The following is a 55,940-nucleotide window of genomic DNA, read 5'->3' as shown; positions in this document are numbered from 1 at the left end:
TCCGGCGACGTCGCAGGGCCCGTCCCGACGGCCGAGGAACTGGAGGGCGACTGGCAGGTCGGCCCCGACCCCCTCGACCCCGTCTTCCGCTTCCAGGACGGCTTCGCCACCTTCCAGGAGGACACCGACATCAACGGCGTCAACGAGGGCGACGTCTGCGGCGGCCCGGTGATCGACGGTCACATATCGTTCGTCTGCGAGCAGTACGGGACCGAGGAGTGGACCGACACGGAGGCCGACGTCCGGCTGGAGAGTGCGGACCGCCTGGTCGTCACCTGGAGCTCCGGCCTCGTCCAGGAGTACGGCCCCGGTCGCCTCATCGACCAGTGACCCGCACCGCGACGGTCCGGCATCCCGCCCCGCCGGGGTACCGGGCCACCGCGGCGCCGGGGCGCACGTATCAGTCCCGCAGCGATTGCCATGGACGCGTAACACGCAATTCTCCCCCGGGCTCAGGGCGGCTAATCTGCCGAGACGAGCTTCAGAAGAAATAAACGAGGGGAAACCATGCGTAGGTCCATACGGTTCGCTCTGCCGGCCGTCGCGGCGGTGTCGGCACTGGCGCTGACCGGGTGCGGAAGCGACTCCGAGGCGCCGTTCGGCGTCGATCAGGCGGACATGGGGCTCGGCGACCCCGGCGACCTGGAGGTCCCGGACGCCGAGGACGTCCCCGACGTGCCGGACATCCCCGACGCCCCTGACGTCCCCGACGTGCCGGACGTGCCCGACGTGCCCGAACTCGGCGGGGGCGGCTTCGACGGCACCTGGTACGTGGACCCGAACGACATCGAGGCGTCGCCGAAGTTCACGATCACCTACGGCACCGTCCTGTTCACCGACATGGGCGCCTACGAGGGCGACCTGTGCTACGGCTCGATGACCGAGGACGGCGCCATCACGCTGGACGAGTGCTCCCAGTACGGCGACCACGCGTGGACCGACATGGCCGCCAACGCCCGCGTGAACGACGACGGCACCATGAGCGTCACCTGGTCGTCGGGCGACAGCGAGGTCTACGTCCTGGGCGAGTGACCCCGCACTGCACCCACGGAGGCATGACGGCGGCCCGGTCCCCCCGAGGGGGTAACCGGGCCGCCGTCGTCGGTACGTCCGTGGGCCGTCAGCGCACGAACACGCCCGCCTGGCTCGCCAGGTCGAGGAAGTACTGCGGCGCGACGCCCAGCACCACCGTCACGGCCGCCGCGAGCGCGACCACCGACATCGTCAGCGGGCTGGGGATCACCACCGAGGGCCCCTCGGCCTTCGGCTCGCTGAAGAACATCAGGACGATCACGCGCACGTAGAAGAACGCCGCGATCGCCGAGGCGATCACACCGACGATGACCAGGCCCATCGCCCCCGCGTCCGCCGCCGCCCGGAAGACCGCGAACTTGCCCGCGAAGCCCGACGTGAGCGGGATCCCGGCGAACGCCAGCAGGAAGAGCGCGAACACCGACGCCAGCAGCGGCGAACGCCGCCCGAGCCCCGCCCACTTGGACAGGTGCGTGGCCTCGCCGCCCGCGTCCCGCACCAGCGTGACCACGGCGAACGCGCCCAGCGTCACGAAGGAGTAGGCGCCCAGGTAGAACAGCACGGACGACACGCCGTCCTCGCTCACCGCGACCACGCCGGACAGGATGAAGCCCGCGTGCGCGATGGACGAGTACGCCAGCAGCCGCTTCACGTCGGTCTGCGTGATGGCGATGACGGCGCCCGCCACCATCGAGGCGATGGCGACACCCCAGAGCACCGGCTCCCAGTCCCAGCGCAGCCCCGGCAGCACCACGTACAGCAGCCGCAGGATCGCGCCGAACGCGGCCACCTTCGTCGCGGCGGCCATGAAGCCCGTCACCGGCGTCGGGGCGCCCTGGTACACGTCGGGCGTCCACATGTGGAACGGCACGGCGCCGACCTTGAACAGCAGGCCCACGAGGATCATCGCGCCGCCGATCAGCAGCAGCGCGTCGTTCCCCATCGTCCCGGCCAGGCCGGGATCGAGCGCCGACGGCTCACCGCGCACGACGTCACCGATCCGCGCGTACGAGAGCGAGCCCGCGTACCCGTACAGCATCGCGATGCCGAAGAGGAGGAACGCCGAGGCGAACGCGCCCAGCAGGAAGTACTTGACCGCCGCCTCCTGCGACAGCAGCCGCCTGCGGCGCGCCAGGGCGCACAGCAGGTACAGCGGCAGCGACAGCACCTCAAGGGCGATGAACAGGACAAGCAGGTCGTTGGCCGCCGGGAAGAGCAGCATGCCGCCGACCGCGAAGAGCAGCAGCGGGAAGATCTCCGTCGTCGTGTGCCCGGCGCGCACCGCCTCCTGCTCGGCCTGCCCGCCCGGCACGGCGGCCGGCTGGGCGGCGAAGGAGTCCACCGCCGCGCCGTGCGCCGCCGGTTCGAGACGCCGCTCGGCGAACAGGAAGACCGACACGAGGCCGACCAGCACGATCACGCCCTGGAGGAACAGCGCCGGGCCGTCCACCGCCAGCGAGCCCATGCCCGCGATCTGCGCCTCGCTCGTCGCGTGCCCGCCGGACGCCAGCACCACCACGGCGGCGAACGCCCCGGCCAGCGCGAGCGCCGAGAGCACGACCTCGGCCACGTAACGGCTCCGGCGCGGCACGAACGCCTCCACCAGCACCCCGAGCACCGCCGCCGTGAAGACGATCAGGCTCGGGGAGAGCGCGCTCCACTCGATGTCAGGAGCTTGCAGCTCACCCGGGTTCATGCGCCACTCTCCTCAATCCGGGCCGCCTCGGCCACGCCCGCCCCGTTCACTCGGCGGCCTCCACTTCTGACACGTCGTGCTGCGGCTGCGGATCGGTACGGTCCACGTCGGACATCGTGTGCTCCACCGCCGGGTCGAGGATCTCGGTGAGCGGCTTCGGGTAGACGCCGAGGAAGACGAGGAGCACGATCAGCGGCGCCACGACGGCGATCTCCCGCACCCGCAGGTCCGGCAGCTTCTCCAGCCCGGCCTTCACCGGCCCGGTCATGGTGCGCTGGTAGAGCAGCAGCACGTACAGCGCGGCCAGCACGATGCCGGTGCACGCGATGATCCCCACCGCCTGCCAGCGGCTGAACGCGCTGACGAGCACCAGGAACTCGCTGACGAACGGCCCGGTCCCCGGCAGCGACAGCGTCGCGAGACCGCCGATGAGGAACGTGCCCGCCAGCACGGGCGCCGTCTTCTGCACGCCGCCGTAGTCCGCGATGAGCCGCGAACCGCGCCGCGCGATGAGGAAGCCGGCGACCAGCATCAGCGCCGCCGTGGCGATGCCGTGGTTGATCATGTAGAGCGTCGCGCCGCCGTGGCCCTGGCTGGTCATCGCGAAGACGCCCAGCACGATGAACCCGAAGTGGCTGATGGACGCGTACGCGATCAGCCGCTTCATGTCCCGCTGCCCGATGGCGAGCAGCGCGCCGTAGATGATGCTGACCAGCGCGAGCCCCACGACGACCGGGGTGGCCCACTCGCTCGCCTCGGGGAACATGCCGAGGCAGAAGCGCAGCATCGCGAAGGTGCCGACCTTGTCCACCACGGCCGTGATGAGGACGGCGACCGGCGCGGTGGACTCGCCCATCGCGTTCGGCAGCCACGTGTGCAGCGGCCACAGCGGCGCCTTGACGGCGAAGGCGAGGAAGAAGCCGAGGAACAGCCAGCGTTCGGTGTCCGCCGCGAAGTCCAGCTCGCCCGACTGCCGCGCCTCCAGGATCGCCTGGAGGGAGAACGTGCCCTCGGGCAGCTGGTCGGCGGTGGCCACGTACAGGCCGATGACCGCGGCCAGCATGACGAGGCCGCCCGCCAGGTTGTAGAGGAGGAACTTGACGGCCGCGTACGACCGCTGGCGCGCCTGGCCCTCCTCGCCCTGCTCCCCGGCACGGTCCCCGAAGCCGCCGATGAGGAAGTACATCGGGATCAGCATGGCTTCGAAGAAGATGTAGAAGAGGAAGACGTCGGTCGCCGCGAAGGACAGGATGACCATCGCCTCGACCATGAGGATCAGCGCGAAGAAGCCCTGGGTGGGCCGCCAGCGCCGGTTCGCGGGCGCCTCGCCCTCCACCGGGTCCGCGTCGTTCCAGCCCGCGCCGATGAGGAACGGGATCAGCACGGCGGTCAGCGCGATCATCGCGACGCCGATGCCGTCCACGCCCAGCTCGTAGCGGACGCCGAAGTCCGGGATCCAGGAGCGCGACTCGGTCAGCTGGAACCGGTCGGCGCCCGGCGCGGTGTCGAAGCGCAGCACGACGGCCGCGGCGAGCGCGAGCGTGAGCAGCGAGAAGCCGAACGCCAGCCACTTGGCGGTCGTCCGCCGCGCGGCGGGCACCGCGGCGGTGACGACGGCGCCGAGCGCCGGTGCCACGGCCGTGGCCGTCAGCAGGGGAAATGACATATCTCAGACCGCCCTCATCAGCAGGGTCACGGCGACGAGGACAGCCGCACCGCCGAACATCGAGACCGCGTAACTGCGGGCGAATCCGTTCTGGATCCGCCGCAGCCGCCCGGACAGCCCGCCGAAGGAGGCGGCCGTGCCGTTGACCACGCCATCGACCAGCTTGTGGTCGAGGTAGACGAGCCCCCGGGTGAGGTAGCTGCCGGTCTGGACGAACGCGGCGTGGTTGAAGTCGTCCTGGAGCAGGTCACGCCGCGCCGCGCGGGTGAGCAGGCTGCCGGTCGGCGCGACGACGGGCACCGGGCGGCGGCCGTACTGGAACCACGCCCCGGCGACGCCGAGCACCATGACGGCGGTGGCGGCGATGGACACCTGGCCGTGGCTGACCGGCGAGTCGCCGTGCTCCAGGCCGGTGACCGGCTCCAGCCAGTGGACGAAGGACTCGCCCGCGTCGAAGACGAAGCCCGCCGCGACCGCGCCGCCCGCCAGGACCATCATCGGGACGGTCATGGTGAGCGGGGACTCGTGCGGGTGCGGCTCGTGGCCGTTCGCGTCCGGCTGCCAGCGCTTCTCGCCGAAGAAGGTCATCAGCATGATGCGCGTCATGTAGTACGCGGTCAGCGCCGCGCCCAGCAGCATCACGCCGCCGAGGATCCAGCCCTCGGTGCCGCCCTTGGAGAAACCGGCGTAGATGATCTCGTCCTTGGAGAAGAAGCCGGAGAGATAGGGGAAGCCGATGATCGCGAGGTAGGCGAGGCCGAAGGTCACGAAGGTGACGGGCATGTACGTGCGGAGGCCGCCGTAGCGGCGCATGTCCACCTCGTCGTTCATGCCGTGCATGACGGAACCGGCGCCGAGGAAGAGCCCGGCCTTGAAGAAGCCGTGCGTCACCAGGTGCATGATCGCGAAGACGTAGCCGATCGGGCCGAGCCCGGCGGCCAGCATCATGTAGCCGATCTGCGACATCGTGGAGCCCGCGAGGGCCTTCTTGATGTCGTCCTTCGCGCAGCCGACGACCGCGCCGAACAGCAGCGTGACGGCGCCGACGACGACCACGACGGTCTGCGCGTCGGGCGCCGCGTCGAACACGGCGCCTGAACGGACCACGAGGTAGACACCGGCGGTGACCATCGTCGCCGCGTGGATCAGGGCCGAGACGGGGGTCGGGCCCTCCATCGCGTCGCCGAGCCAGGACTGGAGCGGCACCTGCGCCGACTTGCCGCAGGCGGCGAGCAGCAGCATCAGGCCGATGCCGGTGAGCGTGCCCTCCGAGGCGCTGTCGGCGTTCGGCAGGACCTCGGCGAACGCGAAGCTCCCGAAGGTGGTGAACATCAGGAGGATCGCGATGGACAGGCCGACGTCACCGACGCGGTTGACGACGAACGCCTTCTTGGCCGCCGTCGCCGCGCTCGGCTTGTGCTGCCAGAAGCCGATGAGGAGGAAGGAGGCGAGGCCCACACCCTCCCAGCCGACGTACAGCAGCAGGTAGTTGTCGGCCAGGACCAGCAGCAGCATCGCGCCGAGGAAGAGGTTCAGGTAGCCGAAGAAGCGGCGGCGCCGCTCGTCGTGCTCCATGTACCCGACCGAGTAGAGGTGGATCAGCGTGCCCACGCCCGTGATCAGCAGCACGAACGTCATCGACAGCTGGTCGAGCTGGAACGCGACGTCGGCCCGGAAGTCGGCCACCGGCACCCAGCTGAACAGGTGCTGGTGCAGCGTCCGTTCCTCCCCCGCCCGGTCCAGCAGGTCGAAGAAGAGCGCCACGGCGAGGACGAACGAGACGGCCGCCATGGCCAGGCCGAACCAGTGGCCCGCGCGGTCCAGGCGCCTGCCGCCGAGCAGCAGCACGGCGGCGCCCAGCAGCGGTGCCGCGACGAGCAGTCCGATCAATGACTCCACGAGAACGCTCCCACGATTTCCTTGGCCTTACAGCTTCATCAGGCTGGCGTCATCGACCGAGGCCGAGTGCCGGGAGCGGTAGACCATGACGATGATCGCCAGCCCCACGACGACCTCGGCCGCGGCCACGACCATCACGAAGAAGGCCATGATCTGGCCGTCGAGATTGCCGTGCATGCGGGAGAAGGTCACGAGTGCGAGGTTGGCGGCGTTGAGCATCAGCTCGATGCACATGAACACGACGATCGCGTTGCGCCGCAGCAGCACCCCGGATGCGCCCAGCGTGAACAGCAGGGCCGCGAGGTAGAGGTAGTTCTGCGGGTTCACTTCCTGGCCTCCTCGGCGTCGGTGGATACGGCGCCGTCGCCGGGGGCCGCGGCGCCGCCGAGTGCCGTGCCCCGGGGGGCGGGCCCGGCGGGCGAGGGGCGGCCCTGGTAGGCGGAGGTGCGCTGTTCGAGGGCGGCGAGGTCGGCGAGCGCCTGGCCGTGGACCTCCCGCACCTGGCCGCGTCCGCGCAGCGTCGGGTTGACGGTCAGCTCGGACGGGGTGCCGTCGGGCAGCAGGCCGGGGATGTCCACGCCGTTGTGGCGGGCGTAGACGCCGGGGGCGGGCAGCGGCGGGAGCTGCACGCCGCTGCGCACGCGCTCCTCCGCCTGCTCGCGCTGCGTCTTGTTGCGCTCGACGCGCTCGCGGTGCGTCAGGAGCGTGGCGCCGAGGGCGGCGATCGTGAGCAGCACCCCCGTCACCTCGAACGCGACGACGTAGCGGGTGAACAGGAGCGACGCGAGGCCCTCCACGTTGCCGCCGCCGTTGGCCTCGGCGAGGCCGGTGAACGAGCCGGTGGACGCCTGGCCGATGCCCGCGATCAGCAGCAGCCCGAGCCCGAGCCCGCAGGCGGCGGCGAGCCAGCGCTGCCCGGCCAGCGTCTCCTTGAACGAGTCGGCCGCGCTGACGCCGACGAGCATCAGGACGAAGAGGAAGAGCATCATGACCGCGCCGGTGTAGACGACGATCTGGACGACGCCCAGGAAGTACGCGCCGTTGGCCAGGTAGAAGAGGGCCAGCAGCACCATCGTGCCCGCCAGGCACAGCGCGGAGTGGACCGCGCGGCGCAGCAGGAGCGTGCCGAGGCCGCCGAGGACGGCCAGCGGCGCGAGGATCCAGAACTGGACGGCCTCGCCGGTGGAGGTGGACGTCTCGGCCGCCAGCGTCGTGAGCGTGCTCATGCGTGGACCCCCGGTCCCTGCGCGGCCGGGTCGGTCAGCTTGGACGCGGCGGTCACCGGGTCGTCGTCGGCCTCGCCCGGCGGGACCTCGCCCTTGGAGCGGGCGACCTGCCGGTCGGTGCCCGGGGCCGCGCCGGTGACCTCGCCGCGGTAGTACGCCTGGTCGTCGGTGCCGGGGTACATCGCGTGCGGGGCCTCGACCATGCCGTCGGTGAGGCCGGTGAGCAGCTCCTCCTTCGTGTAGATGAGGGAGGCGCGGGTGCGGTCGGCGAGCTCGTACTCGTTCGTCATGGTGAGCGCCCGGGTGGGGCACGCCTCGACGCACAGGCCGCAGAGGATGCAGCGCAGGTAGTTGATCTGGTAGACGCGGCCGTAGCGCTCCCCCGGCGAGTAGCGCTCCTCCTCGGTGTTGTCCGCGCCCTCGACGTAGATCGCGTCGGCGGGACAGGCCCAGGCGCACAGCTCGCAGCCGATGCACTTCTCCAGCCCGTCCGGGTGGCGGTTGAGCTGGTGGCGGCCGTGGAACCGCGGCGCGGTCGGCTTCTTGACCTCGGGGTACTGCTCGGTGAGGCGCTTTTTGAACATGGCCTTGAAGGTCACGCCGAAGCCGCCCACCGGATTGCTGAACTCAGGCATCGTCGGCCTCCTTTCGGGGAGTGTCGGGGACGGCGTCCTCGGTGGCCGCGCTCACTCCGGCGATGGTCGCCGGGACACGTGCCCTGGAGGGGCGGCGTGGCACGGGAGGCAGGGTCTGGCCCGGCAGCGGCGGCACGGGGTAGCCGCCCGCCAGCGGGTCGAACACCGGCTCGGGGCCCGCCGCCTCGGCGGCCTCCTGCCGCTGGTCGGCCCGGTCGCGGAACACGTCGGCGACGAAGGAGAGCAGCAGCAGGACGAGGACGCCGCCGCCGACCCACGGGAGCATGTCGTAGACGTCGTAGCCCTCGTTCTGCATCGCGCGGACGGTGGCGACGAGCATCAGCCACACCAGCGCGACGGGGATCAGGACCTTCCAACCCAGGATCATGAACTGGTCGTAGCGCACGCGGGGCAGCGAGCCGCGGATCCAGACGAAGAAGAAGATGACGGCGGCCGTCTTCCCGAGGAACCACAGCATCGGCCACCAGCCGGAGTTCGCGCCCTCCCAGAAGCTCAGCGGCGCCGGGGCCCGCCAGCCGCCCAGGAAGAACGTCGTCATGAGCATCGAGACCGTGACCATGTGCACGTACTCGGACATCATGAAGAACGCGAACTTGATCGAGGAGTACTCGGTCAGGTAGCCGCCGACCAGGTCGCCCTCGGACTCCGGCATGTCGAACGGCGCGCGGTGCGCCTCGCCGACCATCGCCACCATGTAGATGAGGAACGAGACGGGCAGCAGGATCACGAACCAGCGGTCCTCCTGCGCGTCCACGATGGCCGAGGTGGACATCGACCCGGAGTGGAGGAAGACGGCGGCGAAGCTCAGGCCCATCGCCACCTCGTACGAGATGATCTGCGCCGTCGCGCGGACGCCGCCGAGCAGCGGGTACGTCGAGCCGGACGACCAGCCGGCCAGCACCGTGCCGTACACGGCGATGGCGGAGGTGGCCAGGATGTAGAGAAGCGCGACCGGCAGGTCGGTGAGCTGGAGGACGGTCTCGGTCCCGAAGATGCTCACCGGGTCGTCGGCCGGGCCGAACGGGATGACGGCGACGGCCATGAATGCCGGGATGGCGGCCAGCAGCGGGGCGAGGATGAAGACGACCTTGTCGGCCGCCTTGACGTTGATGTCCTCCTTCAGCATCAGCTTCACGCCGTCGGCGAGCGACTGGAGCATGCCCCAGGGGCCGTGCCTGTTGGGGCCGATGCGCAGCTGCATCCAGCCGACGACCTTGCGCTCCATGACGATGCAGACGAGGACCAGCAGCATCAGGATCGCGAAGCAGCCGACGGCCTTCACGACGATCAGCCAGAACGGGTCCTGGCCGAACATCGACAGGTCGGCCTCCTGTGCCAGCGCGGTGAACCGCGGCGCGGGCATCATGCGTTCACCTCCTCGGCGACCGGTGCGGCGTCCTGGGTCCCGGTCGCGGGGGACACACGGACGACCTGGCCCGGGACGGTGCCCAGGTCCGCGAGGGTGCCTGACCCGGTGGAGTTCAGCGGCAGCCAGACGACGCGGTCGGGGATCTCGGGGGTGACGCGCAGCGGCAGCGTCACCGTCCCGGCGGGCCCCGTGACGGTGAGCGGCGCGCCGTCCGCGACGCCCGCCTCGGCCGCGGTGGCGGCGGACAGGCGGGCCACGGCGGCGTGCCGTGTGGCGGCGAGCGCGGCGTCGCCGTGCTGGAGCCGCCCCTGGTCGAGCAGGAGCCGGTGCCCGGCGAGGACGGCCTCGCCCTGCACCGGGTTCGGCAGGTCGCCGGGGCTCGCGGTCGGGCCGAGCGGCAGGTCGCCGGTCCAGGGCGCCAGGCCGTCGAGTTCACGGCGGGCGCTGTCCACGTCCGGCAGGCCGAGCGGCCCGCTCGTGGAGCCCTCCACGGCGGCCAGCGCGTCGGCCAGCATGTGCAGGGCGCGCCCGTCGGTGCGGACGTGGCGGCGCGTCATCTGGTCGGGCTTGATCGCGGCGGCGAACGAGCGGGCGCGTCCCTCCCAGTTGAGGAACGTGCCGTCCTTCTCGGCGACGGCGGCCACCGGCAGGACGACGTGCGCCGCGTCCGCGACCTCGGAGGGCCGCTGTTCCAGGCTGACGAGGAAGCCGCCCGCCGCGACGGCGGCCAGCGCCTCCCTGGCGCGCGCCGGGTCCGGCAGGTCCGTGACCTCGACGCCGCCGACGACCAGCGCACCGATCCCGCCGGACACGGCGGCCTCGACGATGCCCGCCGTGTCGCGGCCCGCGCCGTCCGGCAGGGCGGCCAGGCCCCAGGCGGCGGCGATCTCACGCCGGGCGCGCTCGGACGTCTCGGGCCTGCCGCCGGGCAGCAGCCCCGGCAGGGCCCCGGCCTCGACGGCGCCGCGCTCACCGGCGCGGCGCGGGATCCAGACGAGCCGCGCGCCGGTGGCGGCGGAGGTGGCGACGGCGGCGGTGTAGCCGCCGGTGACCCCGGCGAGCCGTTCGCCGACGACGATCAGCGCGCCCTCGGCCCGCAGCGCCTCCGCGGCCTGCCTGCCGTGGGCGTCGAGGCTGTCGGACCCGGCGGCCAGGGCGTCGAGCCAGTCCGGCTCGGTGCCGGGCGCGGCGGGCAGCAGCGTGCCGCCGGCCTTGGCGAGGCCAGGCGTGATGTGCGTGGCGACGGACCACAGCCGCAGGCCGTGCTTGCGGTGGGCCTTGCGCAGCCGCAGGAAGACGCCGGGGGCCTCCTCCTCCGACTCGAAGCCGACCAGCAGGACGGCCGGTGCGCGCTCCAGCGTGGCGTTGGTGACGCCCGCGCCGTCGAGGTCGAAGCCGCGGCCCGCGACCTGGGCGGCGAGGAAGGCGGTCTCCTCGGCGCTGTGCGGCCTGGCGCGGAAGTCGATGTCGTTGGTGCCGAGCGCGACGCGGGCGAACTTGGCGTAGGCGTAGGCGTCCTCGACGGTGACCCGGCCGCCGGTGAGGACGGCCGCGCCGCGCTCCCTGGCCGCGGCGAGCCCCTCGGCGGCGACGCGCAGGGCCTCGGGCCAGCTGGTCTGCTCAAGGTTCCCGGTCGCCGCGTTCCGCACGAGCGGGGTGGTGAGCCGGTCGGCGGTCTGCGCGTAGCGGAAGCCGAAGCGGCCCTTGTCGCAGATCCACTCCTCGTTGACCTCGGGGTCGTTGACCGCGAGGCGGCGCATGACCTTCCCGCGCCGGTGGTCGGTGCGGGTGGCGCAGCCGCCCGCGCAGTGCTCGCAGACGCTGGGCGAGGAGACGAGGTCGAACGGGCGGGCCCGGAAGCGGTAGGCGGCCGAGGTGAGCGCGCCGACCGGGCAGATCTGGATCGTGTTGCCGGAGAAGTACGACTCGAACGGGTCGCCCTCGCCCGTGCCGACCTGCTGGAGCGCGCCGCGCTCGATCAGCTCGATCATCGGGTCGCCCGCGACCTGGTTCGAGAAGCGGGTGCAGCGGGCGCACAGGACGCAGCGTTCGCGGTCCAGGAGCACCTGCGCGGAGATCGGCACCGGCTTCTCGTACGTCCGCTTCACGCCGTCGAAGCGTGACTCGGCGTCGCCCGCCGACATCGCCTGGTTCTGGAGGGGGCACTCGCCGCCCTTGTCGCAGACCGGGCAGTCCAGCGGGTGGTTGATGAGCAGCAGCTCCATCACGCCGCGCTGCGCCTTGGAGGCGACGGGCGAGGTGAGCTGGGTGCGCACCACCATGCCCTCGGTACAGGTGATGGTGCAGGAGGCCATCGGCTTGCGCTGGCCCTCGACCTCCACGATGCACTGGCGGCAGGCGCCCGCCGGGTCGAGGAGCGGGTGGTCGCAGAACCGGGGGATCTCGATGCCGAGTTCCTCGGCGGCACGGATGACCAGGGTGCCCTTGGGCACGGAGATCTCGATGCCGTCGATGGTCAGCGTCACCAGGTCCTCGGCGGTGGCCTTCGCCGTCCCGTCGGTGGTGACCGTCACGCGTTCACCTCCTGGTGAGCCGATGCCGTGGTGCCGTCGTCCGCCCAGACGGTGGACTTGGCGGGGTCGAAGGGGCAGGCACGTTCGGTGATGTGCCGCTCGTACTCGGCGCGGAAGTACTTCAGCGACGAGAAGATGGGGCTCGCGGCGCCGTCACCGAGGGCGCAGAACGACTTGCCGTTGATGTTGTCGGCGATGTCGGCGAGCTTGTCGAGGTCGCCGAGGAGGCCCTTGCCCGCCTCGATGTCGCGCAGGAGCTGGACGAGCCAGTAGGTGCCCTCGCGGCAGGGCGTGCACTTGCCGCAGGACTCGTGCGCGTAGAACTCGGTCCAGCGGGTGACGGCGCGGACGACGCAGGTCGTCTCGTCGAAGACCTGGAGGGCCTTGGTGCCGAGCATGGACCCGGCGGCGCCGACGCCCTCGTAGTCGAGGGGGACGTCGAGGTGTTCCTCGGTGAACATCGGGGTGGAGGAGCCGCCGGGCGTCCAGAACTTGAGGCGGTGCCCGGGGCGGATGCCGCCGCCGAGGTCGAGCAGCTGGCGCAGGGTGACGCCGAGCGGCGCCTCGTACTGGCCGGGGCGCGCGACGTGTCCCGAGAGCGAGTAGAGCGTGAAGCCGGGCGACTTCTCGCTGCCCATCTCCCGGAACCACTCCTTGCCCCGGTCCATGATGGCGGGAACCGAGGCGATGGACTCCACGTTGTTCACGACGGTGGGGCAGGCGTACAGACCGGCGATCGCCGGGAAGGGGGGACGCAGCCTGGGCTGGCCGCGGCGCCCTTCGAGCGAGTCGAGGAGCGCGGTCTCCTCGCCGCAGATGTACGCGCCCGCGCCCGCGTGGACGGTGATGTCGAGGTCGCCGCCGTCGCCGAGCGCGCCCTTGCCGAGGAACCCGGCGGCGTACGCCTCGGCCACGGCCGCCTGGAGCCTGCGCAGGACGGGGACGACCTCGCCGCGCAGGTAGATGAACCCGTGGTTCGAGCGGATCGCGTGACAGGCGATGATCATGCCCTCGACGAGCGAGTGCGGGTTCGCGTAGAGGAGCGGGATGTCCTTGCAGGTCCCGGGCTCCGACTCGTCCGCGTTGACGACGAGGTAGTGCGGCTTGCCGTCACCCTGCGGGATGAACTGCCACTTCATCCCGGTGGGGAACCCGGCGCCGCCACGGCCGCGCAGCCCCGACTCCTTGACGTACGCGATGACGTCGTCGGGCGCCATCGCGAGCGCCTTGGCGCTGCCGCGGTAGCCGCCGTGGTCGCGGTAGACCTCGATCGTCCAGGACTTGTCCTTGTCCCAGAACTCCGACAGGACGGGCGTCAGCAGCTTCTCCGCACCGGCCTCGCCGCGTTCGGTCGCGGTCGTCATGGTCACTCACCCTCTTTCGTGACCGGGCCGGTGGGGTTCTCCGGGTCGGAGGCCGCGCTCGGCTGGGGGGCGTCGTGCGAGCTGGGGTGCGTGGCGGGCGCGCGGCCGTCGGGCTGCGCGTCGGCGTCGGGTCCCGCGGGACGCTCCCCGGCGCGGGGGGCGACGACGCGGCCGGGGGCCGTCTCGCCCTTGGCGAGGCGCAGGCCCGCGAGCGAGGCGGGGCCCGCGCTGCCGCCCGCGGCGACGGCGCCCGGCCGTTCGTCGGGGAACCCGGCGAGGATGCGGGCGGTCTTGCGGAAGTCGCAGATCGGCGCGCCGCGCGTCGGGGTGACCTGCGCACCGGCGCGCAGCTGGTCCACGAGCTGCTTGGCCGACTCGACGGTCTGGTTGTCGAAGAACTCCCAGTTGACCATCACGACGGGCGCGAAGTCGCAGGCCGCGTTGCACTCGATGTGCTCCAGCGTGACCTTGCCGTCGGCGGTGGTCTCGCCGTTGCCGACGCCGAGGTGGGCCTGGAGTTCGCCGAAGATCTCGTCGCCGCCCATGACGGCGCACAGCGTGTTGGTGCACACGCCGACCTGGTAGTCGCCCGAGGGCTTGCGCCGGTACATGGAGTAGAAGGTGGCGACGGCCGTCACCTCGGCGGTCGTGAGGCCGAGCGCGTCGGCGCAGAACCGCATGCCGGTGCGCGTGACATGGCCCTCCTCCGACTGCACGAGGTGGAGCAGCGGCAGCAGCGCGGAGCGGCTGTCGGGGTAGCGGGCGATCACCTCGGCGGCGTCCGCCTCCAGCCGGGCGCGGACGTCGTCCGGGTACGGCGGGGCGGGCGTCTGCGGCATGCCCAGGCTGACCTCGGTCATCGGTCTACGCCTCCCATCACGGGGTCGATGGACGCCACGGCGACGATGACGTCGGCGACCATGCCGCCCTCGCACATCGCCGCCATGGACTGGAGGTTGGTGAACGACGGGTCGCGGAAGTGCACCCGGTACGGGCGGGTGCCGCCGTCGCTCACGAGGTGGACACCCAGCTCGCCCTTGGGGGACTCCACGGCCGTGTAGACCTGTCCCGGCGGGACGCGGAAGCCCTCGGTGACGAGCTTGAAGTGGTGGATCAGGGCCTCCATGGAGGTGCCCATGATGTTCTTGATGTGGTCCAGCGAGTTGCCGAGCCCGTCGGGGCCGAGGGCGAGCTGCGCGGGCCAGGCGATCTTCTTGTCGCCGACCATGACCGGCCCGGGCTCCAGCCGTTCCATGCACTGCTCGATGATCCGCAGCGACTGCTCGATCTCCTCAAGGCGCAGCAGGAAGCGGCCGAAGGAGTCGCACGTGTCGGTGGTGGGGACCTCGAAGTCGTAGTTCTCGTAGCCGCAGTACGGGTCGGACTTGCGCAGGTCGTGCGGCAGTCCCGCGGAGCGGAGGATCGGCCCGGTGGCGCCGAGCGCGAGGCAGCCCGCGAGGTCGAGGTAGCCGACGTCCTTCAGGCGCGCGCGGAAGACGGGGCTGCCGCTGCACAGGGCGTCGTACTCGGGGAGGTTCTTCCGCATCTGCCGGACGAACTCGCGCAGCGCGTCGATGGCGCCCGGCGGCAGGTCCTGGGCGAGGCCGCCCGGCCGGATGAACGCGTGGTTCATGCGCAGCCCGGTGATCAGCTCGAAGAGGTCGAGACACAGCTCCCGGTCGCGGAAGCCGTAGATCATGACGGTGGTGGCGCCCAGCTCCATGCCGCCGGTGGCGATGGCGACGAAGTGCGAGGAGATGCGGTTGATCTCCATCAGCAGGACGCGGATGACGCTGGCGCGGTCGGGGACGTCGTCGGTGATCCCGAGGAGCTTCTCGACGCCGAGGCAGTACGCGGCCTCGTTGTAGAAGGGCGTGAGGTAGTCCATGCGGGTCACGAACGTCGTGCCCTGCGTCCAGGTCCGGTATTCGAGGTTCTTCTCGATGCCGGTGTGGAGGTAGCCGATGCCCGCGCGGGCCTCGGTGACCGTCTCGCCGTCGATCTCCAGGATCAGCCGCAGCACGCCGTGCGTCGAGGGGTGCTGGGGACCCATGTTGACGACGATCCGCTCGTCGTCGGCGCGCTCGGCGGCGGCCTGGGTGATCTCGTCCCAGTCGCCGCCCGTGACGGTGTAGACCGGGCCTTCTGTCGTCTCGCGCGGTTCGGCGGGACGGGTGGCGTGAGTGGTCATCAGCTGTACGACCTCCGCTGGTCGGGAGCCGGGATCTGGGCGCCCTTGTACTCGACGGGGATGCCGCCGAGCGGGTAGTCCTTGCGCTGCGGGAAGCCCTGCCAGTCGTCGGGCATCATGATCCGCGTGAGCGCCGGGTGGTCGTCGAACACGAGGCCGAAGAAGTCGTACGCCTCGCGCTCGTGCCAGTCGTTGGTCGGGTAGACGGCGACGACCGAGGGCAGGTGCGGGTCGGCCTCGGGGACGCTGACCTCCAGGCGGACGAGGCGTCCGTGCGTCAGCGACCGCAGGTGGTAGACGGCGTGCAGCTCCCGGCCCGTGTCGTGCGGGTTGTGGACGCCGCTCACGCCGAGGCACAGCTCGAACCGCAGCGCGGGGTCGTCGCGCAGCGTGCGCACGACCTGGAGCAGGTGCTCGCGCGCGATGTGGAACGTGATCTCGCCGCGGTCCACGACCGTCTTCTCGACGGCGTGGGCCGGGTCGAGGCCCTGCTCCTCCAGCGCGCCCTCCAACTCGTCGGCGACCTCGTCGAAGTAGCCGCCGTAGGGGCGGGCCGAGGCGCCCGGCATGCGCACGGTGCGGGTGAGCCCGCCGTAGCCGGTGGTGTCGCTGCCGTTGTTCGCGCCGAACATGCCGCGGCGCCTGGCGATGGCCTCGCCTGTGCCGCCCGCCCGTTCGAGGGCGGCGTCGGTGACGCCGTCTGCGGTGGGGTCGTTGCCGTTCACGGTGGTCCCGTCGTTCCCGTCGCTCCGGTGGTCTCGCTCGCTGCTCATCGGCCGCCCCCGTCCCATGCGGTGGCCGCGCGCCGGGTGCCCGTCACCGCAGGAGCCCCTTCAACTCGATGGTCGGCAGCGCCTTGAGCGCCGCCTCCTCCGCCTCACGGGCGGCCTGCTCGCGGTTGATGCCGAGCTTCTCCTCGCGGATCTTCGCGTGGAGCTTCAGGATCGCGTCCATCAGCATCTCGGGGCGGGGCGGGCAGCCGGGGAGGTAGATGTCCACCGGCACGACGTGGTCCACGCCCTGCACGATCGCGTAGTTGTTGAACATGCCGCCCGACGAGGCGCACACGCCCATGGAGATGACCCACTTGGGGTTCGGCATCTGGTCGTAGACCTGCCGCAGGACCGGCGCCATCTTCTGGCTGACCCGGCCCGCCACGATCATCAGGTCGGCCTGCCGCGGCGAGCCGCGGAAGACCTCCATGCCGAAGCGCGCCAGGTCGTAGCGACCGGCGCCCGTCGTCATCATCTCGATGGCGCAGCAGGCCAGTCCGAAGGTGGCGGGGAAGACGGACGACTTACGGGCGAGCCCGGCCAGGTTCTCGACCGTGTCGAGGATGAAGCCACCGGGGATTTTGTCTTCGAGACCCATCACAGACGCCTTTCGCTCAGTCCCATTCGAGGCCGCCACGGCGCCAGTCGTACGCGTAGGCGGCACCGATCAGACCGACGAAGATCAGCATTTGCACAAGCCCGAACATCCCCAGCGAGTCGAAGTGCACGGCCCAGGGATAGAGGAAGACGATCTCGATGTCGAAGATGATGAAGAGCATCGCCGTCAGGTAGTACTTGACGGGGAATCGTCCGCCCCCGGCGGGCTGCGGTGTCGGCTCGACACCGCACTCGTAGGCATCCAGCTTCGCCCGGTTGTACCGCTTCGGCCCGACGACCGCCGCGGCGATCACGGAGAAGACGACGAAGGCTGTTGCCAGGGCTGCCAGTACGAGGATGGGAACGTACGCGTTCACCGCACCCGCTCCTTCCAGTCATCGGCGACTGCTACCACGAAGATCATCGCTATGTGAGTCAGTTCACAAAGCTGCTGGCATCTTAAGCCCGCACCCCTGTGACCTACGACACGGGGTGGCCCACGAAGTTTGTGATCTCTTTCACCCGACCAAGTGCCGCAAGCCCGTACACCTCGGGACGTAGGACGCAAGGTGGCGGATCGGCTACGAAGTGGTGAATCGGGGCGCCATCCGGGCCCGTACCATGATCGATCCCACTATCACCTCATGTCACCGGCCAGCAAATTCGCACGCGGGACAGGCCGGTGGTATATGCAACGACATCGCGCCGCCCGGCGCTTAGTGTGATCATCCGTGTCCGACATATCCCTGACCGTCGCCGTGGCCCTGTGCATCACCGCCTTCCTGGCGGGCTGGATCGACGCGGTGGTCGGCGGCGGTGGCCTCGTCCAGCTCCCCGCCCTGCTCATCGGCCTGCCAGCGCACCTGCCCCCCACCTACGCGCTCGGCACGACCAAGGTCGTCTCGCTGTGCGGCACGGTCGTCTCCGCCGTCACCTACGCCCGCAGAGCACCCCTGGACGTCTCCGTGGCCCTGCGGTTCTCCGCCGTCGCGCTGGCCTCGGCGGCGGGCGGCGCACTGTTTGCTTCCGCGGTGAGCGAGGAGGTGCTCCAGCCGGTGATCATGGTGGTGCTGCTCGGCGTCGCGGTGTTCGTCGTCGTCAGACCCCGGTTCGGCGCGGCGGTGGCGGCCGAGGCGCCCTCACGGCGGCGGCGCGCGGCGGCCGTCCTGGTGGCGGGCGTGGGCGTCGGCTTCTACGACGGGCTGATCGGCCCGGGCACCGGCACGTTCCTCGTGATCGCCCTGGTGACGCTGATGCGCATGAGCCTGCTCACCGCCTCGGCGACCGCGAAGGTCGTGAACGTCGGCACAAACGTGGGCGGCCTCCTCGTCTTCGCCGCCGACGGCGCCGTGCTGTGGGGCCTGGTCCCCTTCATGGCGGCGTTCAACATGGCCGGGAGCTGGACCGGCGCGCGCATGGCCGTGAAGCGGGGGAACGGCTTCGTCCGCGTCGTCCTGCTGGTCGTCGTGACGGCGCTGGTCGCACGCCTCGCGTACGACCAGTGGTGGGCCTGACCAGGGCCCCGCGGGCGTGAGGTGTGCCACGAGCACGGTGGTTGACAGCCCGCCGCCGTTGTCCCGGGCGGAGCCGCCGTGCTAGGCCCGCCCCACCCTCCCGACATTACGGACAACCCGCAGGACATCGCGGTACAACGGCCGTAAAGATGATCACCGCACCGAAGCGGCACTTCGGACAAAAGGCCGCCAACTCGTCGCGTACACGACGACTGTGGCGCATCCCACGTTAATTGAGATCAACCATCCGATGCTGGTAGCCAGGTCCCCATGTCCCCGATTCGTCATCGAGGCCGGCACCGCAAACCCCGTCGGCCGCGCACCAACACCCTGCTCCGCGGCGGCGTCCTGTCCGGCATCGTGGGCACCGTCGCCGTGACCGGCGCGGCGTCCCCCGCGACCGCCGCCGAACAGCCCAAGGAATCCACCGCGGAACTGCCCGTCTTCAGCGGCGTCCTCACCACCAGCGCGGCAACTGCCGCCGAGGCCACCCAGACCTGGGCGGGCGACGCCGAACTGGCCGCCACCCGCGCGGACGCCCAGGACCGCGCCCTCGCCGACGCCAGGCGCGTCGCCGCGCAGCAGCGCACCGAGCAGGAGGAGGCCGAACGTCAGGCCGCCGCCGAGCGCGCCCGGGCAGCCGCCGACGCACGCGCCGAGGAGGCCGCACGCGCCGAGGCCGCCGCCCAGGAGGCCGCCGCCGAGCCCCAGCAAGCCGAGGAGCCGCAGGAGTCGGGCGGCGAGGTCACGACCCTGGCCGCCCCCGCGGCGAGCGGCAGCGCGGCGGCCGTCGTGGCCTTCGCGCAGTCCCACGTCGGCGACGGCTACACCATGGGCGGCACGGGCCCCGGCTCGTGGGACTGCTCGGGGCTCGTCCAGGCCGCGTACGCGTCCGTCGGCGTCCCGCTCCCCCGCGTGTCCGGCGCGCAGTCCACGGCGGGCACCCAGGTGTCCCTGGACGCGCTCCAGCCCGGCGACATCCTCTACTGGGGCGGCGCGGGCAGCGCCTACCACGTGGCGATCTACGTCGGCGGCGGCCAGTTCGTCGGCGCCCAGAACGCGAGCACGGGCGTCGTCCAGCGCGACCTGAGCTACGACCCGCCGACCGGCGCGGTACGCGTCCTCTGACGGGACGACACGCGGGCCGGTGGCCCCGGAACCGCATCCGGGGCCACCGGCCCGCGTCGTCGCCGTGCCCGCGCGCTCAGGCGCGCGGCGCGACCTTCGTCAGCCCGTTGATGACGCGGTCCATCGCGTCACCGCCCGCCGGGTCCGTCAGGTTGGCCAGCAGCTTCAGGCAGAACCGCATCAGCACCGGGTGGCTCAGGCCGCGTTCGGCCGCCAGCTTCATGATCTTCGGGTTGCTGATGAGCTTCACGAACGCGCGGCCCAGCGTGTAGTAGCCGCCGTACGTCTCCCGCAGCACCTTCGGGTAGCCGAGCAGCGCCACCTCACGCTGCGCGGGCGTCTGGCGCGCCAGCGCCTGGCTGATGACCTCGGCGGCGATACGCCCCGACTCCATGGCGTACGCGATGCCCTCGCCGTTGAACGGGTTCACGAGCCCGCCCGCGTCGCCGACGAGCATCAGGCCCCGCGCGTAGTGCGGCTTGCGGTTGAACGCCATCGGCAGCGCCGCGCCCCGGATCTGGCCCTGCATGTTCTCCGGCGTGAACCCCCACTCGGGCGGCAGCGACGCGCACCAGGTGCGCAGCACCTCGCGCCAGTCCAGCTCCTTGAACTCGGACGAGCTGTTGAGCACGCCGAGCCCGACGTTGGAGGTGCCGTCGCCCATGCCGAAGATCCAGCCGTAGCCGGGCAGCAGCCGGTCCTGGGGGCCCCGACGGTCCCACAGCTCGAACCACGACTCCAGGTAGTCGTCGTCGTGCCGCGGCGTCGTGAAGTACGTCCGCACGGCCACGCCCATCGGCCGCTTGGCGTCGCGGTGCAGGTCCATGGCGAGCGAGAGGCGCGACGAGTTGCCGTCCGCCGCGACGACGACGGGCGCGCGGAAGGTGGCGGGCCGCTTGTCCTCGCCCAGCTTCGCCGTCACGCCCGTGATGCGGCCGGTGCGCTCGTCCCGCACGGGGCCCGACACCGTGCACCGCTCCAGCAGCCGCGCGCCCGCCTTCTCGGCGGCGCGGGCGAGCTGCTCGTCGAAGTCGTCGCGCTTGCGGACGAGTCCGTAGTCGGGGAAGGACGCCAGCTCGGGCCAGTCGAGCTGGAGGCGCTGCCCGCCGCCGATGACGCGCAGGCCCTTGTTGCGCAGCCAGCCCGCCTCCTCGGAGATGTCGATGCCCATGGCGACCAGCTGCTTCACGGCGCGCGGCGTCAGGCCGTCGCCGCAGACCTTCTCGCGCGGGAAGGTCGTCTTCTCCAGCAGCAGGACGTCCAGCCCGGCCTGCGCCAGGTGGTAGGCGGTCGCCGAGCCGGCCGGCCCGGCGCCGACGACGATGGCGTCGGCGGAGTACTCGGTGGGGGTCGTCTCGGCGGTCTCGGCCACGGCGGGCTCTCCGATCGGGTCGGCGGCGATGAGGGCGTGTCGTGCGGGTGCGTGAGCGGGTGGGGACGTGCGGAGAAGGGGACGGTGAGCGGCCGTCAGGCACGGTGTGCCGTGCACGCGGTCGAGTCTATGCGGCGCGTTCCTTGGTGCCCCGGTGCAGTGCGACGATGCCGCCCGACAGGTTGCGCCAGGCCACGCGGCTCCAACCGGCCTGCTGGAGCACGGAGGCCAGCGCGGGCTGGTCGGGCCAGGCGCGGATCGTCTCGGCGAGGTAGACGTACGCGTCCGGGTTGCTGGAGACGCGGGTCGCGACCGGCGGCAGCGCGCGCATCAGGTACTCGTTGTAGACCGTACGGAACGGCGCCCACGTCGGGTGGCTGAACTCGCAGACGACCAGGCGCCCCCCCGGCTTGGTCACGCGCAGCATCTCGCGCAGCGCCAGCTCGGTGTCGCTGAGGTTCCGCAGCCCGAAGGAGATCGTCACGGCGTCGAACACGCCGTCCCGGAACGGCAGTCGCTGCGCGTCCCCCGCGGTGAACGGCATCCACGGCACGCGCCGCTTGCCCTCGGCCAGCATCCCCCGGCTGAAGTCGCAGGGGACGGTGAAGGAACCGGCCAGCGCGAACGGCATGGCGGACGTGCCGGTCCCGGCGGCGAGGTCGAGGACCCGCTCCCCCGGCCGCGCGGCGACCGCGTCGGCGACGGCGCGCCGCCAGCGGCGGTTCTGACCGAGGGCCAGCAGGTCGTTGGTCAGGTCGTAGCGGGCGGCGACCGCGTCGAACATCGCGGCGACCTCGGTGGGCTGTTTGTCCAGCGTTGCACGAGTCACGCGTCCATTCTCGCGGATGCCGCCGTCCTCCGTTCGGGCGACTTCCCCCGGCACCGGGATGAACGGGGGCCGCCTCGCGCACTAGCGTGCCGGTCATGACCCAACTTTCCCGCGTCCTGCGCGTGGCCTCGCTGACCGCGACGGCGGGCGGGGCGGTCCTCGCCGCGGCGGGCGGCGCGTGCGCCGCCGAGGCGGCGCCCGGCCCGCTCTCTGCGCTCTCCACGGTCCCCTCGACCCTCGGTGTCACGGGCGACGCCCTGCGCTACTCGGTCGAGCCCGTCCTCGCGCTGCCGCTCGACCCGCTGTCCAGCACCTCCACCGACCCCCTGTCCAACTCGGTCGGCACCCAGATCGCCGACTTCCAGCCCATCAGCACCAGCGTCGTCACCGGCCCGCTGACGGACGGCGCCGGGGCCGGTGACCTGCCGGGCGAGGTGCTGGGCGGTCTGCTCGGCGGCCTGCCGATCACCCCCACCCTCTGACGGCCGCCCCGCCCCCACCGCGTCACTCGTCCCGCTCGTCCTCCCGTTCGGCCACCACCTCCTCGTACACATCGACCTCGCGCAGCGACGCCGTCTCCCACATCTCCTCGACGAGGGCGCGCGCCTCGCCCTCGTCGATGTCGTCGCCCAGCGCGAGGACCCGCCGGGTCCACAGCTCGACCACGCCGTCGCCCGAGCCGCCGAGGGCGGTGAAGGCGTCCGGATCGCCCAGGTCGTCGGTGCCGTTCATGTCCTCGACCTCACGCATGCTCTGGATGCTCTCCACGTCGGGAATGTCACGCCTGTCGTCCATGTGCCCATTGGACCGCGCCCGACGTCCGGGGGCCCGGCGGCGCGCGGCCGGGCGAACGGGTGACGGCGGGCGCCCCCCGGGGGCATCCTCATGGCATGACGTACCTCCCCCAGACGCCCCTGGAGATCCACGGCACCCCGGTGCTCCCCGCGGGGGACGGCCCGCCGGTGGACGGCGAGGAGGCCGCGCTGCTGCTGGCGGGTGAGGCCCTGGGCATCGGCGCCGAGCTGGTGGTGATACCGCTGCGGCGGCTGCCGCCCGCGTTCTTCGACACCACGTCGGGGCTGGCCGACCGGATCACGCAGACGTTCCTCGACTACCGGCTGCGCGTCGCGTACGAGGGCGACCTGTCGCACGTGCTGCCCTGGAACGCGCCGTTCGCCGCGGCCGTGCGGCGCGGGAACGCGGGCCCTTACGTCTGGTTCACCGCGGACCGCGCCGAGCTGGCCGAGCGGCTGCGTTTCGGCGGCACCCTGCCCGGCTGAGCGCGCGGGCGGGCGTCCCGGCAGGGGAAAGGGCGCGGAAAAGGCGAAAAGGCAGGAGCCCCCGCTGGAAGCGAGGGCTCCTTGTGTGGTGCGCCGAGCGGTGTCGGCGGCCTCAGACGATCGTGACGTTCTCCGCCTGGGGGCCCTTCGGACCCTGGGTGACGTCGAAGCTCACGGTCTGGCTCTCCTCAAGGGAGCGGAAGCCGGACGCGTTGATCGCGGAGTAGTGGACAAAGACATCGGGGCCGCCGCCGTCCTGAGCGATGAAACCAAAGCCCTTTTCGGCGTTGAACCACTTGACGGTTCCGGTAGCCATGTAAGCCCTCCCTGGGCCTAAAAGGGTCGCCCTGCTCCAGAACCTTCAATGAAGCCTGAAAATGACGAAAGCCCGCGGCTACATGCTCCGCAGGCTCGTACTGCAAGGGAAACCAAACTGTAACTCGGTATGAGCGTAGCACGCGGTCCGCAAAGCGGGAAGAGTCGAGATCACCCCGGGGGGTCACCTGACCCGCACATCCCTGACCACTGTTCCGCACGACCACAGGCGTACCCTCCGAAAGGTGAGTACACACCACCGGAGTCGCCCGCGTGTCGGCCACATCCAGTTCCTCAACTGTCTCCCCCTCTACTGGGGGCTCGCCAGGACCGGGACGCTGCTGGACCTCACACTCACCAAGGACACCCCCGAGCGCCTCGGCGAGCTGCTGGCGGACGGCGCGCTCGACATCGGGCCCGTCTCCCTCGTCGAATACCTGCGGCACGCGGACGACCTCGTCGCCCTCCCCGACATCGCGGTCGGCTGCGACGGCCCCGTCATGTCCTGCATGATCGTCTCCAAGGTGCCGCTCGAAGAGCTGGACGGCGCCCGCGTCGCCCTCGGCTCGACGTCCCGCACCTCCGTGCGCCTCGCCAGGCTGCTGCTCGCCGACCGGATCGGCGTCACGCCCGACTACTACACCTGCCCACCCGACCTGGGCCTGATGATGCAGGAGTCGGAGGCCGCCGTCCTCATCGGTGACGCCGCCCTGCGCGCCTCGCTGCACGACGCGCCCCGGCTCGGCCTGCGCGTGTACGACCTCGGCGCGATGTGGCGCGAGTGGACCGGCATGCCGTTCGTCTTCGCCCTGTGGGGCGTGCGGCGCGACTACCTGCGGCGCGAGCCGGAGACGGTACGCGAGGTCCACCGCGCGTTCCTCGCCTCGCGTGACCTGTCCATGACGGAGGTCGGCAAGGTCGCCGAGCAGGCCGCGCACTGGGAGGACTTCGACGCCGAGGTGCTGGAGCGGTACTTCACCACGCTGAAGTTCTCGCTCGGCGCGCCGCAGCTGACGGCCATCGACGAGTTCGCGCGCCGCACCGGCATCGCCGACGGCGTGGGCCGCGTGAAGCTGCTGGACGCCGCCTGACCACCCCGCCCGACCGCCCCTCCCGGCGGGCGCGGGGCGCTGGCGTACGCTGACACACGCAAGCCTCCGCCGTCGGAAGGACCCCTCCCATGGGCCAGAGCGCCGAGCTGACGACCCTCCTCGACCGCGCCGCCGACGGTGGCCGGATCAGCGCGGAAGAGGCCCTGGAGCTGTACCGCTCCGCCCCCCTGCACGCCCTGGGCCGGGCGGCCGACACGATCCGCCGCAGGCGGTACGCGGGCACCGAGCACATCGCCACGTACATCATCGAGCGGAACATCAACTACACCAACGCCTGCGTGACGGCCTGCAAGTTCTGCGCCTTCTACGCCGCGCCGAAGAGCGACAAGGTGTGGACGCGCGACCTCGACGACATCCTGCGGCGCTGCGCCGAGACCGTCGAACTCGGCGGCACGCAGATCATGTTCCAGGGCGGCCACCACCCGGACTACGGCGTGGAGTACTACGAGCGGCACTTCTCCGCGATCAAGGAGGCGTTCCCGCAGCTGGTGATCCACTCGCTGGGCGCGTCCGAGGTGGAGCACATGGCGCGGATCTCCGGTGTGAGCGCCGAGGAGGCGATCGCCCGCATCCACGCGGCGGGCCTCGACTCGTTCGCGGGCGCGGGCGCCGAACTGCTGCCCGCGCGGCCCCGCAAGGCCATCGCGCCGCTCAAGGAGTCGGGCGAACGCTGGCTGGAGATCATGGAGACGGCGCACCGGCTGGGCGTCGAGTCCACCACGACCATGCTGATGGGCACGGGCGAGACGAACGCCGAGCGCATCGAGCACCTGCGGATGATCCGCGACGTGCAGGACCGCACGGGCGGCTTCCGCGCGTTCATCCCGTACACCTACCAGCCGGAGAACAACCACCTGCGCGGGCAGACGCAGGCGACGCTCTTCGAGTACCTGCGCCTCATCGCGATCGCGCGCATCTTCCTGGACAACGTCGCGCACATCCAGGGCTCCTGGCTGACGACCGGCAAGGAGGTCGGCCAGCTGTCGCTGCACTACGGCGCGGACGACCTCGGCTCGGTGATGCTGGAGGAGAACGTCGTCTCCTCGGCGGGGGCGCGGCACCGGTCGAACCGGCTGGAGCTGCTGCACCTGATCCGCGCGGCGGACCGGGTGCCCGCGCAGCGCGCGACGACGTACGAGCACCTCGTCGTGCACGACGACCCGGCGCAGGACCCGGTGGACGACCGCGTCGTCTCCCACCTGTCCTCGACCGCGATCGACGGCGGGAGCGCCCACCCGCAGCTGACGCTGCTGACCTGACGTCCCCCCGTGCGCCCGGCCCCCGCGTCGTGCGGGGGCCGGGCGCCGGGCCGTCAGTCGAACAGTCCGTTGATCTCCCCGTTGACCCGGCGCAGCGTGCTCTCCACGTCGGCGCCCGACATGATGTCGTCGATGGCGGGCTGGAGGGCGGCCGTGACGTCGCCCGCGTGGTCGGCGATGGGGAAGAGGAACGTCGTGCCGTTCTCGACGTGGTCGGTGAACGCCGAGACGTCGATGCCCTCCGCCGCGTAGGCGTCGCGGGCCGTCTCCCACGCCTCGGTGATGGCGGGGAAGACGACGTGCCGCTCGCCGATGACGTTCTGGCAGGCGGGCGAGGCGAGGTAGCGCACCCACTGCCAGGCGCCCTCGGGGTGGTCGGTGCCCTTGACGATGGAGTCGGCGAGGCCGTTGAACATGCTGGCGTTCCGCCCGGTCGGCCCCGACGGGTTGGGGGCCAGGCCCACGTCCACGCCGTCGTAGCCGAGGTAGGTGCCGATCATCCAGCTGCCGTCGGCGGTCATCGCGGCCGTGCCGGCGGCGAGTTGGTCGCTGGGCTTGGCGCCGGCCTGGGACGCGTAGTCCGGCATGTAGCCCTTGTCGATGAGGCCCTGCCACCAGGTCATCGTCTCGACGAGCGCGGGGTCGTCGAAGTGGAACTCGGTGCCCCAGGGGTTGCGGTCGGTGAACTCCCAGCCGTTGGCGACCGCGTACTGGGACCACTGGGTCTGGCCGAAGTTCTGCCCGCCGCCGCCCTCCGACCACAGGCCGTAGGTGGCGACATGGTCCTTGTCGAAGCCGGGCTCGTCACCGCGCACCCCGTCGCGGTCCACGGTGAGGCGGGCGATGACGTCCTCGTAGGTGCCGCCGTCGTCCGGGTTCCACGTCATGTCCGCCAGGTCGGACGCGGTGAGCCCGGCGGCGGCGAGCTGCGCCTCGTCGTAGAACAGGGCGACGGCGTCCCAGTCCTTGGGCAGGCCGTAGCGTCGGCCGTCCTGCCCGACCCACAGGTCGGCGAGGCCCTCCTCGTAGATGTCGAGCGGCACGTCGTCCCGCTCGATGTAGGCGTCCAGCGGTTCGAGGAGGCCGCGGGAGACGTACTCGGGGTACTTGGAGAGGTGGTCGGTGAAGACGTCGGGCGCCGACTCGGAGACCAGGCCGAGGGCGAGCGCCGTCCAGTAGTCGTCGTAGCCGCGCTGCTCGATGCGGACGGCGTAGTCGTCCTGGGCCGCCTCGAAGTCGTCGGCGCACTGCTGGTAGCCGGGTTGCTGGTTGGCGTCCCACAGCCAGTAGGTCAGGGTCTCCCGGCCGCCGTCGTCGCCGAACGCGTCGCCCGAGCAGCCCGTCGCCGCGAGGGCGGCGAGGGCCGCGGTCGCGGCCAGGGCGCGGCGGCGGGCACGCCGTGCGGGTGTCGTCGTCACGTGATGCCTCACTTCATGCCCGTGAACTGGATGGAGTTGATGATCTTCCTGCCGAACGCGAGGAACAGCAGGATCGTCGGGATCGCGGCGACGAGCGCCGCCGCCATCAGGCCCGCCCAGTCGGGGCCGGTCTGCGGGGTGGCGGAGACGAACGCGCCGAGCGCCACCGTCAGGACGCGGACGGACTCGTCCTGGCCGACGAGCTGCGGCCAGAAGTACTCGTTCCATGCGTTGATGAAGGTGAGGATGGCCAGCGTGATCAGGGGCGCGCGGCTCATCGGGACGATGATGCGCAGGTACGTCCTGAAGTAGCCCGCGCCGTCGATCATCGCGGCCTCCTCGATCTCGCGGCTGATGCCGAGGAAGAACTGCCGCAGGAAGAAGATCGCGAACGGCGTCATGAAGAAGAACGGCGCCACGATCCCCGGGTACGTGTTGAGCAGGCCGAGGCTCTTGATGAGCGTGAAGTTCGGCAGCATCGTGAAGACCGGCGGGACCATCAGCGCGGTCAGGAACACGAAGAAGACCTTGTCGCGGCCGGGCCAGCGCAGCCGGGCGAAGGCGTAGGCGGCCATCGCGCTGAAGAAGACCTGCCCCACGGTGATCAGGACCGAGACGATCAGCGAGTTGCGCAGGTACGCCCAGAAGCGGATGGAGGCGCCCGAGCCGCCCTCGGCCTGGGCCTCGGCGGTGGTCGCGGTGCCCAGGACCCGTTCGAACGGGCCGAAGGTGAGGTCAACCGGCAGCGGGGACGTCGGGTCCGTGAACAGGGACCTGTTGTTCGACAGCGCGGTGCGCAGCATCCAGACGAACGGCGCGATCGTCACGAGGATGACGAGGAAGAGGGCGGCCCAGGCGAGGACGCGGCCCGGCCTGAACCTGCGCCGCGCGGCGGGCGTGGCGCGTCGTTGTGTGTGCCGGTCGTGTGCGGGCGTGCTGCTCGCGGCCGGCTGGACCACGGCGGTCATGCGGGCTCCTTGGGTGCGGTCGCGTCAGGACTGGTCGGAGTCGCCGGCGCGCAGCAGCCGCAGCTGGACGAACGCGATGACGGCGAGGATGAGGAAGAGGGCGACGGAGATGGCCGACGCGTAACCGAAGTCGAACCGCTGGAACGCCTGGTCGTAGATGTAGTACTGGACCACGCGGGTCGCGTCCACGGGACCGCCCTGCGTCGTGACGGCGACGGTGTCGAAGATCTGCCAGGAGCCGATCAGGGTCACGACGAGCACCAGGGCCATGACGGGCCGCAGGAGCGGGAGGGTGATGCGGGTGAACATCCGGAACTCCCCGGCACCGTCCACCGCCGCGGCCTCGTACACGTCGCGGTTGATGGCCTGGAGCCCGGCGAAGACGAGCAGCGCCGTGTAGCCCAGGTGGCGCCAGACGTTGACCAGCGCGATGGTCGGGATGGCCCACTGCTCGTCGCCGAAGAAGCCGACGCGGTCGAACCCCGCCCAGTCGAGGACGCCGTTGATGATGCCGAGGTTGTAGTCGGCCATGGCGTACCAGAGCAGCGCGACGACGACGTTGGAGATCAGGTAGGGGAGCAGGACCATGCCGCGGATGACGACGGACTTCGTCAGCCGGTGCATGAGGACGGCGAGGAGGACGGCGACGACGGTCTGCACGGTGATGTTGATCAGGACGTACTGGAGCGTGACGCGCAGGGAGTTCCAGAAGACGTCGTCGTGCAACAGCCGCCGGTAGTTGTCGAGGCCGCTGAACTCCGGGGCGGACAGCAGGTCGTAGTCGGTGAGGCTGAGGTAGAGGCCGCGCAGCGTGGGCCAGGCGAAGAAGGTGAGGAAGCCGAGCAGCGCGGGGGCGAGGAAGACGAGCGCGGCGCGGCCCTCCCGTCTGCGCCAGGCGGGCGGGGGGTTGTCCAGGGGGGCGGTGGCGCGGCTCGGCGGGGGGGGGGGGCGGGGGGCGGGGGGGCTGATCGCGGCCATCGCTCACTCCTTCGTCGGGTGGAGGACGACGGGCCGGTCCCGTGGGGGGCGACCGGCGCGGTGGCGGGCGTCGGGGGCGGGCCCGCGCGCCCGTGCCCGGCCGTGGGGGCGGGGGACGGGGAGGGCGGTCGGGCCGTCCTCCGGCGGGTCGCCGGGATCGGCGCGCGGCTGCGGGACGCGATCGGCCACATCCAGGGCCACGACAACGCACCTCCTTGTGCTGATGTCTCCGTGCCTAACGGTTTACGTTTGTTCGTGAGCGAAAATGTTGCTCTTCGCGGGCCAGGTGTCAAGGGCGGGGGATCCCGCGGGCGGAGTCCTTTACCCGCGCGTTAGCCGACAGGCGGACCGGATACCGTGACAAAGGCGCCTGGAACACCACAGATGCGCCCTACCCGCGACGCGTGGTGTTTCCGGTGCGTGACGGGCGTCCGGTTCGTCCGGTCGCCGTCTTGACGGCCCGTCACGTGACGCCAGTCTCTAGGCCATGACACCCCCACCGTTCCGGCGCACCGCCGCCGTCGCGGCCGGTCTCGGCCTGGCCCTCACCCTCGGCTGGAGCGCCCCCGCGGGCGCCGACCAGGCGTCCCCCGCCCTCACCGCCACCCTCGACCGGCTGCTCGCCGACCCGCGCCTCGACGGCGCGCTCGCCGGTGTCGTCGTCCGCGACGCCGCGACCGGCGCCACCCTCTACGACCACGGCGGCGACACCCGGCTGATGCCCGCCTCGAACACCAAGCTGCTCACCTCGGCCGCCGCGCTGGACGTCCTCGGCCCCGACCACCGCTACACCACCGACCTCGTCACGGACGCCACCCCGCGCCGCGGCGTGCTGCGCGGCGACCTCCACCTGCGCGGCTCGGGCGACCCGACGATGCTCGCCGCCGACTACGCCGCGCTGGCCGCCGACCTCGCCGCCTCGGGCGTCACCACCGTCCGGGGCGACCTGGTCGCGGACGACACCCGCTTCGACTCCGTCCGCCTCGGCCGCGCCTGGGCCTGGGACACGGAGGCCGACTACTACAGCGCCCAGATCTCGGCGCTCACCGTCGCGCCCGACACCGACTACGACGCCGGGACCGTCCGCGTCTCCGCCGCCCCTGGCGCCACCGACGGCGCCCCGCCCACCGTCACCCTCACCCCGCCGGGCGACTGGGTGACCGTCGAGAACCGCGCCACCACCGGCCCGTCCGGCAGCGCGAACACCCTCGGCGTCACGCGCGAGCACGGCACGAACACCCTCGTCGTCAGCGGCCGGATCCCCCTCGGCGCCGCACCGGTGACGTCCTGGACCGCCGTGGACGACCCCACCGGGCACGCCGCGTCCGTCCTCGCCGACGCGCTGGCGGCCGAGGGCGTACGGGTCACGGGCGACGTCGTCCTCGGCCGCGCGACACCGGCGGGGGCGACGCGGGTGCTGGCCTCGCACGCGTCGATGCCGCTGTCGGAACTGCTGGTGCCCTTCATGAAGCTGTCCAACAACATGCACGCCGAGGCGCTGGTCAAGACGATGGGGTACGCGACGACGGGGCGCGGCACCTGGCGTGACGGCCTCGCGGCGGTACGCGCGTACGCGGACCGGATCGGCGTCGCGACGGCGACGTACACGCAGGTGGACGGCTCGGGGCTCTCCCGGATGAACGTCGTCCCGCCCGCCGCGCTCGCCACCCTGCTGACCGAGGTGCGCGCCGAGCCCTGGTTCGACGCCTGGTACGCGGCGCTGCCCGTCGCGTGCGAGCCCGACCGCCTCGTCGGGGGCACGCTGCGCAGCCGCATGTGCGGCACCCCCGCGGCGGGGAACGCGCGCGCCAAGTCCGGCTCGCTGACGGGCGCCACAGGCCTGTCGGGTTATGTGACGGCGGCGGACGGGCGGGAGCTGGTGTTCAGCGTCGTGCTCAACAACTACCTCGGCGCAGCGCCGAAGGACATCGAGGACGCCGTCGTCACGGCGCTGGCCTCGCCTGACACCGCGCACCCCGCGCCCGTTCCCCCGCCGCCCGGCGGGGCGGTGGCGGACCCGGGGCCGGAGGACGGCGTCGAGTGTGCGTGGCGGAAGCCCGACCTCGTGTGCTGAGACCGGGCACGGCGCTCACAGGCCCTGCCGCGCGGGCGGCCTCCCCGCGCGGACGAACGTGGTGGCCGTGACGCGGTAGCCGGTGTGCCCGGTGGCCGCGCAGTGCCGCATGCACCAGACGTCGGGGATCTCGCGGCTCGTGTCGGCCGGGGACTCCTCCAGGCACGTGGTGCACTCGGCGGCGTGGATCGGCGGCCCGCCGTGCGGATCGGGCGCGAGGACCCAGTCGGCGGCGCGGGTGACCATCATGCGGCACCCGCCCGTCCGGCCCCCGCGGCGCCGCCCGCCAGGTCGAAACGGCAGCAGACGCTCTTGCCGCCCGCGTCGCGCGGCGCCCACCAGGTGGCGTCCGCGAGGCTCTGGACGATGAACAGGCCGCGGCCGTGCTCCGGCAGCGGATCGGGGTCGCCGCCGAGCGGGTCGAGCGGATCGCCCGACGGCAGCATGGGCGGCGCCGGGTCCTCGTCGGCGACCTCGACGAACAGCCAGCGTGGCCAGAAGCGGAAGGTGACGATGATGCGCCCGAAGCCGGCCGCGTGCCGCACGGCGTTGCCGACCAGCTCGGACGCGCACAGCTCGACGTCGTCGGCCAGCCAGGGCAGTTCCCAGTCGTGGAGGGTGTCCCGCGCGGCGTGCCTGGCTATCGCCGGGGTGTCGCGGGAGTCACCGGGGAGTGTGAGTGAACGGAACCGGTAGGCGCTGGAGAACGCCACGGGCAGCAACGGCGTTCGCCGCACCGCGGGCACGGGCAGTTCCTGCGCGGGCGGCCACGGCGACGTCATTGTGTACCCCCTCCATAAGCCAAGCCATGTCCTCATGTCTCCAGTCAAGGACCCGGACGGGCCAACTCGCGACGGTCGCAAGGGGGTTCACATGCACACCGGGGGGGTTCACCCGATGCGTGGCACGAGCCCCCCGTGAGCCCCCCGCCGCGTTCCCGACAAAATCGCCTCCCCCACCCTCCCCACCGAACCTCCCCTTCACACCGCTCGGGACGCGGACAGGTGGCGTTCCACCGCGACGGCCAGGAGCACGGCGCGCAGTTCCTCGCCCCGGCTGCCCCGCGTCTTGATCGCATGGCAGTTGGGGCACAGGGCGGCCATCTGCTCGGGATGGTCACGCCCGCCGCCCGCGAGATCGCGCACGTGGTCCACCTCAAGCAGCGGCTCGCCCGCGCGCGACACGTCGTGCGGCTGGCCGGTGCATCCCGGGTTCTCGCACCGGCCGCCGCAGCGCGTCAGCACGGCCCGCCGCGCGGCGGCCGACCGTATCGGATCGCTGCCCACCCGGGAGGTCCGCCGCCCACGGCCGTCGCGCTCCTCGGCCCGTTCCACCAGGGCGCACAGGCGCCGGTACTCAGCGGCGGCGTCCTCCTCTGGGACCGCGGGCAAGGCAGGCGCGTCGGGCGCGTCGTCCGCCACCGACTCGTCCCACAGGCCCACCGCGGCGAGCAGGCCCGCGGGGTCGGTCCCCGGGAAGTACCGCTCGACCAGGAGATCGACGGTGGCGACCCGGGCCGCGCCGGAGACGCGCAGCGTCTCGTACACCTGCTCCTCCAGGCCGCTCACCGGCTGCCGCTCGGCGAACCAGCGGCGCACTTCGCCGTCCCCGTGCGCCGTCGGGACCTCGCCCCGCCGCCCCGGCAGGTCCCAGATCCCGGCCCTGGCGAGCGCGGCGACCGGGTAGTCGGCGCGCGGCCGTTCCCCGTTGACGCCGTGCTCGCGCAGCAGGCCCTCCACCTCCCGCTCGGTCTCGCTCCAGGCCACCAGCCGTTCCTCTCCCCGCCCGGCGCGGCCGACCGCCCAGGCCAGGGCGACGGCCTGGTGCAGCGACGGGCGGCCCGACGCGCGGCCGGGCCTGGCGCGCCGCAGCCTGTCGAGCAGTGCGCCGACCGTGAGGACGGGCGCCGTCCGGCCGACGACGGTGAAGCCCTCCCGCCGCAGCACGTCGAGCGCGTGCCCGTGGCCGCCGCTGAGCTGGTCGGGCCGCAGGGCCTCGCCGTCCGGCAGGTACCGGTGCGCGACCCCGACGATCGCCTTGGAGTCGTACAAGCGCCCCTCGTGCGAGACGCGGTACACCAGGGACCGGTGGAATCCGTAGGTGGCGAGGAAGTCGTCCTGCCCCAGCCGGTCGTACTCCTGCATCGCCAACAGGATCTCGCGCCGCGTGACATCCTTCATCGCCATGGCCCGGAAGGTTACGCCGTGCCACTGACACCGCCCCCGGACACACGAAGGTCCCCGCGCCGGGGAGGCGCGGGGACCTGGGGTCGTGCGGTGCGGGGCCGGGTCAGGCGGGGACCTTGTCCTCGGCCGGGCGGCGGTCGTCCTCCACGACGGGCTCGTCGAAGTCGAAGCTCGTCGCGTGGTCGTACGCCTCGCGGTTCAGGATCTTCTCGCGCGCGGCGACGATCACCGGGACCGCGGCCTGGCCCGCCACGTTGGTGGCGGTCCTGATCATGTCGAGGATCGGGTCGATCGCCAGCAGCAGGCCGACGCCCTCCAGCGGGAGGTCCAGCGTCGAGAGGGTCAGCGTGGTCATGATCGTCGCGCCGGTCAGGCCCGCGGTCGCCGCGGAGCCGATGACCGAGACGAAGACGATGAGGATGTAGTCCTGCACGCCCAGGCTGACGTCGAAGATCTCGGCGACGAAGATCGCGGCCAGCGCCGGGTAGATCGCGGCGCAGCCGTCCATCTTGGTGGTGGCGCCGAACGGGACGGCGAAGGAGTTGTACTCACGCGGGACGCCGAGACGCTCGGTGACCTTCTGGGTCACCGGGAGCGTGCCGATCGAGGAGCGGGAGACGAACGCCAGCTGGATCGCGGGCCACGCGGCGCGGAAGAACTGGACCGGGCTGACACCGGCGGCGAAGCGCAGCAGCAGCGGGTAGACGCCGAAGAGCACGAGGGCGCAGCCGATGTACACGTCCGCGGTGAAGGTCGCGTAGTCGCCGATCAGGTCCCAGCCGTACTCGTTGATCGAGCGGCCGATCAGGCCGACCGTGCCGAGCGGGGCGAGGCGGATGATCCACCACAGGGCCTTCTGGAGCAGCTCGAGAACCGTTTCTCCGAAGGAGATCAGCGGCTGGGCGCGGTCGCCCATCTTCAGGGCGGCGATGCCGACGACGGCGCCGAGGAAGACGATCTGGAGGACTTCGAGGTCCGCGAACGGCGTGACGATGTTCTCGGGGATCATGCCGGTGAGGAAGTCGATCCACGAGCCCTCGGACTGCGGCAGCTCACCGTCGGCGGGGGTGAGGCCGGTGCCGCTGCCCGGGTTGGTGACCAGGCCGATCACGATGCCGATGGCGACGGCGATGAGCGAGGTGGCCAGGAACCACAGGAGGGTCCGGCCTGCGAGCCGGGCGGCGTTGGAGACGTTCCGCAGGCTGGTGATCGACACGGCGATGGCGAAGAAGACCAGGGGGCCGACCGCCACGCGCAGCAGCTGGACGAACCGCCCGCCGATCTCCTCCAGGGTGCGGCCGAGCCAGTCCACGTCGCCGCTGCGGGCGATCCAGCCGAGCAGGACGCCCAGCACGAGACCGGCGAGGATCTGCACCCAGAAGGGCGGCAGGGATATCCGGGGACGTCTCGGCGCCGTGGCCGAGGCGGGGGTCGGGGAGGACACAGGCATACTCCGGTCAGGGTGATTCGGGGAGTGGAGTTTCCGGGCACACCGGTACGGGCGTGCGCGGGGGTGGGTCGCTGGTGCGGGTCAGTCGGTCAGGGGTGAGGACAGACGTTCAGCGACAGGCCGCGGTGACACAGCGGCAGAGGTCGATGTGCAGGCGCGCCACGAGCAGAATGCCCGGGACAGAGATGTGCGCGGCTGCGGTGTTCATGCAAAGCACGGTAGCACCGCGCCGGAGCGGCGTCACGGGTCCGTCCGGCAGGTGAACGGCCCCCTGGACGCCGTCGCGGCGGGGGCCCGGGGGGCGGTCCGCAGGGGAGGCGTCAAGTGCCCTGTGGGGCAAGGGAGATGGTTCCGGGGGCAGGCCCGGCAGGTCCGCGGCGAGTGGTCCGGATCACCCGGCGACGCGGACGGCCCGGCGGTGGGGCCGCCGGGCCGTGACGTGCGGGGGGTGCGGGGAGGGGGACGTCAGTCCTCGTCCTCCATGGCACGGTTCGCGTTGATCCTGCCCATGGCGCGCTGGACGTGCGGCGCGACCTGCTGGGACATCGCGTCCCGCTGCCGCCGCAGCACGACGAAGCTGATCGGCGCGGAGAACACGAGGGCGAGCAGCACGATCCACAGCGGGTTCGAGGTGCCGATGGACTCCGGGAGGACGCCGACGTACGCGAGCACCGCGACGCTCACGAGGCACGCGGCGAAGACGGCCAGCCGCATCAGGCTGTAGCGCAGGGCGGCGTGCCGCGGGGCGCCGGTGTCCTGGGTGGTGGTCACGATCGTCCTCCTTTGAACGCCCGTCCAGTCAAGCACGGGGCCCGGCCGCCACGACGGGCGGGTCAGCCGAGCGGGAGCCAGAAGGTGATGTCGTCGCGGTGGTCGCCCTCCGCGACCTTGATGGCCCCGGGGACGCGTCCGACCTCGCGGTAGCCGCAGGACGTGTAGAAGCGTTCGAGGCCGAGCCCGCCGCGGCAGGTCAGGCGGATGCCGGTGAATCCCGGATCGACGCGGCGGGCGGCGGACGCTGCGGCGGCCATGAGGTCGCGGCCGACGCCGCCGCCTTGGAGGGCGGGGTGGACCATGACGGTCACGAGGCCGACCCAGTGCCGCATCAGGCGGTGGTCGTTGCGCCGCAGGAAGGCGGTGGCCAGCGGCCTCCCGTCCTCGGCGTGGCCGACGAGCAGGCGCGTGGTGCCCTCGGCCATGCCGACGAGGTGGCGGCGCAGCGCGGGCTCGACGTCCTCCGACGTGACGGGCGGCACGAAGCCGACGGCGCCGCCCGCGTTCGTCACGTCCACCCACAGCGCGGCGAGCCCCTCACGCAGCGCCTGGGTGGGCGCCGGGTCGAGGTCGAACCGCAGGCGCTGCCGCGTGCCGCCGGGGCCGGGCGCGGCGGTCACAGGCGCATCGGCTGCGGCGCCTCGCGCCGGGCCGGGTCGGGTCCGTCGTACTCGTTGACGACCTCATAGCGCGTGTTGCGCTCGACGGGACGGAAGCCCGCGTCGCGGATCAGGTCGAGCAGGTCGTCGCGGGTCAGCTTGTTGGGCGTGCCGTAGTTGTCGGCGTCGTGCGTGATCTTGTACTCGACGACCGAGCCGTCCATGTCGTCCGCGCCGTGCTGGAGGGCGAGCTGCGCCGTCTGCACGCCGTGCATCACCCAGAAGACCTTGACGTGCGGGACGTTGTCGAACAGCAGGCGCGAGACGGCGAACGTCTTCAGGGCCTCGGCGCCGGTGGCCATGGTGGTGCGGGCCTGGAGGCGGTTGCGGACCTTGCCGTCCTTCATGTCCACGAAGTCGTGCTGGTAGCGCAGCGGGATGAAGACCTGGAAGCCGCCGGTCTCGTCCTGGAGTTCACGCAGCCGCAGGACGTGGTCCACGCGGTGCCTGGGCTCCTCGATGTGGCCGTAGAGCATGGTGGAGGGCGTCTTGAGGCCCTTCTCGTGCGCCAGGCGGTGGATGCGCGACCAGTCCTCCCAGTGGGTGCGGTGATCGACGATGTGCTGCCGCACCTCCCAGTCGAAGATCTCGGCGCCACCGCCGGTGAGCGATTCAAGACCGGCGTCGATCAGCTCGTCGAGGATCTCGGACGCGGACAGACCGGAAATGGTCTCGAAGTGATGGATCTCGGTCGCGGTGAACGCCTTCAGCGACACGGCGTCCGGCAGGGCCTCCTTCAGCGCGCGCAGCGAGCGCGGGTAGTAGCGCCAGGGCAGCGAGGGATGCAGGCCGTTGACGATGTGCAGTTCGGTGAGCCGGTCGCCCTCCATCGCCTTCGCGAGCCGCACGGCCTCCTCGATGCGCATGGTGTACGCGTCCTTCTCGCCCGGCTTGCGCTGGAACGAGCAGTAGGCGCACGAGGCCGTGCAGACATTGGTCATGTTGAGGTGCCGGTTGACGTTGAAGTAGACGACGTCGCCGTTCTTCCGCGTCCGCACCTCGTGGGCCAGCCCGCCGAGCCAGGCCAGGTCGTCGGACGCGTAGAGCGCGATCCCGTCCTCACGGGAAAGCCGCTCACCTGCGCGGACCTTCTCCTCCAGCTCCCGCTTGAGCCCAGCGTCCATACGTCACGCCTCCTAGTCGCTCCGACCGACGAGCCTACGCCCGCTCGCCCTCCGGCAGGTGGCCGACCCGGTTCTCCCACTTGGTGGACAGCACGACGGTGGTCCGCGTGCGCGAGACCCCGGCGGTCCCGGAGAGCCGGCGGACCGTGCGCTCCAGGCCGTCCACGTCACCCGCCCTGATCTTGATCATGTACGAGTCGTCGCCCGCGATGAACCAGCAGTCCTCGATCTCGGCGAAGTCCCGCAGCCGGTCGGCCACTTCCTCGTGATCGACCGAGTCGGAGAGCTGGATGCCGATCAGCGCGGTCACACCGAGGCCGAGCGAGCGCGCGTCCACCGTCGCGCGGTAGCCGGTCAGGACACCGGCGCCCTCCAGCCGGTTGATGCGATCGGTGACGCTCGGCCCCGACAGGCCGACGAGGCGGCCCAACTCCGCGTAGGACGCGCGGCCGTTCTCCCGCAGCGCCTGAATGAGCTGTCTGTCCACCGCGTCCATCAAGCAGCGCCTTCCTCGTCCCCTGGCCGATTGCACAGACGAATCTAAGGCATAGCCGTGCCGTCACCTACGAGTGCCCGGCGCGCGCCCCGTCCGCCCCGCCCAGTTCGCCCCGCCACCGCCGGTACAGCCCGTGCGGCACGCCCACCGCGTCCAGCGCGCGGCCCGCGACGAAGTCCACCAGGTCCTGGATGTGCGCCGCCCCCGCGTAGAAGGCGGGCGAGGCGGGCAGCACCACCGCGCCCGCCGCGTCCAGGTCCACGAGCTGCCGCAACGTCGGCCCGTTCAGCGGCGTCTCGCGCACCGCGACGACCAGCGGGCGCCGTTCCTTCAGCGTCACGGCCGCCGCGCGTTGCAGCAGGTCCTTGGACAGGCCGAGCGCGATGCCCGCGACCGACGCGGTGGACGCGGGCACGACCAGCATGCCGCGCGCCGGGTACGAGCCGGACGAGGGACCGGCCGCCAGGTCACCGGCGGGCCAGTAGCGCACGGCGTCCAGCGCCGCGTCCCCCACCGCGAACGCGTCCGGCGCCCCGTCCGCGCCCCGCGCGAGCCACGCGCGCAGGTCGGCGCGCCAGTGCGCGTCACGGAACGGCGCGCCCGTCTCGTCCAGCAGCGTCAGCCGCGCCGCCCGGCTGACGACCAGGTCCACCGTCTCCCCCGCGGCGAGCAGCGCACGCACGACGGACGCGGCGTACGGCGTCCCCGACGCGCCGGAGACCCCGACGATCCAGGGCGGGCGGCGCTCGTCTGACCGGTTGCCTGACGGCTCGGCGGGGAGGGGCTGCATGCCCCCGAGGCTAGGGCCTCCACGGCGCGGGGCGGCGCCCGCCCCCGGCGCGGCGGGTGTCGCGAACCGGCCGGAGCAGGACCGTTCCTGACCGCCGCAGCTAACGAGCCGCTTACCGGACGGTGACGCTCAGGCCACATACGGCGGTCCGGCGCGGGGGCGCGGCGACGCCCATGGACACTGGACTGGCACGATCGTCACCACCGCGTGGCCCCGCACGGACCCCCCACGGACCTGGAGTGCCGACATCAGTACCCGCCGCCAGCCCCACAGCGCCCACCGCCCGTTCCGCACGCGGCTCGTCGCCGTCGGCGGCGCCGTCCTCCTCTCCTCCGCGACCCTCGCCTGCCAGGTCGTGGAGAACGTGCAGGCGGGCCGTGACGTGTCCCAGGCCGTGGACGAGCTGCTGTCCTGGGAGGCGCTCACCATCGGCGCGGTACTCGACGCCACGCCCGAGCAGGTGGCGGCCTACCTCGCGCACTCCGCCGCCCGCGACGGCGGCGCGCCCGCCACGCCCGAGGAGGCGCGGCTCCTGTCGGAGCTGGAGCTGACCATCGCCGTGGGCGACCCGGAGCGCGAGCTGCGCATGCGCGACCTCGGCCCCGACGACCCGCTCGACGGCGCGATGACGGTCAACTTCGGCGGGCGGGACGTCGCGGGCGTCAAGAACATAGAGGACCGCACGTACGTCCGCGTCGGCGCCGAGTCGATCGTGGACGACGTCTACGGCGGCGACGAGGCCGCCGTCACCGCGGCGGCCCGCTTCGAGGACGACGCGGAGCGGCTGCCCGACTCGGTCGCCACGGCAGCCGGTGCCCTACGCGGGAACTGGACCGAGGTCGATCCGTACCGCTTCGAGGACTACGCCGCCGCCCTCGACGAGGCGGGCGGCGTGGACCAGGAGACCGCGAACCGCCTCGGCGGCGCGCTCGTGGACGGCGCGGAGCTGCTCGTCCCCGAGACGCAGCTCGCCCTCGCGGACGCGCTCGGCGACGCGCTGCGCTCCGAGGGCGAACTGCACCGGCGCGGCGAGGCGGACGGCGCGGAGCAGGTGGACGTCACCCTGCCCGCCGCCGACGCGTGGCGGGCCCTGGAGCCCATGCTGTCGGTGATGACCGCGCAGCTCACGCAGTTCGGCCTGCCGCCGCTCGTACGCGAACCTGCGGACGGCGACGCGCGGGTGACCGCCCGCCTCCAGATCCGCAACGGCGTGCTGACGGACGCGACCGTGGACCTGGCGCAGTTCGGCGACGCGGCGCCAGGCGGCGAGGACGCCGAGGCCGTGACGCTGCCGCTGCACCTGTCGCTCGCGGGCGGCTCCGCGCTCTCCCTCAACCCGCCGGAGTCGGACGGGCCGCTCGACCCGGCGGAGCTGACGGTCGCGCTGATGTACCTGCGGGTCCAGGCGGAGGAGCGGGCGGACGACCCGGACCGCGCCGACGTCCCAGGACCCATGCAGCCCTGACACCCGCCACGACCGCCCGCCCGCCGCCCCGCGTCGGGCGGGCGCGGCTGTCGGAGGCACGCTCTAGGGTCAGCCCATGGACATCGTGAACCCCGCGCTGAACGACTACCTCATCGCCCACGCCACCCCCGCCGACGACGTGCTGCGCGACCTGGCGGAGGAGACCCGCCGCGCCCTGCCGGGCCACATCAGCATGCAGATCACGCAGGACGAGGGCGCCTTCCTCACCCTCCTGGTCCGCCTCACCGGGGCGCGCACGGCCGTCGAGGTGGGCACGTTCACCGGCTACTCGTCGATCTGCATCGCGCGCGGTCTGCCCGCCGACGGGCAGCTGATCGCCTGCGACGTAAGCGAGGAGTGGACGTCGATCGCCCGCCGCTACTGGGACCGCGCGGGCCTCACGGACCGCATCGAGCTGCGCATCGGCCCGGCCGCCGACACGCTGCGCGCCATGCCGCCGCAGGAGACGATCGACTTCGCGTTCATCGACGCGGACAAGGTCGGCTACCCCGTCTACTACGAGGAGATCGTGCGGCGGCTGCGGCCCGGCGGGCTGATCGTGCTGGACAACGTGCTGCGGTCGGGACGTGTCGTGGACCCGTCCGCGCAGGACGCGGCCGACCTCGCGATCCGGCAGATCAACGACACGGTGACGGCCGACCCGCGCGTCGAGTCCGTCCTGCTGCCGGTGCGTGACGGGGTGACGCTCGTCCGCAAGCGCTGAGCCGGGGCCTCGCGCCCGGTTCGCCCCCATCGGGCGGAATGTCAGTGGGCGCGCCTACGCTGGAGGTATGCCCGAACTGCCCGAGGTGGAGGCACTGCGCGAGTTCCTGACCGGCCATGCCGTGGGCCGGCGGGTGACGCGCGCACTGCCGGTCGCCTTCCACGTCCTGAAGACCTACGACCCGCCGCTCTCCGCCGTCGAGGGCGGAACCGTCACCGCCGTCGCGCGGCACGGCAAGTTCCTCGACCTCACGATCGACACCGCCGGGGGCGTGACGGACGGCCCGCTCCACCTCGTCGTCCACCTCGCCCGGGCCGGGTGGCTGCGCTGGCAGGACGCCCCGCCCGCCGCCCCGCCGCGCCCCGGCAAGGGCCCGCTCGCGCTGCGCGTCCTGCTGGAGGGCTCCCCCGACTCCCCCGACTCCCCAGGACCGGGCTTCGACCTCACCGAGGCGGGCACGCAGAAACGCCTCGCCGTCCACTGCGTACGCGACCCCGCCGAGGTCCCCGGCGTCGCCAGGCTCGGCCCCGACCCGCTCGCCCCGTCGTTCGACGGCGCCGCGTTCGCCGCGCTGCTCGCGGGCGAGCACCGGCGGATCAAGGGCGTCCTGCGCGACCAGGGCGTGCTCGCGGGCGTCGGCAACGCCTACTCGGACGAGATCCTCCACGCCGCCCGCATGTCCCCCTTCAAGCTGGCCGACACGCTGACGGAGGCCGAGACCGCCGGGCTGTACGAGGCCCTGACCGGCACGCTGCGGGAGGCCGTCGCACGCTCCCGCGGCGTCGCCGCCGGGCGGCTCAAGGCGGAGAAGAAGACCGGCCTGCGCGTCCACGGCCGCGCCGGGCAGCCGTGCCCCGTCTGCGGCGACACGATCCGGGAGGTCTCCTACAGCGACTCGGCCCTCCAGTACTGCCCGACCTGCCAGACGGGCGGCAGGCCGCTGGCCGACCGCCGCCTCTCCCGGCTGCTCAAATAGCCACGCCAGGACGCCGCGCGCCCGTCACGCGTCGGCCTCCACCGACACCCCGTACGTCATGGCGGCCTCGGCGAGCCCGCCGTCGAAGGACCTGCTGACGGCCGAGAACCACCAGCCGTCCTCCTCCCTGACCAGCTCCCCGATCGTCAGCCCGGTCGCCCCGGGAGGTCCCGCGGGGAAGCCGTAGCACAGCAGCTCCGCGTCGTTCGCGACACCGAGCAGCCTGGCGTGCAGCAGGCTGACCAGCGACAGGTCGCCGCCCGCGTCGCTCTGCTCCTCGTCGAGGGACAGCGCGAACACGACGCGCTCCGCCCGCTCGGCGAGCTTCGGCAGGTCCACGGTGAAGACGGCCTCCGGGTCGTCGCCGCCCAGCCGGACGCCGACCGCCTCGGGCTCCGGGTTGTTGTAGAAGACGAAGTGCTCGTCGGACAGCACGGCGCCCGCCTCGTCCACGACGAACGCGCTGCCGTCCACGTCCACGGCGACCCCGTCGGGCGTCCGCCAGTCCAGGCAGACGCGGAACGTGTCCGCCCCCGGCAGCACCTCGGCCAGCCGCATCCGCTGCCCGGTGGCCAGCGGCAGCCGCCCGCCCTCGGGGCGCGGGCAGTTGGCGAGCAGCACCGAGCGCGGGTCCACCCGCGTGGGCTGGTAGGAGACGGTGCCGGTGTCCGCCGGGGCGGCGGGTGGCACGTCGGCGGACCGCAGGGACAGGTCGCGCAGCCGCTCGGCGACCTCGGCGGCCGAATCCGGCCGCGCGGCCGACGGCTTGGCGAGCATCGCGAGGATCAGCTCGTCCCAGGCGGTGGGCAGCCCGGGCCGCAGCACGCTCGGCGGGACGGGCTCCTCCTCCATCTGCTGGCGCAGCAACTGGTAGAGGGAGGGCCCGAGGAACGGCGGACGGCCCGTGGCCAGGGCGTACAGCACGCACCCGGCCGAGTAGAGGTCGCTGCGGGTGTCCACCGTGCGGCCCTCGATCTGCTCGGGCGACATGTACGACGGCGTGCCCACGACGACGCCGGTGGATGTGAGGCGCGCGTGGTCGGTGGACTCGGCGAGGACGGCGGCGATCCCGAAGTCCAGGACGCGCGCGAGCCCGTCGGGGCCGACCATCACGTTGGCGGGCTTGAGGTCGCGGTGCACCACACCGGAGCCGTGCGCGACGGCCAGCGCGCGGCAGATGTGCTCGCCCCAGCGCGCCACCTCGCCGAGCGGCGGGAGTTCGTCGGCGAGCACCTGCTCAAGGGACCGGCCGCGCAGCCGTTCCATGACGAGGAAGAGGAACCGTTCCCCCGCCTCGTCGAAGCGCGACTCACCGGCGTCGTGCACCGTGACGATGAACGGACTGGACAGCCCGGCCAGCAGTTTGGCCTCCCGCTCGAACCGCTCCTTGGCCCGCGGGTCACGGCCGACCGCCGCCGCGCCGACGACCTTGACGGCCACCTGCCGTTCCAGCCGGAGGTCGAGCGCCTCCCAGACCGTGCCCATGGCACCGGCGCCGATCCGTTCCCCGATCCGGTAACGGCCTTCGAGAATCCGGTCCCGCATGCCACGCACCCCCCGTCTTCCTGTCCGGCCGACGGCCTGCGCATCCGCCACCGGTACCGCTACTTTAAGCGCCACGCGGCGTCTCCGGAGGGGGCCTGGAATGAGCTCTGCCCAAGCGAACGGTCCGTGGTCCGGCGGTCCGCCGCGTGTGACACCACCGGCGCGCCGCGACGGTTCCTGGCCCGCGCTGCTCGTGGGCGTCCTGGCCCTCCTCGGCGTGGCCATGACCATTCTGGCGGTCCTGTCGGCGGGCACGTCGCCCGGGGGTTCGGAACAGGCCGCGCCCCTGCGCTTCATACCCGTGGCGGCCGAGGCGGGCAGCCCCTGCTCGGTCGAGGAACCGGGCAGGACCGTCACGGACGACGGCGTCTGCCTCACCCTGCGCGACGCGGACGGCATGGCGGTCCAGCGCGTCCAGGACGCGCACGCGGAGCCCTCCCCCGCGGGCGACTGGTCCGTCCTCATCGTCCTGCGGAGCACGGACGCCCGCGCGTTCGGCGACCTGACGGCGACCGTCGCGGACGAGGGGCGGGGCGGCAGCAGGCTGGCGATGCTGCTGGGCGAGCGTCTGCTGACGGCCCCGGTCGTGACCAGCAGGATCGACGGCGGCGAGGTCGTCGTCAGCGGCTTCAGCCGCGAGGAGGCCGAGGACCTGGCAGGACGGCTGCGCGCCTGAGCGGCAACCGGCCGTTGTCAGACCCCCTGGCTAGGGTGGCAGGCAGATCGACCGCCCGCCTTGTCCGGAAAGTCAACAGCCGAGGGGTACCCGTCATGAGCCGAGCCGCGACACCGACCGCGACGTCCGCAGACGAGCCGGTGACCGAGGCGCAGCTGGAGCGCCACCGCAAGGAGCTGACGGCGTACTGCTACCGCATGCTGGGGTCGGCCTTCGAGGCGGAGGACGCGGTGCAGGAGACGCTGGTGCGCGCCTGGCGCGGCCTGGACCGCTTCGAGGGGCGCTCCTCCCTCCGCTCATGGCTGTACCGCATCGCGACCAACGTCTGTCTCACCATGCTGTCCGGCAGCAGCCGCCGTGCCCGGCCCATGGACCTGTCCTCCCCCACCCCGACCGCCTCCGCGGTGCTCGGGCCGCCGCTGCCCGAGACGGCGTGGGTCGAGCCCATGCCCGACAGCCGGATGCTCTCGGCCACCGACCCGGCCGAGCGTGCCGAGGCGCGCGAGTCCGTCCGGCTGGCCCTGATCGCCGCGCTCCAGCACCTGGCGCCACGGCAGCGCGCGGTGCTGATCCTGCGCGAGGTGCTGGCGTGGAAGGCGAGCGAGGTCGCCGAACTCCTCGGCACGAGCGTGGCCTCCGTCAACAGCGCGCTCCAGCGGGCCCGCGCGACCATCGCGACCACCGGGCTCAACGCCGCGGGCGACGCGGCCCTCGCCCCGGGCGACGCGGTGTCGGCCGAGGCGCTGTCCACCGAGGAGAAGGACCTGCTCGCCCGCTACCTCGACGCCTTCGAGCGGTACGACCTCGACTCCCTCACCACGCTGCTCCACGAGGACGCGACGCTGAGCATGCCGCCCTACGACCTGTGGGTGCGCGGCGCGGACGACGTCTGCGCCTGGATGCTGGGCCCGGGGCACGGTTGCCGGGGCTCGCGTCTCATACCCACCTCGGCCAACGGCCTCCCGGCCTTCGGCCAGTACCGTCCCGACCCGGACGGCGGGCACACGCCCTGGGCGCTCCAGGTGATCGAGACCGCGGAGGGGCGCATCACCGGGATCAACTCGTTCCTCGACACCGAGCGGTTCTTCCCGCTGTTCGGCCTGCCCCCGCACCTCCCGGACGCGCAGGACGCGCAGGACGCGCCGACCGACTGACGCAGGAGGGGACCGGCCGCCGGTCCTCACCCGCGCGCCCGTCAGCGGTGGCACACCGTGAGCGCACCTCATACGTTCGTGACGACTCCCCTCGGCGGCAGGATTCGTCATGAAGCACAGCGGTTCCCCGGAGTCCCCGGCCACCGGCCCCCCGGCACGGACATCCCCGCCCGCGCTCGCGCCCACGGAGTCCGCGCGCGGTCCTGGCACGGTCCGCGCCGGGCCCGGCGTCCCGCGGACCAGGCGGCTCGTCGGCCCGGCCTTCGTCGCGGCCATCGCCTACATCGACCCGGGCAACTTCGCGGTCAACCTGACGGCGGGCGCGACCCAGGGCTACCGCCTGCTCTGGGTGGTGGTGCTGGCCAGCGCGTGCGCCACGTTGCTCCAGTACCTGTCGGCGAAGGTCGGGGTGGCGACCGGCAAGAGCCTGCCGCTGCTGTGCCGGGAGCGGTTCGGCCCCGGGGGCAGACGTGCCCTGTGGTGGCAGGGCGAACTGGTCGTCGCCGCCACCGAGATCGCCGAGTTCGTCGGCGCCGCGATCGGCATGCGGCTGCTGTTCGGCACCCCGGTCTGGCTGGCCGCCCTCCTCGCGGCGGCGGCCTCGCTGCTCGTCGTCGCCCTGCGGCAGCGCGGGCACACCCGCGGCTTCGAACTCGCCGCGGCGGCCTCCCTGGTGCTGGTCGGCGGCGGCTTCCTCTTCGCCGTCCTGGCCGTGGGCCACCAGTCCCCCACCGCGCTGGCGGCCGGTCTGGTCCCGCACGGGCCGACGGGCGACGCCCTGCCGCTGATCCTCGCCATGATCGGCGCCACGGTCATGCCGCACGCCCTCTACCTGCACTCCGCCGTCGTCCAGACCGGCACGGACGCGGCCACAGCCCAGCGTCACCCCGGGCGGGTCCGCCGCGCCCTGCGGACCGACTGCCTGCTCGGCCTCGGCGTCGCGACGCTGGTCAACGCCTCGATGATCGTCTTCGGAGCCGGTCTCGCCTCCCTCACGGACGGCGCCTGGACGGGCGATCTCACCGGCGCCCACGGCGAGTTGCTCACCCGGGCAGGCGGCGCCGCGGCCCTCGCCTTCGCCGTCGCCCTCCTCGCCTCCGGCCTCTCCTCCTGCGGCGTCGGCGCCCTCGCCGGTGACGTCATGGCCCGCGACCTGCTCGTCCGCCGCATCCCGCCCACGGCGCGGCGGCTCCTCACCCTCACCCCCGCCGCCGTCCTCATGACCGCGCAGGTGCCGATGACGCACCTCCTCGTCGCCAGCCAGGTGTTCGTCTCCCTCGGCGTACCGGTCGCCGTCGCGCTGCTGATCCTCTTCAGCCGCGACAGGACGGTGATGGGAACGCTGGTCAACGCCCGCGGCACCACCTGGGCCGCGGCCCTCATCGGCGCCACCGTCGCCGCCCTGGCGTGCGCCGCCACACTCGGCGCCTGACCCACCCCACCGCCCCGTCCCACCCCAGAAGGAGCCCGCATGCCGCAGTACGCACACGTACGTTCCCTGCTCCACAAGGAACCCAGCCTCGGATCGGACTCCGGGACGATCACCGAACTGACCTCGGCCGACCTCCCGTTGCTGCGCCGCCTGTCCATCCGCCGCACGGTCCTCGCCCCGCTCGGCGTCCGCGAACCCCACTGGCACGCCAACGCCTCCGAACTCACCTACTGCGTACGCGGGGAGGCGCTGGTGACCATATTCGGGACCGAGGACGCCTTCGACAGCTTCACCGTCACGGCGGGCCAGATGTTCTTCGTCCCCTCGGGCGCCCTGCACCACATCGAGAACACCGGGCAGTCCGACGCCGAGTTCATCAGCGGCTTCACCCACGAGAGCCCCGAGGACTTCGGCATCTCCGCCGCCTTCGGCGCCATGACCGACGCCGTCCTCGGCAACACCTACGGCCTGCCGTCCTCCGCCTTCGCCACCCTGCGCCGCAGCACCACCGACACCCGCCTCGGCAGCCGCCGCGGCCCGGCCGACGTCCCCCTCGACGCCCGCCGCCCCAACCTCCACCGGTTCGACGTCGAGGCGATGGCCGCGCCGATCGACCTCCCCTCAGGCTCGGCGAAGACCGCGCGCAAGCAGTTCTGGCCGATCCTGGAGAACATCTCGATGTACTCGCTGCGCGTCCTCGACGAGGGCATGCGCGAGCCGCACTGGCACCCGGTCACGGCCGAGATGGGCTACGTCCACGAGGGGCAGGCGCGGATGACCGTGCTCAACCCCGACGGCTCCGCCGAGACCTACCTGCTGCGGCCGGGCGACGTCTACTTCGTACCCCGCGCCTATCCGCACCAGATCGAGGACGTCGGCGAGGGCGACCTGCACTTCCTCGTCTACTTCGACCAGGCCACCCCGGCGGACATCGGCTACAAGGCGTCGGTCAGCGGCTTCGCCCACGAGGTGCTGGCCGCGGCGTTCGCCACCACCCCGGAGGCCATGCCACGGCTGCCCTTCACGCCGCTCGACCCGCTGTTCGTCGATCGGGTCAACCCGGTGGACCCCGTCTCCTGACCCCACGCCACACGGCCCACGCCCGCCCGTCAGCCCTCGTCAGCCCCCGTCGGCCAGCAGCTCCCCCAGCCCGACCAGGGTCAGCACGGCCCGCAACTCCGCCGCCACATGCAGGAATCGCACGCGGCACCCCGCCCGTCCGGCCGTCAGCCGCAGCCGTGCCACGGCGTCCACGGCCGCCGCGCCCGCCCCGGTCACAGCGGCCAGATCGACCGTCACCGTCCCGGCACCCGTCCGGCGCAGTTCGTCCTCCAACCGCGCGCACACCCCCGGTACGTCAGCCCGCACGAGCGGCCCCCACACCACGAACTCCGCACTCACCACAGCGGCCTCCTCACCTGCCGACAAGACCACCCGGCCGCCGAGAACTCATCGGGAGGACCAACACCGCCCGTCAGACCAGCGGCTTGACCCAACGCCGCCACTCCTCCTCGGCCCGGTACCCGCGCGCAGCCCACGCGTGGTGCGCCACCTCGTTGCGCCGCAGCACCATCGCGTCGGCACGCCGACCGCCGAGCGCGGCGAACCGCGCCTCCGCCGCGTCCAGCAGCGCCGTGGCCACCCCGCGCCGCCGCAGGTCGGGCGCCACGGCGAGCCGGTACAGGTGGCACCGCCAGCCGTCGAACCCGGCGATCACGGTCCCCGCCAGCGCCCCGTCCACCTCGGCGAGCAGCAGCGCCCCGGCGTCCCGCGCGATCAGCCGCCCGACACCCGCCGGGTCGTCGCTGATGCTCGCGCCCTCGGCGGCGCGCCGCCAGAACCCGAGCACGGCCTGCACGTCCGAGGCCGAGGCCGCCCGTACCGAGACGCCGCCCCCGTCCACCACTTCGGTCATGTCCGTCATGCCCCTATCCGAGCACAGCGCCGTCCGGCCACGACCGGCAGGGCGGCCCCCGGCCGGAGGCGGCGATCCCGTGACAGTGAAGAGCCGTACGAGCGCGGCCCGTTGACGCCGCAGCACCCCCACGACACACCGTCTCCCCCAGCCGTGCACTTCCGCCGCATCGACCTTGCGCCAACTCCCCTCGTGAAGACGCGGAACGTCCGTCGAGAACGCTAACGTCGGGTGAGGAGGTAATAGACTCGCCGCAGTTGAGAGGGCGCGATTATGAGCTATGGCGACGACTACGACGACACGCGCGCCCGAGGCGTCCCCGCGCAGACCCGGACGCGGCTGCCCGACCAGCCCGACACCGGCCCACGCGGCCCCGTCTCCTCCCCTGGCCGCACCATCGGGGCGATCGTCTGCGTGGTCGTGCTCCTGCTCGCCGCCATCGTCTTCGCCAGCCAGAACCGGGACGGCGGCGGCGAGGAGGGCGGCGGAGGCGGCGGAGGCTCCGCCGACGGCCCCGAGGCCCGTTCCACCGCGCCCTCGGGCGAACAGCCGGTGGACGGCTCCTTCAACGGCATCCCGACCGGCTTCGCCCAGGACGCGCAGGGCGCCCAGAGCGCCGCGGCCAACTACGCGGTGGCCCTCGGCGGGACGGAGATGTTCGACGCGGAACGCCGCCGCACCATCGTCGAGACCATCGGCTCCGCCGCGACCCGCGACGACCTCCTGACGGGCTACGACGCCGACTTCACCGCCGCACTGAACGAGCGGATCGGCCTCGACGCGGACGGCAGCGCCCCTGCTGGCTCCACCTTCGTCAACCGCACCCTCCCCGTCGGTTCCACCACCACGGAGATCAGCGACACCAGCGCCGAGGTCTCGGTCTGGTGCGCGGGACTGTTCGGCATCGCGGGCACCGACTCGCAGACCCCCGTACGTACCAGCTGGTTCACGCTCCATTTCACTCTCGCCTGGGAAGAGGGAGACTGGAAGGTCGTCGGCTCGGAGCAGACCGAGGGCCCGACCCCGGTCAGCGGCGACGACGTCGTGTCCGGAGCCGAAGAGATCGCAGAAGCGGCCGAGTTGTACGGAGGGTTCACCTATGCGCGCTAGTCCGCGGCCCGGACTCCTCCGGCTGCTCCACCGCGCCGTCAGGCTCGCACCGCCCGCCGTCACCGGTGGTCTGTCCGCCGCCCTCGGGCTCACCGCGCTGACGCTCGCCACCGCCCCCCGCGCACACGCCGCGCCCGAGGACCCCGAGGAACCCGAAGACCCGGAAAGCACCGAGGACTCCGACGCGCCCGGCGACCCGGACTGCGGGCTGATCTACGGGGAGGCCCGCGAGTACTGCGAGGGCGAGCCCCCGGGAGGCAGCGACGGTGGAGGCGGCGGCAACACGATCGACGCGTCCCTCGACCCGCTCTCCTCCCTCGCCCGCGGCTGCGCCGACGCCGCCGCCTGGATCGTGAACGAGCTGTCCGACCTCGTCTCCGCCACGACCGACGTGGACTTCACCAACGCGTCGTTCCTCCGCCAGTACGCCGTCGTCTTCGCCGCCTCCACCGTCCTCACGCTCATCCTCTGGCTCCTCGCCGTCGTCAAGCGCGCGATCCGCGGGGTCCCGCTCACCACCGCCGCCTCCGAGGCCATCGGCTACCTCTGGCTGACCGTCATGGCCTCCGCGTTCACCCCGCTGATCCTCTACTCGGTCGTCACCGCCACCGACGGCATGACCGAGGGCATCGTCGCGGGCACGGGCGACAACTCCGACGCGTTCTTCGGCGACTTCTCCGCCGCACTCGAAGCGGGCGAGGACATCGGCGGCGGCCCGATCATGCTGATCGTCGTCTCCCTCATCTCCATCCTCGCCGCGGGCGTCCTCGCCCTCGAACTCGTCATCCGCGCCGCCATGCTGTACGTCGGCGCGCTCCTCGGCACCGCCGTGTACGCCGGTCTCGTGGACAAGAACCTGTGGGGGCACGTCCGCCGCTGGGCCGGGATCATGATCGCCGTCATCCTCATCAAGCCGGTGATCGTGATCGTCCTCGGCCTGGCCGCCGCCCTCACCTCGTCCTCCGACGACCAGGGCCCCACGGCCGTCTCCTCGGTCGTCTCCGGCCTCGCGATCATCCTGCTGGCCATCTTCGCCTCCGCGATGATCTACCGCTTCGTCCCCGGCTTCGGCGACGAGATCGTCAGCCAGCGCGCCATGCGCCAGGACACGTCGAGCCGCGCCGCGAGCGCCGCCGTCTCCAGCCCGGCCACGATGCTCCGCCAGGGCATGACGACCCACGGCACCCGCGACGGCGCCGCGAGCGCCGCCACGGCGAGCGGCGGGGGCGGCCAGGCGCGTCCGGCCAATCCGCTGGCGGGCGGCGTCGCCGCGCACGGCTCCCGTACCGCCCCGCCCGGCGCGTCGCCCACGGGCAACCCCGGCCCGCCTGGACCGTCCGGGAACGCGGGATCACGAGGAGGTAGCGGATGACCGCCCCACCGCACACACTCACCAGGCGCCGCACCTACCTCATCGGACGCGCCAGGCCCCAGTCGATCGTCGGGCGCAACCGCGAGACGGGCGAGATCGCGCTCATCGTCGCCGGGGCGTTCCTCGGCATGCTGAGCGGCATCCTCATCCCCGTCCTCACGGCCCGCATCGTGGGCCTGGCGGGCTTCCCGATGGTCGCCCTCGCCGCCGTCTACATGCCCTACAACGGCCGCACGTTCTACAGGTGGTTCGAGATCAACCGGTTCTTCCGCCGCACGCAGCGCCGAGGCGCCACCTTCCGCTCGGACGCCGCCGAGGCCGGGGTCAGGCTCGACGGCAGCGAGATCGAGATCGGCTCGCCCCCCGGCGTCGGCCCGGTCCACTGGCTGGCCGCCGCGTTCGGCCCCGACGAGCTGGCCGTCCTCCTGCACACCGACCGCCGCACGGTCACCGCCGCCATCGAGATCGAGGGCCCGGGCGTCGGCCTGCGCGACAGCGAGGACCAGGAAACCCTGGTCGAACGTTTCGGCACGCTCCTCAAGCACGTCGCCAACGGCGACGGCCACGTCTCCCGCCTCCAGATGCTCGCCCGCACGCTCCCCGCCGACCCCGACGCGCACGCCAACGACGTACGGGAGCGCGGCGACGACGGCGCCCCCCGCTGGATCCAGGACTCCTACGACCAGCTCCAGTCGATGGTCTCCACCTCCAGCGAGCAGCACCGCGCCTACCTCGTCGCCTGCATGCACCACTCCCGCGACCTGGCGAGCGAGGCCCAGTCCATCGCCCGCGCCGCCCGCGGCCGGGGCCGCAAGCGCGCCATGACGCAGGACGAGGCGCTGGCCGTCGTCATGGCCCGCGAGCTGACGGACATCTGCGCACGCCTCACCGAGGCCGACATCCGCGTCCGCCAGCCGTTGGGCGAGGCCCGCCTCGCGTCGCTGATCCACTCCATGTACGACCCGGACCACCCCATCGACCACATCCAGGCCATGTCGAAGCGCAACGCCTGGCCCGCCGAGCTGGACGCCCGCGAGCCCACGTACCTCCAGGCCAAGACGCGTGAGTCCGACACCCGCGAGCCGTGGTGCCACGCGACCGCGTGGGTCAAGGAGTGGCCGATGACACCGGTCGGCGTCAACTTCCTCGCGCCGCTCCTCGTCCACACGCCCGACGTCATCAGGACCGTCGCGGTGTGCATGGACCTGGAGCCCACCGAGATCGCCATCGAGCGGATGCTCACCGAGAAGACGAACGACGCCGCCGAGGCGTCCCGCGCCGCCAAGATGAACCGCACCGTGGACCCGCGCGACATCGCCGCCCACGGCCGCATCGACCAGCGCGGCGACGACCTCGCCTCGGGCGCCGCTGGCGTCAACCTCGTCGGCTACCTGACCGTCTCCTCGCCCGACCCCGAGTCCCTCGCCCGCGACAAGCGCACGATCCGCGCCTCGGCGGGGAAGTCGTACCTGAAGCTGGAGTGGTGCGACCGCGAGCACCACCGCGCGTTCGTCAACACCCTGCCCTTCGCGACGGGGATCAGGCGATGACCGCCCGCGGCGTCCGCACCGGCACCGACACCGAGGAGGCACCGGCATGCCCGCACGCGACCCGCTGAGCCTCCTCACCGAGGCGTTCACCGGCCTGCTCTTCGGCCGGACCGAGACGACCCGCCTGCCCGTCCGCACCTCCACGGGCCAGGCCCAGGCCGTCTACCTCCCCACCGCCGCCCCCGGCCTCGGCGACTCGGGCGTCATCATCGGCCGCGAGGTCTACAGCGGCAAGGGCTACATCTACGACCCCTTCCGCCTGTACGGCCAGCAACTCCCGGCCCCGCACTGGCTCGTCCTCGGCGAGTCGGGCAACGGCAAGTCGGCGCTGGAGAAGACGTACGTCCTGCGCCAACTGCGCTTCCGCGACCGGCAGGTCGTCGTCCTCGACGCCCAGGGCGAGGACGGCGTCGGCGAGTGGAACCTCATCGCCCAGCAGCTCGGCATCACCCCGATCCGCCTCGACCCGATGGCCGCGCTCGACGGCAACGTCCGGCTCAACCCGCTGGACCCGGCCATCACCACCACAGGGCAGCTCGCCCTGCTGCGCACCATCGTCGAGGTGGCGCTGGGCCGTTCGCTGGACGAGCGCTCCGGCTTCGCGCTCAAGGTGGCCCACGCGTACGTCAACCAGACGACGGTCGATCGCCAGCCGATACTGACCGACATCGTGGAACGGCTGCGCCACCCGCTGCCCGAGGCCGCCGAGGCGATGAACGTCGAGCTGGAGGACGTCCGCGCCTGGGGCCTCGACGTCGCCCTCGTCCTGGACCGCCTCGTGGACGGCGACCTGCGCGGCATGTTCGACGGCCCGACGACCGTCGGCATCGACCTCGACGCGCCGCTGATCGTCTTCGACCTCTCCCACATCGACCGCAACTCCATCGCCATGCCGATCCTGATGGCGATCGTCGGCGTGTGGCTGGAACACACCTGGATCAGGCCGGACCGCAGGAAGCGGATCTTCCTGGTCGAGGAGGCGTGGCACATCATCAACTCGCCCTCGGTCGCGCAACTGTTCCAGCGGCTGCTGAAGTTCGGGCGGCGGCTCGGCCTGTCGTTCGTCGCGGTGGTCCACCACCTGTCGGACGTCGTGGACGGCGCGGCGGCGAAGGAGGCCGCGGCGATCCTCAAGATGGCGTCCACGCGGACCGTCTACGCCCAGAAGTCGGACGAGGCCAGGGCCACAGGACAGGTCCTCGGCCTGCCGCGCTGGGCCGTGGAGATCATCCCGACGCTGACGCCCGGCATGGCCGTCTGGGACGTCAACGGGAACGTCCAGGTCGTCAAGCACCTGATCACGGAGGCCGAGCGGCCCCTCGTCTTCACCGACCGCGCCATGACCGAGTCCTCCGCCGCCCTGGCGGAGGCGACGGCGCTGGCCGCGGCGGAGGCCGAGGACCCGTTCGAGGCCGAGACCGAAGCCCGCGCCCTGTCGTTCGAGAAGCGACAGGGCGTCATCTGACCGGCCCACCAGGATCGCCCATGTCCCACGACCAGCGCGCCTCCCGCGGCGCCGCTCCCGCCCCGGCGGGACGCGGCGGCATCCCCGACACCCTGCTCATCGGCGGCCTCGCGCTGATGCTCGCCCTCACCGGGCTCATCTGGACGGCGACCGGTCTCGCCGGGCTGCTGACCGGCGGCGCCTGGCCACCCGGCGTCACCTTCCTCAGCACGGCGGGCGCCATCCGTTCCTTCTTCACCGCGCCGGGCGACGTCGCCGCGGCCTGGCCCGACGCCGACCCGGCCGACCTGCCGGGCGCCGCGGCCGTCTGGATCGTCTTCCTCCTCCAGCTGGCGGCGCTGTTCTTCACGGCGCTCGGGCTCTACGTCAGGGCGGCGCGCTGGCGTGCACGCCGCGCACGGCCGGTGGAGAACGCCCGCCCGGTGGGCGAGGCGCCAGAACCCCCGCCGTCCCCACGCGAGAGCGCCCCCCGGCCGCCGGAGGCGGACGTCCCTCCGGCCGCTGAGCCGTCCGACGCGAAGGCGGCGGCCGTCCTCACTGCGCCCCCTGGTCTGGTCGTGATCGACCCGGACGGCTCCCTGTGGACGCGCACCGCGCGCCGCCGCTCGAAGTCGGGCCCCGCGCACGTCTACGACCCGGGGCATCTCACCGACGCCCCCAACCGCCTGCGCTGGTCGCCGCTGCGCGGCTGTGAGGACATGGGGACGGCACGGCGCCGCGCTGCCGCGCTCCTCGCCCCCGTGCGTCCCTCGGAGCCGATCTTCCAGCTCGACACCGCCACGGCCGAGACGATCCTGCGCTGCTACCTGCACGCCGCGGCCCTAGCGGGCGCGTCCCCGCACCAGGTGCACCGCTGGGGCCACGGCCGCTCGCACGGCGAGCCGAGGAAGATCCTGCGGACGCACTCCCGGGCCGCCGGTGGCGCGTCGATGGAGCTGGAGAGCGCGCTGGAGGCGCATCCGGTACGGCGCGACGCGGCACTCGACCTGATCGCCCGCGCCCTCGGCGGCCTGGACCAGGTGCACATCCGTCAGTCCTGCACGCCGGGCCGGGTGGACTCCCTCGCGCTCGACAACCTCGCGGGCGAGGGCGGCACGCTCTACGTCGTCGGACAGCACCGCGAGACGGCGCCGCTGCGGCACGCCCTGGTGGACGAGTTGACGGGCACCTGGCCGAGCCTGACGGTCATCGCAGGGGCCTGAGCACCAACTCGTAGGTCTCGAAGGCCGGGTCGGCGGGGTCCACGGCGCGGTCGCCTGTGGGCTCGAAGCCGAGCGAGCGGTAGAACCGCACGGCCCGCGGATTGTTCTCGTGGACGCGCAGCCGCACTTCCCGCCCGTCGGCCCAGTCGATGGCGGCCCGCATCAGGAGAGCGGCGAGACCGGTGCCCCGGTGCTCGGGGCGCATGTACACGCCGACGACCTGCGCGACCGATCCCTTGGCGAAGACGCCGACCATGCCGCCCCAGTCACCGGTGTCGGTCACGCCGACGAACGTCACGGTGGTCCGCCCGATGGCCCGGCGTTCCCACTCCCCGCGGGTGAGGCGAAGCGCCTCCTCGTAGGGCTCGTAGAACGCGACGGACGCGACAGGGTCCCGCAGGGCGGCGAGCCTGAGCCTGCGCAGCTCCCGCCAGTCGTCCCGGGACGTGCGACGAACCCTGTACGCCATGAGCCCGATGCTCGCACCCGAACGGCGGGAGGGCAAATACGAGTAGGGCCCGTTGAGGTTCAACGGGCCCTACTCTTTCAATAATTGTCCGGCGGTGTCCTACTCTCCCACACGGTCCCCCATGCAGTACCATCGGCGCTGGAGAGCTTAGCTTCC

General features: G+C 72.4%; 56 protein-coding genes and 1 rRNA gene (1 of these 57 running past the window's edge). 21 read left to right on the top strand and 36 right to left on the bottom strand.

Features of this window, described 5'->3' with window-relative positions; genetic code table 11:
- Positions 1 to 330: the 3' portion of a hypothetical protein gene (locus IF27_RS06980; protein ID WP_190232840.1), read on the top strand. 240 nt of this gene lie to the left of the window's left edge; only the last 330 of its 570 coding nucleotides appear in the window; the start codon falls outside the window, past its left edge; the stop codon is at positions 328 to 330.
- A gap of 177 nt (positions 331 to 507) precedes the next feature.
- Positions 508 to 1,032, top strand: coding sequence for a hypothetical protein (locus tag IF27_RS30895; RefSeq protein ID WP_052848513.1), 525 nt, complete (start codon positions 508 to 510; stop codon positions 1,030 to 1,032).
- Between the two features lie 88 nt (positions 1,033 to 1,120).
- Here the strand turns inward: IF27_RS30895 and nuoN are convergent, their stop codons facing one another.
- Genes nuoN through IF27_RS06905 form a run of 14 tightly spaced genes read right to left on the bottom strand, consistent with a single transcriptional unit; the run spans position 1,121 to position 17,380 of the window.
- Positions 1,121 to 2,728, bottom strand: a complete 1,608-nt coding sequence (gene nuoN / locus IF27_RS06970; protein ID WP_052848512.1) for an NADH-quinone oxidoreductase subunit NuoN — start codon at positions 2,726 to 2,728, stop codon at positions 1,121 to 1,123.
- Positions 2,729 to 2,774: 46 nt separating this feature from the next.
- On the bottom strand, positions 2,775 to 4,394 hold the full coding sequence (locus IF27_RS06965) for an NADH-quinone oxidoreductase subunit M (protein WP_052848511.1): 1,620 nt from the start codon (positions 4,392 to 4,394) through the stop codon (positions 2,775 to 2,777).
- Between the two features lie 3 nt (positions 4,395 to 4,397).
- Positions 4,398 to 6,293, bottom strand: coding sequence for an NADH-quinone oxidoreductase subunit L (nuoL, locus tag IF27_RS06960; protein ID WP_052848510.1), 1,896 nt, complete (start codon positions 6,291 to 6,293; stop codon positions 4,398 to 4,400).
- Positions 6,294 to 6,320: 27 nt separating this feature from the next.
- On the bottom strand, positions 6,321 to 6,620 hold the full coding sequence (gene nuoK / locus IF27_RS06955; RefSeq protein WP_052848509.1) for an NADH-quinone oxidoreductase subunit NuoK: 300 nt from the start codon (positions 6,618 to 6,620) through the stop codon (positions 6,321 to 6,323).
- Positions 6,617 to 7,519: an NADH-quinone oxidoreductase subunit J gene (locus IF27_RS06950; protein WP_110945635.1), complete on the bottom strand. Its 903-nt coding sequence runs from the start codon at positions 7,517 to 7,519 to the stop codon at positions 6,617 to 6,619. Before IF27_RS06950 ends, nuoK begins: the two co-directional genes overlap by 4 nt.
- A complete protein-coding gene (gene nuoI / locus IF27_RS06945) occupies positions 7,516 to 8,154 on the bottom strand; it encodes an NADH-quinone oxidoreductase subunit NuoI (protein ID WP_052848508.1) in 639 nt (212 codons plus the stop codon). The genes IF27_RS06950 and nuoI overlap by 4 nt, the downstream gene beginning before the upstream one ends.
- Positions 8,147 to 9,541, bottom strand: coding sequence for an NADH-quinone oxidoreductase subunit NuoH (gene nuoH, locus IF27_RS06940; protein WP_052848507.1), 1,395 nt, complete (start codon positions 9,539 to 9,541; stop codon positions 8,147 to 8,149). Before nuoH ends, nuoI begins: the two co-directional genes overlap by 8 nt.
- Positions 9,538 to 12,078 (bottom strand): NADH-quinone oxidoreductase subunit G, encoded by a 2,541-nt coding sequence (locus tag IF27_RS06935; protein ID WP_052848506.1) that lies wholly within the window; start codon positions 12,076 to 12,078, stop codon positions 9,538 to 9,540. The genes nuoH and IF27_RS06935 overlap by 4 nt, the downstream gene beginning before the upstream one ends.
- The gene (gene nuoF / locus IF27_RS06930; RefSeq protein WP_052848505.1) at positions 12,075 to 13,442 is read right to left on the bottom strand and encodes an NADH-quinone oxidoreductase subunit NuoF; all 1,368 of its coding nucleotides are present in this window, start codon (positions 13,440 to 13,442) and stop codon (positions 12,075 to 12,077) included. The genes IF27_RS06935 and nuoF overlap by 4 nt, the downstream gene beginning before the upstream one ends.
- 2 nt (positions 13,443 to 13,444) lie before the next feature.
- The gene (nuoE, locus tag IF27_RS06925) at positions 13,445 to 14,302 is read right to left on the bottom strand and encodes an NADH-quinone oxidoreductase subunit NuoE (protein ID WP_052848504.1); all 858 of its coding nucleotides are present in this window, start codon (positions 14,300 to 14,302) and stop codon (positions 13,445 to 13,447) included.
- A complete protein-coding gene (locus tag IF27_RS06920; protein ID WP_420821991.1) occupies positions 14,299 to 15,636 on the bottom strand; it encodes an NADH-quinone oxidoreductase subunit D in 1,338 nt (445 codons plus the stop codon). Before IF27_RS06920 ends, nuoE begins: the two co-directional genes overlap by 4 nt.
- Positions 15,633 to 16,406: an NADH-quinone oxidoreductase subunit C gene (locus IF27_RS06915; RefSeq protein WP_052848502.1), complete on the bottom strand. Its 774-nt coding sequence runs from the start codon at positions 16,404 to 16,406 to the stop codon at positions 15,633 to 15,635. Before IF27_RS06915 ends, IF27_RS06920 begins: the two co-directional genes overlap by 4 nt.
- Positions 16,407 to 16,449: 43 nt before the next feature.
- Positions 16,450 to 17,004, bottom strand: a complete 555-nt coding sequence (locus IF27_RS06910; RefSeq protein WP_052848501.1) for a NuoB/complex I 20 kDa subunit family protein — start codon at positions 17,002 to 17,004, stop codon at positions 16,450 to 16,452.
- A gap of 16 nt (positions 17,005 to 17,020) precedes the next feature.
- Positions 17,021 to 17,380 (bottom strand): NADH-quinone oxidoreductase subunit A, encoded by a 360-nt coding sequence (locus IF27_RS06905; protein ID WP_052848500.1) that lies wholly within the window; start codon positions 17,378 to 17,380, stop codon positions 17,021 to 17,023.
- A gap of 354 nt (positions 17,381 to 17,734) precedes the next feature.
- Here IF27_RS06905 and IF27_RS06900 point away from each other — a divergent pair, with 354 nt between their 5' ends.
- Both IF27_RS06900 and IF27_RS06895 read left to right on the top strand, forming a co-directional pair.
- Positions 17,735 to 18,517, top strand: coding sequence for a sulfite exporter TauE/SafE family protein (locus IF27_RS06900; protein WP_052848499.1), 783 nt, complete (start codon positions 17,735 to 17,737; stop codon positions 18,515 to 18,517).
- Positions 18,518 to 18,787: 270 nt separating this feature from the next.
- On the top strand, positions 18,788 to 19,645 hold the full coding sequence (locus IF27_RS06895; protein WP_052848498.1) for a C40 family peptidase: 858 nt from the start codon (positions 18,788 to 18,790) through the stop codon (positions 19,643 to 19,645).
- A gap of 76 nt (positions 19,646 to 19,721) precedes the next feature.
- Here IF27_RS06895 and IF27_RS06890 read toward each other — a convergent pair whose 3' ends face one another.
- Together IF27_RS06890 and IF27_RS06885 are read right to left on the bottom strand one after the other, a co-directional pair.
- Positions 19,722 to 21,017, bottom strand: coding sequence for a geranylgeranyl reductase family protein (locus IF27_RS06890; RefSeq protein ID WP_420821988.1), 1,296 nt, complete (start codon positions 21,015 to 21,017; stop codon positions 19,722 to 19,724).
- Positions 21,018 to 21,144: 127 nt separating this feature from the next.
- A complete protein-coding gene (locus tag IF27_RS06885; protein WP_052848497.1) occupies positions 21,145 to 21,846 on the bottom strand; it encodes a demethylmenaquinone methyltransferase in 702 nt (233 codons plus the stop codon).
- A 95-nt stretch (positions 21,847 to 21,941) separates the two neighbouring features.
- On the opposite strand from IF27_RS06885, the gene IF27_RS06880 reads away from it, so the two are divergent.
- The gene (locus IF27_RS06880; protein WP_052848496.1) at positions 21,942 to 22,328 is read left to right on the top strand and encodes a hypothetical protein; all 387 of its coding nucleotides are present in this window, start codon (positions 21,942 to 21,944) and stop codon (positions 22,326 to 22,328) included.
- 22 nt (positions 22,329 to 22,350) lie between these two features.
- Here IF27_RS06880 and IF27_RS06875 read toward each other — a convergent pair whose 3' ends face one another.
- The gene (locus tag IF27_RS06875; RefSeq protein ID WP_052848495.1) at positions 22,351 to 22,641 is read right to left on the bottom strand and encodes a hypothetical protein; all 291 of its coding nucleotides are present in this window, start codon (positions 22,639 to 22,641) and stop codon (positions 22,351 to 22,353) included.
- A gap of 95 nt (positions 22,642 to 22,736) precedes the next feature.
- Between IF27_RS06875 and IF27_RS06870 the strand changes: the two genes are divergently transcribed.
- The gene (locus IF27_RS06870; protein ID WP_052848494.1) at positions 22,737 to 23,126 is read left to right on the top strand and encodes a DUF4180 domain-containing protein; all 390 of its coding nucleotides are present in this window, start codon (positions 22,737 to 22,739) and stop codon (positions 23,124 to 23,126) included.
- Between the two features lie 112 nt (positions 23,127 to 23,238).
- On the opposite strand, the gene IF27_RS06865 is transcribed toward IF27_RS06870, so the two are convergent.
- A complete protein-coding gene (locus tag IF27_RS06865; protein WP_052848493.1) occupies positions 23,239 to 23,442 on the bottom strand; it encodes a cold-shock protein in 204 nt (67 codons plus the stop codon).
- Between the two features lie 244 nt (positions 23,443 to 23,686).
- On the opposite strand from IF27_RS06865, the gene IF27_RS06860 reads away from it, so the two are divergent.
- Positions 23,687 to 24,532 carry a menaquinone biosynthetic enzyme MqnA/MqnD family protein gene (locus tag IF27_RS06860; protein WP_052848492.1) on the top strand — a complete coding sequence of 282 codons (846 nt, stop codon included), beginning with the start codon at positions 23,687 to 23,689 and terminating at the stop codon, positions 24,530 to 24,532.
- Positions 24,533 to 24,621: 89 nt separating this feature from the next.
- A complete protein-coding gene (gene mqnC, locus IF27_RS06855; RefSeq protein WP_052848491.1) occupies positions 24,622 to 25,812 on the top strand; it encodes a cyclic dehypoxanthinyl futalosine synthase in 1,191 nt (396 codons plus the stop codon).
- A 53-nt stretch (positions 25,813 to 25,865) separates the two neighbouring features.
- On the opposite strand, the gene IF27_RS06850 is transcribed toward mqnC, so the two are convergent.
- Genes IF27_RS06850 through IF27_RS06835 form a run of 4 tightly spaced genes read right to left on the bottom strand, consistent with a single transcriptional unit; the run spans position 25,866 to position 29,377 of the window.
- Positions 25,866 to 27,230 carry an ABC transporter substrate-binding protein gene (locus IF27_RS06850; protein ID WP_190232839.1) on the bottom strand — a complete coding sequence of 455 codons (1,365 nt, stop codon included), beginning with the start codon at positions 27,228 to 27,230 and terminating at the stop codon, positions 25,866 to 25,868.
- Positions 27,231 to 27,238: 8 nt separating this feature from the next.
- A complete protein-coding gene (locus tag IF27_RS06845) occupies positions 27,239 to 28,198 on the bottom strand; it encodes a carbohydrate ABC transporter permease (protein WP_052848490.1) in 960 nt (319 codons plus the stop codon).
- Between the two features lie 24 nt (positions 28,199 to 28,222).
- Positions 28,223 to 29,176: a carbohydrate ABC transporter permease gene (locus IF27_RS06840; RefSeq protein ID WP_110945634.1), complete on the bottom strand. Its 954-nt coding sequence runs from the start codon at positions 29,174 to 29,176 to the stop codon at positions 28,223 to 28,225.
- A gap of 3 nt (positions 29,177 to 29,179) precedes the next feature.
- A complete protein-coding gene (locus tag IF27_RS06835; RefSeq protein ID WP_052848489.1) occupies positions 29,180 to 29,377 on the bottom strand; it encodes a hypothetical protein in 198 nt (65 codons plus the stop codon).
- A 286-nt stretch (positions 29,378 to 29,663) separates the two neighbouring features.
- Between IF27_RS06835 and dacB the strand changes: the two genes are divergently transcribed.
- Complete coding sequence (gene dacB / locus IF27_RS06830; RefSeq protein WP_052848488.1) at positions 29,664 to 31,250, top strand: D-alanyl-D-alanine carboxypeptidase/D-alanyl-D-alanine endopeptidase; 1,587 nt, start codon at positions 29,664 to 29,666, stop codon at positions 31,248 to 31,250.
- A gap of 15 nt (positions 31,251 to 31,265) precedes the next feature.
- Here dacB and IF27_RS06825 read toward each other — a convergent pair whose 3' ends face one another.
- The 9 genes from IF27_RS06825 to IF27_RS06785 all read right to left on the bottom strand — a co-directional run bounded on the left by IF27_RS06825 (position 31,266) and on the right by IF27_RS06785 (position 38,729).
- A complete protein-coding gene (locus IF27_RS06825; RefSeq protein WP_190232838.1) occupies positions 31,266 to 31,499 on the bottom strand; it encodes a DUF7848 domain-containing protein in 234 nt (77 codons plus the stop codon).
- Positions 31,496 to 32,032 carry an ATP-binding protein gene (locus IF27_RS06820; RefSeq protein WP_052848486.1) on the bottom strand — a complete coding sequence of 179 codons (537 nt, stop codon included), beginning with the start codon at positions 32,030 to 32,032 and terminating at the stop codon, positions 31,496 to 31,498. The genes IF27_RS06825 and IF27_RS06820 overlap by 4 nt, the downstream gene beginning before the upstream one ends.
- A gap of 198 nt (positions 32,033 to 32,230) precedes the next feature.
- A complete protein-coding gene (locus IF27_RS06815) occupies positions 32,231 to 33,436 on the bottom strand; it encodes a phosphorothioated DNA-binding restriction endonuclease family protein (protein WP_052848485.1) in 1,206 nt (401 codons plus the stop codon).
- A gap of 103 nt (positions 33,437 to 33,539) precedes the next feature.
- Positions 33,540 to 34,886 carry a dicarboxylate/amino acid:cation symporter gene (locus IF27_RS06810; protein ID WP_052848484.1) on the bottom strand — a complete coding sequence of 449 codons (1,347 nt, stop codon included), beginning with the start codon at positions 34,884 to 34,886 and terminating at the stop codon, positions 33,540 to 33,542.
- 465 nt (positions 34,887 to 35,351) lie between these two features.
- Positions 35,352 to 35,657, bottom strand: a complete 306-nt coding sequence (locus IF27_RS06805) for a DUF4229 domain-containing protein (protein WP_263053833.1) — start codon at positions 35,655 to 35,657, stop codon at positions 35,352 to 35,354.
- Between the two features lie 62 nt (positions 35,658 to 35,719).
- Positions 35,720 to 36,280 (bottom strand): GNAT family N-acetyltransferase, encoded by a 561-nt coding sequence (locus IF27_RS06800; protein WP_223290944.1) that lies wholly within the window; start codon positions 36,278 to 36,280, stop codon positions 35,720 to 35,722.
- A complete protein-coding gene (gene mqnE / locus IF27_RS06795) occupies positions 36,277 to 37,443 on the bottom strand; it encodes an aminofutalosine synthase MqnE (RefSeq protein WP_052848483.1) in 1,167 nt (388 codons plus the stop codon). The genes IF27_RS06800 and mqnE overlap by 4 nt, the downstream gene beginning before the upstream one ends.
- 34 nt (positions 37,444 to 37,477) lie before the next feature.
- Complete coding sequence (locus IF27_RS06790) at positions 37,478 to 37,939, bottom strand: Lrp/AsnC family transcriptional regulator (protein WP_052848482.1); 462 nt, start codon at positions 37,937 to 37,939, stop codon at positions 37,478 to 37,480.
- Between the two features lie 67 nt (positions 37,940 to 38,006).
- A complete protein-coding gene (locus IF27_RS06785) occupies positions 38,007 to 38,729 on the bottom strand; it encodes a UbiX family flavin prenyltransferase (RefSeq protein ID WP_052848481.1) in 723 nt (240 codons plus the stop codon).
- Between the two features lie 355 nt (positions 38,730 to 39,084).
- On the opposite strand from IF27_RS06785, the gene IF27_RS06780 reads away from it, so the two are divergent.
- From IF27_RS06780 to IF27_RS06770, 3 genes are all read left to right on the top strand, one after another.
- Entirely contained in the window at positions 39,085 to 40,194 is a 1,110-nt protein-coding gene (locus IF27_RS06780) for a hypothetical protein (protein ID WP_052848480.1), read from the top strand.
- Between the two features lie 76 nt (positions 40,195 to 40,270).
- Complete coding sequence (locus IF27_RS06775; protein WP_052848479.1) at positions 40,271 to 40,918, top strand: O-methyltransferase; 648 nt, start codon at positions 40,271 to 40,273, stop codon at positions 40,916 to 40,918.
- Between the two features lie 67 nt (positions 40,919 to 40,985).
- Complete coding sequence (locus IF27_RS06770) at positions 40,986 to 41,894, top strand: DNA-formamidopyrimidine glycosylase family protein (RefSeq protein ID WP_052848478.1); 909 nt, start codon at positions 40,986 to 40,988, stop codon at positions 41,892 to 41,894.
- A 24-nt stretch (positions 41,895 to 41,918) separates the two neighbouring features.
- Here the strand turns inward: IF27_RS06770 and IF27_RS06765 are convergent, their stop codons facing one another.
- Complete coding sequence (locus IF27_RS06765) at positions 41,919 to 43,439, bottom strand: protein kinase domain-containing protein (protein ID WP_052848477.1); 1,521 nt, start codon at positions 43,437 to 43,439, stop codon at positions 41,919 to 41,921.
- Positions 43,440 to 43,587: 148 nt separating this feature from the next.
- Between IF27_RS06765 and IF27_RS30890 the strand changes: the two genes are divergently transcribed.
- The 4 genes from IF27_RS30890 to IF27_RS06745 all read left to right on the top strand — a co-directional run bounded on the left by IF27_RS30890 (position 43,588) and on the right by IF27_RS06745 (position 47,781).
- The gene (locus tag IF27_RS30890) at positions 43,588 to 44,115 is read left to right on the top strand and encodes a SecDF P1 head subdomain-containing protein (RefSeq protein ID WP_052848476.1); all 528 of its coding nucleotides are present in this window, start codon (positions 43,588 to 43,590) and stop codon (positions 44,113 to 44,115) included.
- Between the two features lie 95 nt (positions 44,116 to 44,210).
- Positions 44,211 to 45,269, top strand: coding sequence for a sigma-70 family RNA polymerase sigma factor (locus IF27_RS06755; RefSeq protein ID WP_052848475.1), 1,059 nt, complete (start codon positions 44,211 to 44,213; stop codon positions 45,267 to 45,269).
- A gap of 109 nt (positions 45,270 to 45,378) precedes the next feature.
- The gene (locus IF27_RS06750) at positions 45,379 to 46,701 is read left to right on the top strand and encodes an Nramp family divalent metal transporter (RefSeq protein ID WP_110945630.1); all 1,323 of its coding nucleotides are present in this window, start codon (positions 45,379 to 45,381) and stop codon (positions 46,699 to 46,701) included.
- 39 nt (positions 46,702 to 46,740) lie between these two features.
- Entirely contained in the window at positions 46,741 to 47,781 is a 1,041-nt protein-coding gene (locus IF27_RS06745; RefSeq protein WP_052848474.1) for a cupin domain-containing protein, read from the top strand.
- 39 nt (positions 47,782 to 47,820) lie between these two features.
- Here the strand turns inward: IF27_RS06745 and IF27_RS06740 are convergent, their stop codons facing one another.
- Positions 47,821 to 48,102, bottom strand: a complete 282-nt coding sequence (locus IF27_RS06740) for an STAS domain-containing protein (RefSeq protein ID WP_190232837.1) — start codon at positions 48,100 to 48,102, stop codon at positions 47,821 to 47,823.
- A gap of 73 nt (positions 48,103 to 48,175) precedes the next feature.
- On the bottom strand, positions 48,176 to 48,616 hold the full coding sequence (locus IF27_RS06735; protein ID WP_052848828.1) for a GNAT family N-acetyltransferase: 441 nt from the start codon (positions 48,614 to 48,616) through the stop codon (positions 48,176 to 48,178).
- A gap of 273 nt (positions 48,617 to 48,889) precedes the next feature.
- Between IF27_RS06735 and IF27_RS06730 the strand changes: the two genes are divergently transcribed.
- From IF27_RS06730 to IF27_RS06710, 5 genes are read left to right on the top strand one after another with little or no spacing between them, the layout of a single operon-like run.
- A complete protein-coding gene (locus tag IF27_RS06730; protein WP_052848472.1) occupies positions 48,890 to 49,726 on the top strand; it encodes a hypothetical protein in 837 nt (278 codons plus the stop codon).
- Entirely contained in the window at positions 49,716 to 51,098 is a 1,383-nt protein-coding gene (locus IF27_RS06725; protein WP_223290943.1) for a hypothetical protein, read from the top strand. The genes IF27_RS06730 and IF27_RS06725 overlap by 11 nt, the downstream gene beginning before the upstream one ends.
- Positions 51,095 to 52,648: an SCO6880 family protein gene (locus IF27_RS06720; protein WP_052848471.1), complete on the top strand. Its 1,554-nt coding sequence runs from the start codon at positions 51,095 to 51,097 to the stop codon at positions 52,646 to 52,648. Before IF27_RS06725 ends, IF27_RS06720 begins: the two co-directional genes overlap by 4 nt.
- Before the next feature lie 46 nt (positions 52,649 to 52,694).
- A complete protein-coding gene (locus IF27_RS06715; protein WP_052848470.1) occupies positions 52,695 to 54,113 on the top strand; it encodes an ATP-binding protein in 1,419 nt (472 codons plus the stop codon).
- Between the two features lie 20 nt (positions 54,114 to 54,133).
- Complete coding sequence (locus tag IF27_RS06710) at positions 54,134 to 55,315, top strand: type IV secretory system conjugative DNA transfer family protein (protein WP_052848469.1); 1,182 nt, start codon at positions 54,134 to 54,136, stop codon at positions 55,313 to 55,315.
- Here IF27_RS06710 and IF27_RS06705 read toward each other — a convergent pair.
- Complete coding sequence (locus IF27_RS06705; RefSeq protein WP_052848468.1) at positions 55,299 to 55,784, bottom strand: GNAT family N-acetyltransferase; 486 nt, start codon at positions 55,782 to 55,784, stop codon at positions 55,299 to 55,301. The genes IF27_RS06710 and IF27_RS06705 overlap by 17 nt on opposite strands.
- Before the next feature lie 86 nt (positions 55,785 to 55,870).
- Positions 55,871 to 55,940: ribosomal RNA gene (rrf, locus tag IF27_RS32130) — 5S ribosomal RNA — on the bottom strand; the annotation flags it as partial.

It is taken from the genome of Streptomyces avicenniae (assembly GCF_000719135.1).
Lineage (GTDB): Bacteria > Actinomycetota > Actinomycetes > Streptomycetales > Streptomycetaceae > Streptomyces > Streptomyces avicenniae.
This window is presented reverse-complemented; position numbering and strand designations above follow the sequence as displayed.

Bases quoted from the DNA above. Each gene is read 5' to 3' on its own strand.
- IF27_RS06815 (WP_052848485.1), bottom strand. From the start codon at position 33,436: ATGGCGATGAAGGATGTCACGCGGCGCGAGATCCTGTTGGCGATGCAG.
- IF27_RS06785 (WP_052848481.1), bottom strand. From the start codon at position 38,729: ATGCAGCCCCTCCCCGCCGAGCCGTCAGGCAACCGGTCAGACGAGCGC.
- IF27_RS06825 (WP_190232838.1), bottom strand. From the start codon at position 31,499: ATGATGGTCACCCGCGCCGCCGACTGGGTCCTCGCGCCCGATCCGCAC.
- IF27_RS06715 (WP_052848470.1), top strand. From the start codon at position 52,695: ATGCCCGCACGCGACCCGCTGAGCCTCCTCACCGAGGCGTTCACCGGC.
- IF27_RS06775 (WP_052848479.1), top strand. From the start codon at position 40,271: ATGGACATCGTGAACCCCGCGCTGAACGACTACCTCATCGCCCACGCC.
- nuoI (WP_052848508.1), bottom strand. From the start codon at position 8,154: ATGCCTGAGTTCAGCAATCCGGTGGGCGGCTTCGGCGTGACCTTCAAG.
- dacB (WP_052848488.1), top strand. From the start codon at position 29,664: ATGACACCCCCACCGTTCCGGCGCACCGCCGCCGTCGCGGCCGGTCTC.
- nuoH (WP_052848507.1), bottom strand. From the start codon at position 9,541: ATGATGCCCGCGCCGCGGTTCACCGCGCTGGCACAGGAGGCCGACCTG.
- IF27_RS06820 (WP_052848486.1), bottom strand. From the start codon at position 32,032: ATGACGTCGCCGTGGCCGCCCGCGCAGGAACTGCCCGTGCCCGCGGTG.
- nuoN (WP_052848512.1), bottom strand. From the start codon at position 2,728: ATGAACCCGGGTGAGCTGCAAGCTCCTGACATCGAGTGGAGCGCGCTC.
- IF27_RS06720 (WP_052848471.1), top strand. From the start codon at position 51,095: ATGACCGCCCCACCGCACACACTCACCAGGCGCCGCACCTACCTCATC.
- mqnC (WP_052848491.1), top strand. From the start codon at position 24,622: ATGGGCCAGAGCGCCGAGCTGACGACCCTCCTCGACCGCGCCGCCGAC.
- IF27_RS06790 (WP_052848482.1), bottom strand. From the start codon at position 37,939: ATGGACGCGGTGGACAGACAGCTCATTCAGGCGCTGCGGGAGAACGGC.
- IF27_RS06870 (WP_052848494.1), top strand. From the start codon at position 22,737: ATGACGTACCTCCCCCAGACGCCCCTGGAGATCCACGGCACCCCGGTG.
- IF27_RS06770 (WP_052848478.1), top strand. From the start codon at position 40,986: ATGCCCGAACTGCCCGAGGTGGAGGCACTGCGCGAGTTCCTGACCGGC.
- IF27_RS06705 (WP_052848468.1), bottom strand. From the start codon at position 55,784: ATGGCGTACAGGGTTCGTCGCACGTCCCGGGACGACTGGCGGGAGCTG.
- IF27_RS06735 (WP_052848828.1), bottom strand. From the start codon at position 48,616: ATGACCGAAGTGGTGGACGGGGGCGGCGTCTCGGTACGGGCGGCCTCG.
- IF27_RS06840 (WP_110945634.1), bottom strand. From the start codon at position 29,176: ATGGCCGCGATCAGCCCCCCCGCCCCCCGCCCCCCCCCCCCGCCGAGC.
- IF27_RS06765 (WP_052848477.1), bottom strand. From the start codon at position 43,439: ATGCGGGACCGGATTCTCGAAGGCCGTTACCGGATCGGGGAACGGATC.
- IF27_RS06725 (WP_223290943.1), top strand. From the start codon at position 49,716: ATGCGCGCTAGTCCGCGGCCCGGACTCCTCCGGCTGCTCCACCGCGCC.
- IF27_RS06875 (WP_052848495.1), bottom strand. From the start codon at position 22,641: ATGGACGACAGGCGTGACATTCCCGACGTGGAGAGCATCCAGAGCATG.
- IF27_RS06895 (WP_052848498.1), top strand. From the start codon at position 18,788: ATGTCCCCGATTCGTCATCGAGGCCGGCACCGCAAACCCCGTCGGCCG.
- nuoF (WP_052848505.1), bottom strand. From the start codon at position 13,442: ATGACGACCGCGACCGAACGCGGCGAGGCCGGTGCGGAGAAGCTGCTG.
- IF27_RS06745 (WP_052848474.1), top strand. From the start codon at position 46,741: ATGCCGCAGTACGCACACGTACGTTCCCTGCTCCACAAGGAACCCAGC.
- IF27_RS06965 (WP_052848511.1), bottom strand. From the start codon at position 4,394: ATGTCATTTCCCCTGCTGACGGCCACGGCCGTGGCACCGGCGCTCGGC.
- IF27_RS06730 (WP_052848472.1), top strand. From the start codon at position 48,890: ATGAGCTATGGCGACGACTACGACGACACGCGCGCCCGAGGCGTCCCC.
- IF27_RS06845 (WP_052848490.1), bottom strand. From the start codon at position 28,198: ATGACCGCCGTGGTCCAGCCGGCCGCGAGCAGCACGCCCGCACACGAC.
- mqnE (WP_052848483.1), bottom strand. From the start codon at position 37,443: ATGGACGCTGGGCTCAAGCGGGAGCTGGAGGAGAAGGTCCGCGCAGGT.
- IF27_RS06910 (WP_052848501.1), bottom strand. From the start codon at position 17,004: ATGGGTCTCGAAGACAAAATCCCCGGTGGCTTCATCCTCGACACGGTC.
- IF27_RS06880 (WP_052848496.1), top strand. From the start codon at position 21,942: ATGACCCAACTTTCCCGCGTCCTGCGCGTGGCCTCGCTGACCGCGACG.
- IF27_RS06810 (WP_052848484.1), bottom strand. From the start codon at position 34,886: ATGCCTGTGTCCTCCCCGACCCCCGCCTCGGCCACGGCGCCGAGACGT.
- IF27_RS06710 (WP_052848469.1), top strand. From the start codon at position 54,134: ATGTCCCACGACCAGCGCGCCTCCCGCGGCGCCGCTCCCGCCCCGGCG.
- IF27_RS06865 (WP_052848493.1), bottom strand. From the start codon at position 23,442: ATGGCTACCGGAACCGTCAAGTGGTTCAACGCCGAAAAGGGCTTTGGT.
- IF27_RS06755 (WP_052848475.1), top strand. From the start codon at position 44,211: ATGAGCCGAGCCGCGACACCGACCGCGACGTCCGCAGACGAGCCGGTG.
- IF27_RS06950 (WP_110945635.1), bottom strand. From the start codon at position 7,519: ATGAGCACGCTCACGACGCTGGCGGCCGAGACGTCCACCTCCACCGGC.
- IF27_RS06915 (WP_052848502.1), bottom strand. From the start codon at position 16,406: ATGAGCAGCGAGCGAGACCACCGGAGCGACGGGAACGACGGGACCACC.
- nuoE (WP_052848504.1), bottom strand. From the start codon at position 14,302: ATGACCGAGGTCAGCCTGGGCATGCCGCAGACGCCCGCCCCGCCGTAC.
- IF27_RS06750 (WP_110945630.1), top strand. From the start codon at position 45,379: ATGAAGCACAGCGGTTCCCCGGAGTCCCCGGCCACCGGCCCCCCGGCA.
- IF27_RS30895 (WP_052848513.1), top strand. From the start codon at position 508: ATGCGTAGGTCCATACGGTTCGCTCTGCCGGCCGTCGCGGCGGTGTCG.